Annotated in this window: 55 protein-coding genes (1 of these 55 running past the window's edge); 48 read left to right on the top strand and 7 right to left on the bottom strand. The window is 50.6% G+C overall.

What is annotated here, in order from left to right; all coding sequences use genetic code 11:
- From BUA12_RS04415 to BUA12_RS04315, 21 genes are all read left to right on the top strand, one after another.
- Window positions 1-1,567: the 3' portion of an ABC transporter substrate-binding protein gene (locus BUA12_RS04415; RefSeq protein ID WP_072708687.1), read on the top strand. Its footprint begins 122 nt before the window's first position; only the last 1,567 of its 1,689 coding nucleotides appear in the window; its start codon lies beyond the left edge, outside the window; its stop codon occupies window positions 1,565-1,567.
- Between the two features lie 275 nt (window positions 1,568-1,842).
- Window positions 1,843-2,424 (top strand): sugar transferase, encoded by a 582-nt coding sequence (locus BUA12_RS04410; protein ID WP_072708685.1) that lies wholly within the window; start codon window positions 1,843-1,845, stop codon window positions 2,422-2,424.
- Between the two features lie 18 nt (window positions 2,425-2,442).
- Entirely contained in the window at window positions 2,443-3,345 is a 903-nt protein-coding gene (locus BUA12_RS04405; protein ID WP_072708682.1) for a methionyl-tRNA formyltransferase, read from the top strand.
- A gap of 12 nt (window positions 3,346-3,357) precedes the next feature.
- The gene (locus tag BUA12_RS04400; RefSeq protein WP_072708679.1) at window positions 3,358-4,011 is read left to right on the top strand and encodes a PIG-L deacetylase family protein; all 654 of its coding nucleotides are present in this window, start codon (window positions 3,358-3,360) and stop codon (window positions 4,009-4,011) included.
- A gap of 56 nt (window positions 4,012-4,067) precedes the next feature.
- The gene (locus BUA12_RS04395; protein ID WP_072708676.1) at window positions 4,068-5,066 is read left to right on the top strand and encodes a polysaccharide deacetylase family protein; all 999 of its coding nucleotides are present in this window, start codon (window positions 4,068-4,070) and stop codon (window positions 5,064-5,066) included.
- On the top strand, window positions 5,038-5,805 hold the full coding sequence (locus tag BUA12_RS04390) for a formyl transferase (protein ID WP_072708674.1): 768 nt from the start codon (window positions 5,038-5,040) through the stop codon (window positions 5,803-5,805). Before BUA12_RS04395 ends, BUA12_RS04390 begins: the two co-directional genes overlap by 29 nt.
- Before the next feature lie 139 nt (window positions 5,806-5,944).
- Window positions 5,945-7,078, top strand: a complete 1,134-nt coding sequence (locus BUA12_RS04385; protein ID WP_072708672.1) for a sugar-transfer associated ATP-grasp domain-containing protein — start codon at window positions 5,945-5,947, stop codon at window positions 7,076-7,078.
- Between the two features lie 12 nt (window positions 7,079-7,090).
- A complete protein-coding gene (locus tag BUA12_RS04380) occupies window positions 7,091-8,260 on the top strand; it encodes a glycosyltransferase family 4 protein (protein WP_072708669.1) in 1,170 nt (389 codons plus the stop codon).
- 491 nt (window positions 8,261-8,751) lie between these two features.
- A complete protein-coding gene (locus BUA12_RS04375; RefSeq protein ID WP_072708666.1) occupies window positions 8,752-9,462 on the top strand; it encodes a YveK family protein in 711 nt (236 codons plus the stop codon).
- Window positions 9,440-10,156: a CpsD/CapB family tyrosine-protein kinase gene (locus tag BUA12_RS04370; RefSeq protein WP_084669885.1), complete on the top strand. Its 717-nt coding sequence runs from the start codon at window positions 9,440-9,442 to the stop codon at window positions 10,154-10,156. The genes BUA12_RS04375 and BUA12_RS04370 overlap by 23 nt, the downstream gene beginning before the upstream one ends.
- 118 nt (window positions 10,157-10,274) lie before the next feature.
- On the top strand, window positions 10,275-12,119 hold the full coding sequence (locus BUA12_RS04365) for a polysaccharide biosynthesis protein (RefSeq protein ID WP_072708664.1): 1,845 nt from the start codon (window positions 10,275-10,277) through the stop codon (window positions 12,117-12,119).
- The gene (locus tag BUA12_RS04360; RefSeq protein WP_245772741.1) at window positions 12,085-13,317 is read left to right on the top strand and encodes a lipopolysaccharide biosynthesis protein; all 1,233 of its coding nucleotides are present in this window, start codon (window positions 12,085-12,087) and stop codon (window positions 13,315-13,317) included. Before BUA12_RS04365 ends, BUA12_RS04360 begins: the two co-directional genes overlap by 35 nt.
- A gap of 15 nt (window positions 13,318-13,332) precedes the next feature.
- Window positions 13,333-14,592, top strand: a complete 1,260-nt coding sequence (locus BUA12_RS04355) for a hypothetical protein (protein WP_072708659.1) — start codon at window positions 13,333-13,335, stop codon at window positions 14,590-14,592.
- A gap of 34 nt (window positions 14,593-14,626) precedes the next feature.
- A complete protein-coding gene (locus tag BUA12_RS04350) occupies window positions 14,627-15,970 on the top strand; it encodes a phenylacetate--CoA ligase family protein (protein ID WP_072708657.1) in 1,344 nt (447 codons plus the stop codon).
- 83 nt (window positions 15,971-16,053) lie between these two features.
- A complete protein-coding gene (locus BUA12_RS04345) occupies window positions 16,054-17,208 on the top strand; it encodes a DegT/DnrJ/EryC1/StrS family aminotransferase (protein ID WP_072708934.1) in 1,155 nt (384 codons plus the stop codon).
- A 140-nt stretch (window positions 17,209-17,348) separates the two neighbouring features.
- Window positions 17,349-18,473 carry a GNAT family N-acetyltransferase gene (locus tag BUA12_RS04340; protein ID WP_245772740.1) on the top strand — a complete coding sequence of 375 codons (1,125 nt, stop codon included), beginning with the start codon at window positions 17,349-17,351 and terminating at the stop codon, window positions 18,471-18,473.
- A 14-nt stretch (window positions 18,474-18,487) separates the two neighbouring features.
- The gene (locus BUA12_RS04335; RefSeq protein ID WP_072708930.1) at window positions 18,488-19,066 is read left to right on the top strand and encodes a YdcF family protein; all 579 of its coding nucleotides are present in this window, start codon (window positions 18,488-18,490) and stop codon (window positions 19,064-19,066) included.
- A 39-nt stretch (window positions 19,067-19,105) separates the two neighbouring features.
- Window positions 19,106-19,630, top strand: coding sequence for a hypothetical protein (locus tag BUA12_RS04330; RefSeq protein WP_072708654.1), 525 nt, complete (start codon window positions 19,106-19,108; stop codon window positions 19,628-19,630).
- A 65-nt stretch (window positions 19,631-19,695) separates the two neighbouring features.
- Window positions 19,696-20,127, top strand: coding sequence for a pyridoxamine 5'-phosphate oxidase family protein (locus BUA12_RS04325; RefSeq protein ID WP_072708651.1), 432 nt, complete (start codon window positions 19,696-19,698; stop codon window positions 20,125-20,127).
- Between the two features lie 75 nt (window positions 20,128-20,202).
- Window positions 20,203-21,264 carry a hypothetical protein gene (locus BUA12_RS04320; RefSeq protein ID WP_072708648.1) on the top strand — a complete coding sequence of 354 codons (1,062 nt, stop codon included), beginning with the start codon at window positions 20,203-20,205 and terminating at the stop codon, window positions 21,262-21,264.
- 119 nt (window positions 21,265-21,383) lie between these two features.
- The gene (locus BUA12_RS04315) at window positions 21,384-22,601 is read left to right on the top strand and encodes a CynX/NimT family MFS transporter (RefSeq protein ID WP_072708646.1); all 1,218 of its coding nucleotides are present in this window, start codon (window positions 21,384-21,386) and stop codon (window positions 22,599-22,601) included.
- A 188-nt stretch (window positions 22,602-22,789) separates the two neighbouring features.
- Here the strand turns inward: BUA12_RS04315 and BUA12_RS04310 are convergent, their stop codons facing one another.
- Complete coding sequence (locus tag BUA12_RS04310) at window positions 22,790-24,199, bottom strand: aldehyde dehydrogenase family protein (RefSeq protein ID WP_072708644.1); 1,410 nt, start codon at window positions 24,197-24,199, stop codon at window positions 22,790-22,792.
- Between the two features lie 106 nt (window positions 24,200-24,305).
- Here BUA12_RS04310 and BUA12_RS04305 point away from each other — a divergent pair, with 106 nt between their 5' ends.
- From BUA12_RS04305 to BUA12_RS04295, 3 genes are all read left to right on the top strand, one after another.
- Window positions 24,306-24,860 (top strand): hypothetical protein, encoded by a 555-nt coding sequence (locus BUA12_RS04305; protein WP_245772739.1) that lies wholly within the window; start codon window positions 24,306-24,308, stop codon window positions 24,858-24,860.
- 97 nt (window positions 24,861-24,957) lie between these two features.
- Window positions 24,958-26,307, top strand: a complete 1,350-nt coding sequence (locus tag BUA12_RS04300) for a cytochrome P450 (RefSeq protein ID WP_245772738.1) — start codon at window positions 24,958-24,960, stop codon at window positions 26,305-26,307.
- Between the two features lie 166 nt (window positions 26,308-26,473).
- Window positions 26,474-27,484: a WD40/YVTN/BNR-like repeat-containing protein gene (locus BUA12_RS04295; protein WP_072708642.1), complete on the top strand. Its 1,011-nt coding sequence runs from the start codon at window positions 26,474-26,476 to the stop codon at window positions 27,482-27,484.
- A 323-nt stretch (window positions 27,485-27,807) separates the two neighbouring features.
- Here BUA12_RS04295 and BUA12_RS04290 read toward each other — a convergent pair whose 3' ends face one another.
- Window positions 27,808-28,824: an NAD(P)/FAD-dependent oxidoreductase gene (locus BUA12_RS04290; RefSeq protein WP_072708639.1), complete on the bottom strand. Its 1,017-nt coding sequence runs from the start codon at window positions 28,822-28,824 to the stop codon at window positions 27,808-27,810.
- A gap of 118 nt (window positions 28,825-28,942) precedes the next feature.
- On the opposite strand from BUA12_RS04290, the gene BUA12_RS04285 reads away from it, so the two are divergent.
- The 5 genes from BUA12_RS04285 (at window position 28,943) to BUA12_RS04265 (ending at window position 34,167) form a co-directional block, all read left to right on the top strand.
- Window positions 28,943-29,851: an ABC transporter substrate-binding protein gene (locus tag BUA12_RS04285; protein WP_072708637.1), complete on the top strand. Its 909-nt coding sequence runs from the start codon at window positions 28,943-28,945 to the stop codon at window positions 29,849-29,851.
- Between the two features lie 18 nt (window positions 29,852-29,869).
- A complete protein-coding gene (locus BUA12_RS04280; protein ID WP_072708634.1) occupies window positions 29,870-30,679 on the top strand; it encodes an ABC transporter ATP-binding protein in 810 nt (269 codons plus the stop codon).
- Between the two features lies 1 nt (window position 30,680).
- Window positions 30,681-31,649: a FecCD family ABC transporter permease gene (locus BUA12_RS04275; protein ID WP_072708632.1), complete on the top strand. Its 969-nt coding sequence runs from the start codon at window positions 30,681-30,683 to the stop codon at window positions 31,647-31,649.
- On the top strand, window positions 31,642-32,631 hold the full coding sequence (locus BUA12_RS04270; protein ID WP_072708630.1) for a FecCD family ABC transporter permease: 990 nt from the start codon (window positions 31,642-31,644) through the stop codon (window positions 32,629-32,631). Before BUA12_RS04275 ends, BUA12_RS04270 begins: the two co-directional genes overlap by 8 nt.
- Before the next feature lie 87 nt (window positions 32,632-32,718).
- On the top strand, window positions 32,719-34,167 hold the full coding sequence (locus BUA12_RS04265) for an APC family permease (protein WP_072708924.1): 1,449 nt from the start codon (window positions 32,719-32,721) through the stop codon (window positions 34,165-34,167).
- A gap of 151 nt (window positions 34,168-34,318) precedes the next feature.
- Here BUA12_RS04265 and BUA12_RS04260 read toward each other — a convergent pair whose 3' ends face one another.
- Window positions 34,319-35,401 carry a GGDEF domain-containing protein gene (locus BUA12_RS04260; RefSeq protein ID WP_072708627.1) on the bottom strand — a complete coding sequence of 361 codons (1,083 nt, stop codon included), beginning with the start codon at window positions 35,399-35,401 and terminating at the stop codon, window positions 34,319-34,321.
- 111 nt (window positions 35,402-35,512) lie between these two features.
- Between BUA12_RS04260 and BUA12_RS04255 the strand changes: the two genes are divergently transcribed.
- The 4 genes from BUA12_RS04255 (at window position 35,513) to BUA12_RS04240 (ending at window position 39,231) form a co-directional block, all read left to right on the top strand.
- Entirely contained in the window at window positions 35,513-35,911 is a 399-nt protein-coding gene (locus tag BUA12_RS04255) for a response regulator (protein WP_072708625.1), read from the top strand.
- Window positions 35,908-36,900, top strand: coding sequence for a HEAT repeat domain-containing protein (locus BUA12_RS04250; RefSeq protein ID WP_072708623.1), 993 nt, complete (start codon window positions 35,908-35,910; stop codon window positions 36,898-36,900). Before BUA12_RS04255 ends, BUA12_RS04250 begins: the two co-directional genes overlap by 4 nt.
- The gene (locus BUA12_RS04245) at window positions 36,897-38,303 is read left to right on the top strand and encodes a glycosyltransferase family 2 protein (RefSeq protein ID WP_072708620.1); all 1,407 of its coding nucleotides are present in this window, start codon (window positions 36,897-36,899) and stop codon (window positions 38,301-38,303) included. Before BUA12_RS04250 ends, BUA12_RS04245 begins: the two co-directional genes overlap by 4 nt.
- Window positions 38,304-38,508: 205 nt before the next feature.
- The gene (locus tag BUA12_RS04240; RefSeq protein ID WP_072708618.1) at window positions 38,509-39,231 is read left to right on the top strand and encodes a hypothetical protein; all 723 of its coding nucleotides are present in this window, start codon (window positions 38,509-38,511) and stop codon (window positions 39,229-39,231) included.
- Window positions 39,232-39,314: 83 nt separating this feature from the next.
- Here BUA12_RS04240 and BUA12_RS13020 read toward each other — a convergent pair whose 3' ends face one another.
- Complete coding sequence (locus tag BUA12_RS13020) at window positions 39,315-39,476, bottom strand: hypothetical protein (protein WP_178138217.1); 162 nt, start codon at window positions 39,474-39,476, stop codon at window positions 39,315-39,317.
- Between the two features lie 199 nt (window positions 39,477-39,675).
- Here BUA12_RS13020 and BUA12_RS04235 point away from each other — a divergent pair, with 199 nt between their 5' ends.
- Window positions 39,676-40,185, top strand: coding sequence for a type 1 glutamine amidotransferase domain-containing protein (locus BUA12_RS04235; RefSeq protein WP_072708616.1), 510 nt, complete (start codon window positions 39,676-39,678; stop codon window positions 40,183-40,185).
- A 97-nt stretch (window positions 40,186-40,282) separates the two neighbouring features.
- Here BUA12_RS04235 and BUA12_RS04230 read toward each other — a convergent pair whose 3' ends face one another.
- Together BUA12_RS04230 and BUA12_RS04225 are read right to left on the bottom strand one after the other, a co-directional pair.
- Window positions 40,283-40,993 carry an immunoglobulin-like domain-containing protein gene (locus BUA12_RS04230; RefSeq protein ID WP_072708613.1) on the bottom strand — a complete coding sequence of 237 codons (711 nt, stop codon included), beginning with the start codon at window positions 40,991-40,993 and terminating at the stop codon, window positions 40,283-40,285.
- A 4-nt stretch (window positions 40,994-40,997) separates the two neighbouring features.
- Window positions 40,998-41,411: an RrF2 family transcriptional regulator gene (locus tag BUA12_RS04225; protein ID WP_072708611.1), complete on the bottom strand. Its 414-nt coding sequence runs from the start codon at window positions 41,409-41,411 to the stop codon at window positions 40,998-41,000.
- Window positions 41,412-41,577: 166 nt separating this feature from the next.
- Here BUA12_RS04225 and BUA12_RS04220 point away from each other — a divergent pair, with 166 nt between their 5' ends.
- The 3 genes from BUA12_RS04220 to BUA12_RS04210 all read left to right on the top strand — a co-directional run bounded on the left by BUA12_RS04220 (window position 41,578) and on the right by BUA12_RS04210 (window position 44,890).
- The gene (locus BUA12_RS04220; RefSeq protein WP_072708609.1) at window positions 41,578-42,726 is read left to right on the top strand and encodes a globin domain-containing protein; all 1,149 of its coding nucleotides are present in this window, start codon (window positions 41,578-41,580) and stop codon (window positions 42,724-42,726) included.
- A 107-nt stretch (window positions 42,727-42,833) separates the two neighbouring features.
- On the top strand, window positions 42,834-43,808 hold the full coding sequence (locus BUA12_RS04215) for a calcium/sodium antiporter (protein WP_072708607.1): 975 nt from the start codon (window positions 42,834-42,836) through the stop codon (window positions 43,806-43,808).
- Window positions 43,809-43,936: 128 nt separating this feature from the next.
- Window positions 43,937-44,890: a nuclease-related domain-containing protein gene (locus tag BUA12_RS04210; protein ID WP_072708605.1), complete on the top strand. Its 954-nt coding sequence runs from the start codon at window positions 43,937-43,939 to the stop codon at window positions 44,888-44,890.
- Window positions 44,891-45,183: 293 nt separating this feature from the next.
- On the opposite strand, the gene folD is transcribed toward BUA12_RS04210, so the two are convergent.
- Window positions 45,184-46,035 carry a bifunctional methylenetetrahydrofolate dehydrogenase/methenyltetrahydrofolate cyclohydrolase FolD gene (gene folD / locus BUA12_RS04205; RefSeq protein ID WP_072708603.1) on the bottom strand — a complete coding sequence of 284 codons (852 nt, stop codon included), beginning with the start codon at window positions 46,033-46,035 and terminating at the stop codon, window positions 45,184-45,186.
- 237 nt (window positions 46,036-46,272) lie between these two features.
- On the opposite strand from folD, the gene purE reads away from it, so the two are divergent.
- The 11 genes from purE to purD are packed head-to-tail and all read left to right on the top strand — an operon-like array spanning window position 46,273 to window position 57,441.
- On the top strand, window positions 46,273-46,755 hold the full coding sequence (gene purE, locus BUA12_RS04200) for a 5-(carboxyamino)imidazole ribonucleotide mutase (RefSeq protein ID WP_072708601.1): 483 nt from the start codon (window positions 46,273-46,275) through the stop codon (window positions 46,753-46,755).
- The gene (gene purK, locus BUA12_RS04195) at window positions 46,742-47,863 is read left to right on the top strand and encodes a 5-(carboxyamino)imidazole ribonucleotide synthase (RefSeq protein ID WP_072708599.1); all 1,122 of its coding nucleotides are present in this window, start codon (window positions 46,742-46,744) and stop codon (window positions 47,861-47,863) included. The genes purE and purK overlap by 14 nt, the downstream gene beginning before the upstream one ends.
- A 5-nt stretch (window positions 47,864-47,868) precedes the next feature.
- Window positions 47,869-48,573, top strand: a complete 705-nt coding sequence (gene purC, locus BUA12_RS04190) for a phosphoribosylaminoimidazolesuccinocarboxamide synthase (protein ID WP_072708596.1) — start codon at window positions 47,869-47,871, stop codon at window positions 48,571-48,573.
- The gene (purS, locus tag BUA12_RS04185) at window positions 48,573-48,830 is read left to right on the top strand and encodes a phosphoribosylformylglycinamidine synthase subunit PurS (RefSeq protein ID WP_072708593.1); all 258 of its coding nucleotides are present in this window, start codon (window positions 48,573-48,575) and stop codon (window positions 48,828-48,830) included. Before purC ends, purS begins: the two co-directional genes overlap by 1 nt.
- Entirely contained in the window at window positions 48,830-49,507 is a 678-nt protein-coding gene (gene purQ / locus BUA12_RS04180) for a phosphoribosylformylglycinamidine synthase subunit PurQ (RefSeq protein WP_072708589.1), read from the top strand. The genes purS and purQ overlap by 1 nt, the downstream gene beginning before the upstream one ends.
- The gene (gene purL / locus BUA12_RS04175; RefSeq protein WP_072708587.1) at window positions 49,491-51,671 is read left to right on the top strand and encodes a phosphoribosylformylglycinamidine synthase subunit PurL; all 2,181 of its coding nucleotides are present in this window, start codon (window positions 49,491-49,493) and stop codon (window positions 51,669-51,671) included. Before purQ ends, purL begins: the two co-directional genes overlap by 17 nt.
- On the top strand, window positions 51,650-53,068 hold the full coding sequence (gene purF / locus BUA12_RS04170) for an amidophosphoribosyltransferase (RefSeq protein WP_072708584.1): 1,419 nt from the start codon (window positions 51,650-51,652) through the stop codon (window positions 53,066-53,068). The genes purL and purF overlap by 22 nt, the downstream gene beginning before the upstream one ends.
- A gap of 2 nt (window positions 53,069-53,070) precedes the next feature.
- Window positions 53,071-54,090, top strand: coding sequence for a phosphoribosylformylglycinamidine cyclo-ligase (gene purM, locus BUA12_RS04165; RefSeq protein WP_072708582.1), 1,020 nt, complete (start codon window positions 53,071-53,073; stop codon window positions 54,088-54,090).
- Window positions 54,083-54,664: a phosphoribosylglycinamide formyltransferase gene (gene purN, locus BUA12_RS04160; protein ID WP_072708580.1), complete on the top strand. Its 582-nt coding sequence runs from the start codon at window positions 54,083-54,085 to the stop codon at window positions 54,662-54,664. Before purM ends, purN begins: the two co-directional genes overlap by 8 nt.
- Window positions 54,661-56,139 (top strand): bifunctional phosphoribosylaminoimidazolecarboxamide formyltransferase/IMP cyclohydrolase, encoded by a 1,479-nt coding sequence (purH, locus tag BUA12_RS04155; RefSeq protein ID WP_072708578.1) that lies wholly within the window; start codon window positions 54,661-54,663, stop codon window positions 56,137-56,139. Before purN ends, purH begins: the two co-directional genes overlap by 4 nt.
- 48 nt (window positions 56,140-56,187) lie before the next feature.
- Window positions 56,188-57,441, top strand: coding sequence for a phosphoribosylamine--glycine ligase (gene purD, locus BUA12_RS04150; RefSeq protein WP_072708576.1), 1,254 nt, complete (start codon window positions 56,188-56,190; stop codon window positions 57,439-57,441).
- Window positions 57,442-57,671: the final 230 nt, after the last annotated feature.

The following is a 57,671-nucleotide window of genomic DNA, read 5'->3' as shown; positions in this document are numbered from 1 at the left end:
GGCACAGGAGGAGGACATCGTCATCGGCATGATGCGGGAGCCTGTCGCCGTGGATCCCCACGGATCCAATGACATCCCCTCCGCCCAGGTGAGGACGCAGATTTTTGATACACTGATCCATCAGAATGCGGAAATGGAGCTTGAGCCGGGGCTCGCCGAGTCCTGGGAGCAGGAAGAGGATGACCTCTGGCGCTTTGAATTGAAGGAGGGCGTCACTTTCCACAACGGCTCGGATTTCACGGCTGAAGATGTCGAAGCGACATTGGACCGCATGCTCGACCCGACGGTCGCTTCCACCGCAGCATTCCTCTTTGAAGTGATCGAAGATGTGGAAGTGGTCGGTGACCACGAACTGCTGATGCATACGGAATATGCCTTTGCACCGCTTCTCAACCATCTTGCGCACAACACGAGCGGCATCCTCAGCAAGGAGGTCATCGATGAGGATTATGAGAGCGCGATCGAAGCGGCCGAGCTCGACCTTTCACTTGAGGAATACTATGAGTTGAGGGAAGAGGGCGGAGATGAATTCGAGGAAGCTTCAGAAGCGATGAGTGAGCATATCGGTTCTGTAGTCTCCGACAATCCGGACGGCACAGGACACCTTCAATTCGAGAGCAGGGATCCGGGGAGTGAGATCGTCCTGGAAAAATTCGAGGACTACCATGGCGGTGAACGCAACTTCGGTACGGTGACATACCGGGTCATCCCTGAAAATGCCGCCCGTCTCGCTGAACTTGAAACCGGCGGCATCATGATCACCGAAGAGGTGGATGCGGACAACATCGACAGGGTGCGCGACCATGAAGATACGGACGTCATCGATCAGGACGGTCTCGGCATGACGTACCTGGCATTCCATACGGAAAATGAGCCTTTCGACGATCCGAACGTCAGACGGGCGATTTCATCAGCCATCGACCGTGAAAGCATCATCGAAGGTGTCCTGAATGACCGGGGCACCCATGCTTCGAGCCATATCTCACCGGCTGTGAACGGCCATGCGGACAGCCTGGAGGAAATCGAATATGACATGGAGCAGGCGAGGGAATATCTGGCTGAAACCGATGTCGCCGACGGCTTCGACACGACGCTCTGGGTCTCGGATTCCGAAGAGACGGTGAACATCGCCATATATATCCAGGAAACGCTCGGTGAGCTCGGCATCGAAGCGGAGATAGAACAGTTTGAATACGGTGCATTTTTGGACAAGGCGAGGGAAGGGACGCATGACATGTTCATCCTCGGCTGGGTCAGCGTGACCGGCGATGCGGACTACGGCCTGCATCCGATGTTCCATACGGACAGCCAGGACGGCTCCGGCAACCGCTGGTTCTACTCCAACACCGAACTTGACGGCCTGCTCGATCAGGCACAGCAGTCCAGTGATGAAGGCGAACGTGAGACGTTATATGAAGAAGCCCAGCTGATCCTGAGGGAAGACCTGCCGGTTGCACCATTGTATTATGCGGAACTCGGCATCGGGGTCAATGAAACATTGATCGAGGACGTTGAGCTCGATCCGGTGGGCATCATCAGGCTTGAGAACGTCACCTTTCCCGAATAGGAAATGACGTGGGAAGTACAGGATAAGTAATATGATATATGACAAAGATCCCGGGGGCGCCGTCCCCGGGATTTTTGTGTTCAAAGGTAATTGAGCCGCATGGGGACGGGCACGGCATGGCATGAAAAGTATTCAGACAGTTATGAATAATTAAAATTTTATATGGACATATCTCTAAAATGAGATTATTATAGGGTTATGGGTATTAATTCAATAAAGGATTATAATTACAATTATGAGGCGTGCACTTTTAGAGGCCCGGAGGGGGACTGGTGATGAAGGACAGGCACTTGAAGATCAAGCGGGGCATCGATGTCTTTGTGAGCGCCCTATTGCTGGTCGTGTTGTCGCCTCTGCTGATTGCGACTGCGGTGACGATCATTTTGACCATGCCGGGTCCGGTCTTTTTCTTGCAGCAGCGGGTGGGGCGGGCAGAAGCACCTTATGTCATATTCAAATTCAGGAGCATGAAGGCGGATGCCGAAGCGGAAAACAATTTTGCATTCGATAAGGATGAGGAGCGGCTCACGGCATTCGGCAGAACGATCAGAAGGTTGAAAGTGGATGAACTGCCGCAGCTCTTCAATGTACTGAAGGGGGATATGAGCCTGGTGGGCCCGAGGCCGACCATCGAGCAGCAGACCCGGCAGTACAATGCGCGTGAGAAGCAGAGGCTCGGCATGAGGCCGGGCATGACGGGGTTCGCCCAGGTCAACGGCAATACATCGCTCAGCTGGGAGGAAAGGATAGAATATGACATCGAATACGTCAGGCGGTTTTCCTTATTTTTAGATATGAAGATCCTGCTGAAAACGTTGCTGATCGTAGTGCTGGGTGAGGAAAGGTTCAAAAAATGATGAAAGCAGGGGATGGCCATGGCCAACGGCATCATATTCATAGGTTCCGTGATATCAAGTGAAATCGTGCTGGAAAGTCTGATCGAGAATGGATGCCCGCCGGATATGGTGTTCTCCCTCAAGGAGGATTACTCGGCGGATGTCTCCGGCTACAGTGATTTATCCAAGGTGGCCACTGAACACGGCCTCAAGTACGTCGATTTCAGACACATCAATGATGATGAGCATATCCGGCTGATGGAGGAGATGGCGCCGGATTACATCTTCGTCATCGGACTGTCCCAGCTGGTGGGCCCGCGCATCATCAATGCCGCGCGGAACGGGGTGATCGGCTTCCATCCGACGGCACTCCCGAAATTCAGGGGGCGGGCTGCGATTCCTTGGCAGATACTGCTCGGTGTCCGGGCATCCAAATGTTCATTGTTCTACATAGATGACGGTACGGATACAGGGGAGATCATCGATCAGGAACCTTATGTGATCGGCGGGGATGATTATGCAGAAGATGTGGAGGCGGCATCGAACGCTGCATTGAAAAGGATGATGCCGGGCGTCATACAGAAGATCAAGGACGGGGCGCTCACCTCACGGCCGCAGGATGAGGCAGCGGCGACGTATCTGCTGAAGCGGGTGCCGGAGGACGGGCGGATCGACTGGAACGACTCCGTCCGGGACATCCATAAATTGATCCGGGCGACATCGAAGCCCTATCCGGGGGCCTTCTCCACATATAAAGGTGAAAAGGTCATCTTCTGGCGGGGTGAGGTGCAGACAAACGACACGTATTACGGCTTGCCGGGCCAGATCATACGGTCCGGGGGAGGCGGCATCGAGATATTTTGCAGGGACGGCATCTTGAAGGTCACAGATTATGAAATGGAAGCCGGCGTCAGATTCATCGAGGGGAATAAATTCATTTAGGGGGGATGGGGAATGAAGATTCTGGTGTTTGCACCGCATAATGATGATGAAGTGCTGGGCGTCGGGGGGACGATCGCGAAGTATGTGAAGGCGGGGCACTCCGTATATGTATGTGAAGTGACGAGTACGCCCGATCCGGAATGGACGAAGGAAGAACAGACTCAGGCGAAAGCGGCCCATGAATTTTTGGGCATTAAAGAAACGATCTTTCTGAATTTGCCCATGATTGGTCTGAGGCATTACGATACAGCAGAATTCAACGGGAAAGTGCATGATGTGGTTCAGCAGGTGGAGCCGGAAGTGGTTTTTTTACCGCATAAGGGAGACATGAACTTTGACCATGCCGAGGTGACCTACAGCGCAATGGTCGCACTGCGTCCATTCAATGTGCCGAACCTGAAAGAGGTGCTTGCTTATGAAACATTGTCGGAGACGGAATGGAATACACCGACGGTCGATCATGTCTTCATGCCGAATGTGTTCTTCGATATCACGGATACTATGGAAGATAAACTCAAAGCGATGGCATTTTACAAGGGAGAACTGAAAGAATTCCCCCACCCAAGGTCGCTTGAAGCGATGCGGGCATTGTCCGTGTACAGGGGGTCGACGATCAACGTGGCGCATGCGGAAGCTTTCATGCTGATCCGCGCAGTCAGGAAGTGAGATTGATACGGCGGAAGCATGTCATGATTTCCTAAATATTGAAAGTGGTGGTGGAATTGGATAATGGATCTTTGATCATCTCTTTGGATTTCGAACTGTTCTGGGGGTATATCGACAGTGACAGTATGGGCCGCCAATTGACCAGGATGAAGCACACAAGAACAGCAGCTTCGGACCTCATCGATTTTTTTGAAGTGAATGATGTGAAAGTCACATGGGCCACAGTGGGCTTTTTAATGCTTGACGGCGCCGATGCACTGATGGAAGTGATGCGTGGTGATGATCTTCCGGCCTATAAGCATCCGAGGTTCGATAACTATCAAACATTCAGGGAGGCACTGACCCATGAAGACTACACCGGTGACCTGTTCTTCGCCCCGGAATTAGTGGGGAAGCTGAGTGACTCAAAGCATCAGGATATCGGGACCCATACAGCATCCCATTATTACTGCCTTGAAAAAGGGCAGACGCAGGCGGAACTGGACAAGGATGTCTCGATCGCCGTCGATATCGCCGCACAGCATGATATCTGCATCAAAAGTATTGTCTTCCCGAGAAACCAGTATGACAGCGGTGCGTTATCCATCCTCCGAAATCATGGGATTGATATTTACAGGGGAAATCCCGACCACTTCATATATAAAACAAGAAGAGAAGATAATTTGTTGATCAGAGCATTACACCTGCTGGACAATTACGTGAACATTGCCGGCAGCATCACCCATCCGCCGCCCCTCCCGGAAGCCGGTCTATACAATATGAAAGCGAGCCGCTTCCTGCGGCCGATGAGCAGGAGGAACCACAGATTCAGAAAGCTTCAGCTGAGAAGGATCAAAAATGAGATGACCCATGCTGCAAAAAACAACCTGTACTATCATCTCTGGTGGCACCCCCATAACTTTTCCGGCTGCACAGCAGAAAACTTTCAATTTTTAGAGGAAATCATCGACCATTTCAAATATTTGAAGCAGACATATCATTTCAGTTCTGAAAGTATGGAATCCTATGTGGAAAAGGTGAAAGCTTATGAACAAAATCATCATGATATGCGGTGAGGGCGACCAGTCGAATTACGTGTACAATCATGTGGTGAAGGACTTTGATGTTTCAAGGGTATTCATCGTCGGGGAAGGCAGCAGGCGCGATTTTTTGAAGCGAAGGATTAAGAAGCTGGGTCTGTTCAAATTCATCGGACAGGTCCTGTTCGTCATGTATACGAAGTTGTTCCTGCGCAAAGAAGCAGACAGGCGGATTGAAGCAATAAGACAGGAGTATGGATTGGATGAAACGGATATTCCTGATGAAAAGAAGGAATATATCGGGTCCGTCAACTCGGATCATATGCGGAAGCGGCTGGGGGAACTTCAGCCGGACCTTGTGATCATCAACGGCACTCCGATCATCAAAAGACATATCCTCGAGGCTGTGGACGGACATTTCCTGAACATACATGTGGGCATCACACCGAAGTATAGGGGTGTGCATGGAGGCTACTGGGCCCTGTACAATAATGAGGGCACTTTGGCCGGTGTGACCACACATTTTGTCGATACAGGCATAGATACAGGAGCGGTGCTGGATCAAAAAATGGTTCAAGTGACGGGAGGGGATAATTTCCTGACTTACACCCATCTCCAGGCGGCTGCAGCCCTGGAGAACTATAATGACATCGTAAAATCAATACTTGATGATGACTTTCACCTCATGGAACCATTGACCGAGGAGAGCAGGATATGGTCACACCCCACATTGCTCCAGTATATTTACGGACGACTTGTCAGGAAGGTCAAATGATTGAACATTCAGAATTTCGTTGCGTAAATGAGGATGATTGCATATAATGGATTAAAATGGATGGATTGTAAAAAGACAACTAAAGAGTATTTTATCATAGGAGGGTTATGGTTCAGCCTGAAGAGGGGAGATTGGAAATGTGAAGAAAAGGGAGAATTATATCATTTTAAGACGTTATGTAAGGTTTTTCACCAGAGGTGCCATGAATGTGATCAATTCACTTTACCTGGTGAAGATTTTTGCCGGGGAAGTGTACAACATCATTCATAAGAGGAATTTATACAAAGATGTGGAACTGAGTGATCAACAGAAGAGATCCATCCATCATTTATGGCAGAAAAATCTTGGTCTGAAAATCCCTGTATTGTGGCACCGTTTATACCAAAGTTATACCGGGAAGTTCAATAAAAATTATTTTCCTGAAATATTCGTCACGATGAAACTCGAACCCAAATTGAATGACAGGGAGATTGGAAACATCATCAGTGATAAGAGCCTACTGCCTTTATTTTACCGTGATGTCGAAGGTGTGAGGTTACCGGAGACCTACATCATGAACAACAGTGGCATCTTCTACACCCCGGACCGGGAAATCATTACGCGGGATGAGGCATTGGAGCGATTGGCGGATATCGGGGGATGTGTGGTCAAGGCCACGCTGGATACGAGTTCCGGTGATTCGATACGCCTCTGTAATTTCAAGGATGGGAAGGACAGGAAAAGCGGACGGCCGATTGAGGAAGTCCTGAACTCATATGGGGAAAATTTCATCGTACAGGAGAAGATCGTCCCCCATCATAAGCTTACAGAGTTGTATCCCGGTTCCGTCAATACTTTCAGGGTGATCACATATCTCCTTGAAGACAGGATTGAGCATGGCCCGGTCACGTTGAGCATGGGAAGGGAAGGGCATCATGTCGATAATATCCAGGCAGGCGGCATATCGATTGCGGTATCCGATGATGGAAAATTGTACAAGGAAGGATTCACCCATTATAAAGAAGTCCATCAGGCACATCCGGACACGGGTGCTGTATTCGGCGAGTATCATCTGCCAAAAGTGAGGGATATCATTGCGGTCACAAAAAAGATGCATGAAAAGACACCGCATATGAAAATCATTTCCTGGGATGTGACGTTGGATGAAAACAACGATATCGTACTGCTGGAATTCAATGTGAACGGCATGACCGTGTGGTTTCCGCAAATGGTCAGCGGCAGATCTGTCTTTGGTGATGATACCGAGAAGATGATCCGTATGCTCAAAGAGTAGGGGGAGGATTTGATGACAAAGAAAATCGTCCATGGAGTCACATCTTCACTGAGTATATTGTTCCTGAGGGGTCAGGTGAAGTTTTTGGAAAAGCATGGCTATGAGGTGAAGGTGGTCTGCAACAATGATTTCGAGAAAACATATCAGGATATCAAACCGGATCACATCCCGTTCGAAAGGGAGATCCATATCGTAAAAGACGTCTCCGCGCTATACAGGCTCATCAAATACTTGAAGCGGGAATCTCCGGACATCATCAGTTTCAGTACGGCAAAGGCAGGACTGCTCGGGATGATTGCGGGATTTTTGACCCGTGTGGGCACCCGCATTTACATCATCCGGGGCCTCAGGCTCGAGACGGCGAAGGGGATCAAGTCCAGGGTGCTCCATATGACAGAAAGGACCGCATGTATGCTCAGCACACATGTGATCGTCATTTCAGAAAGCCTTGAACAGGAAGTGATCAGGAGGAAGCTCGTGACATCGGATAAAGTGATGCGTATCGGCAAAGGCAGCAGCAACGGCATCGATCTGGAGACTTTCAATCCTGAGCGCGTCCCGGCAGTGGAGGTCAAGTCGTTGAAAGAGGATCTGGGCATAGGGCCGGAAGATTTCGTCCTGGGCTATATCGGGCGGATCACCAAAGATAAAGGCTGCAATGAACTGATCGAGGCGTTCGAGGCACTGTCCGCCGTACATCCGAACTTGAAGCTTGTCATCGTCGGGGACTTCGAAGACAGTGACGCGATCCGTCAGGAGAACATCGATAAGATATATGGCAAGGAAAATATAATACTGTGCGGATACACGCTCGACATCCAGAAATATTACCGCCTGATGGACTTGTTCATTTTTCCGACTTACCGCGAAGGGTTCGGGAACGTCAGCATCGAGGCACAGGCCATGGGCGTACCCGTCGTTGCATTTGACGTGACAGGAGCGAGGGACACCCTCATCCACGGACGGACAGGGATGATCGTAAAGGATAAGGATACGGCGGGTCTCACTGGCACGATCAACCATCTCATCGAACATCCGGAAGCAGTTGAAAAGATGGCATCGGTGTCCCGTGAATTCGTGGCGGATCATTTCGACCGGGCCTTCATGCAGGAGGAATTGCTGAAGTTTTATGACAGTCTCGGGGCGGATCCGGAGAGGGTGCATGCAATGAAGCATCCTTGAAACAACTTAAATTTGATGAGGCAGGCCACCGTCGACGGTCCTGCCTCATTTTTTAATTTTTTTACTGAAACGGCAAATTAAATCATGTGGTTTTCACATATGAAAATTTATACATAATATTCAATAATATAGTTGGCTAAGCCCCTAGTTATATACTAAAAAAAGATAAATTTGACTGTCAATTTAACGTGTGATTCATCTAATTGGCTCGATTTCTAAACAAAAATCCGTTTCAAAGCCTATAAGTAGTTGTTTTATGGGACTATAAACAGAATTTTCAGATTATACAAAAGGTAAAATAGGTTAACAGTAAATTTTTTACAACTTATTCTAATGAACAGTTCTTTATGATTAAATATTCAGAAAAGTATTGATTATTCATTTTCCGTTGATATAATAGTATGAAAGTACTGTTATAGTGTAATTTATCTCATTTGGGATGGGGGGATGAAAAGGCGGTTTTTACAAATTGAATTTATGGGGGAATGGGCATGGGGGATTCGGTCAATCTGGAGCTGGTATTGAAGATCATCAGGCAGAATGCAATGGTCATCATCCTTTTTACAGTCATTTCAGGATTGATGATGGCGATGGTCACTTTCTTTCTGCTGACACCGCGGTATGAGGCGGAGACCCAGATTTTGGTGAGTCAGCCGGAGAGCAGCGGCATCGTTGACAATCAGAACATCGAGACGAGTCTGCAGCTGGTCAACACATACAGGGATATCATTTTAAACCCCATCGTACTCGGTGAGGTCGCAGACAATCTCTCCCTGGAACAGTCGACGGGTGAACTGTCGGAACAGATCACCGTCAGCAACGAGGACCAGTCACAGATCATCACGGTGAGCGTAGTGGGGGACAGCTTGAACGAAGCGGCGGGCATAGCGGATGAAGTGGCCGGTGTCTTTCAGGAAAGGGTGATTGAAATCATGAACGTGGACAATGTGTCCGTCCTGGCCTCGGCATTCATGGATGCCGACACGGAGCAGGTCGCCCCGCAGCCTGTCCTGAACATCACAGCAGGGCTCGTGGCCGGTCTGATGCTGGGTCTGGCATTGGTGTTCACGAAAGCATTTTTCGACAAGTCTGTGAGGAATGAGGAAGATGTCGGAAAACATCTTGACATACCGGTCATCGGATCGATAGATAAATTTGAAGAACGGATGGAGGCAGGAAATGGAAATGAACAGAGGTCATAGAGATGAAGGTACCAGGCCGAGGTACCTGGTGGTGGATAAGCAGCCGCATGCCACGGTGAGTGAACAGTTCCGGACCATACGCACAAATATAATGTACTCGAGTGTGAACAGGGATATCAGATCCGTACTTTTCACATCGGATATGGCTTCAGCAGGAAAATCGACGGTGGCAGCCAACATGGCTGTCGCTTATGCACAGGCCGGCAAGAAGACGTTACTGCTTGATGCAGATTTGAGGCGCCCGACCTCCCATGAAACTTTCAGGGTGGACAACAGGACCGGTCTCTCCACATTGATCGTGAATGACATCCCTCTCGAAGAAGTGATCAAGGCCACTGAATTCGAAAGGCTGGACCTCATCACATCCGGCCCGATACCGCCGAACCCGGCCGAACTGCTGTCTGCTCCGAAATTGGACTCGATAATGCTCAGGCTGATGACACACTACGACATGGTCATCATCGATTCACCGCCTGTCTTATCTGTAACGGACGGCCAGCTGTTGAGCAAGAATGCAAATGGTGTCATCATGGTCACCAATGTGGAAAACAACAACAGGGAAAGATTGAATGAAGCGAAGGATCTGCTCAATAAAGCCGGTGCCAACATCATCGGAATCGTCCTGAACGGCAGGTCTCCGGAATACAAGAAGGACAACCAATATCATTACTATCAGGAACCCAGAGCCACCTGAGGCAGTGCAAACGCGACGCCGGAACATCTGCATACCGCAAAAAGCTTGGAAATGGACACTTTTCAACAGGTCCGTATTCAGCCGGAAAGTAAAATAGGTAATGAAGGAAGAGGGTAATATGGGAGCTAAAAAACGATATTTTCTCTTCGTCTCCATCGATTCCCTGATCGTGACTTTTTCGATATTCATCAGTTATTACATTCTCATCCCATTCTTCTCGGAATACTCGTTGGTTGTACTGGGGACGACTGCGGTGATCATCCTGCTGAGCCATCACATCTTTGCTTACATCTTCAACCTCTATCACAGGGCATGGTTGTATGCAGGTGTCAGGGAACTGACCTTCATCACGATGGCGGTTACGGCGACGATGGTGACGACGGCCATATTGACATTTCTGCTGTTCAATATCACATTTTTCAGGCTGACACTCATCACATGGATGATGCATCTGATATTGATCGGCGGTTCAAGGATGGCATGGCGCATCCTCAATCACCATCTGACCGGCAGAAGAACGAATGGTTCAGGCATGGTGCGTACACTGATCGTCGGTGCGGGGAAAGGCGGCACGATGCTGATCAGGCAGATGATCGACAACCCTTCGATGGGGATGAACCCGGTGGCGATCGTGGATGATGATGAGATGAAACGGAATTTGGAAGTTGCAGGGGGCATCAGGGTCGAAGGCGACAGGCATGACATCGCACGTCTCGTAAGCAAGTATGATATCAGTAAAATCGTCATTGCGATTCCATCACTCAGCAAGAAGGAATTGAACAAGATACACAGGCTGGCGCACATCGAAGGTGTGGATTTGATGATCATGCCGAATATAGAAGATATATTGTGCGGAAAACTTGAGGTGGGCATGCTGAAACAGGTGGAAGTCGAGGATCTTCTTGGACGTGAACCTGTTGAACTGGACATGGCAGGCATCGAAGGGCAGGTGACGGACAAGACGATTCTCGTGACGGGTGCAGGCGGGAGCATCGGTTCGGAAATCGTACGGCAGATCGCTAAATTCCAGCCGCGGCGCATTTTGCTGCTCGGGCATGGAGAGAACAGCATCTACACCATCCTCGAGGAAGTGCTGGACCGGAAGAATGATCAAATCAGCTATATACCGATCATCGCCGATGTACAGAACCGCAAGCGCATCTTCGAAGTTTTTGAAAGATACAGGCCCGATATCGTGTATCATGCCGCGGCGCACAAGCATGTACCGATGATGGAATACAATCCGGTCGAGGCCATCAGGAACAATGTCATCGGCACCAAGAACACGGCAGAAGCGGCATGCCACTACAGGACGAAGAAATTCGTCATGATCTCCACGGATAAAGCGGTCAATCCGCCGAATGTCATGGGGGCGACGAAGCGGGTTGCAGAAATGATCGTCCAGGCCCTCGACAAGAACTGTGAGGATACGACACTCGTCGCCGTCAGGTTCGGCAATGTCCTCGGCAGCAACGGCTCGGTGGTGCCCAAGTTCAAGCGCCAGATAGAAGCGGGTGGCCCGATCACTGTGACCGATCCGAGGATGACGCGCTACTTCATGACGATTCCTGAAGCCTCGCGTCTTGTCATCCAGGCGAGTACACTCGCCGAAGGCGGGGAAGTGTTCGTACTGGATATGGGGGAACCGGTCAAAATCGTCGATCTCGCCAAAAACATGATTCGCCTCAGCGGGTTCAGCGAAGATGACATCGGCATCGAATTCGTCGGTGTGAGACCGGGCGAAAAATTATATGAAGAGCTGCTCAACGCAGAAGAGATCCATCCGGAGCAGGTTTATGAAAAAATATACCGGGGCCGCGTGTCTGAATCATCACTTCAGGTCATCGAAGATAATATAAAAATATTTTTGACACTGAACGAGAAGGAAGTGAAGGAAACACTGATCAACTTTGTCGGCCGGGAAAAGAATGAAGTGGAGTTCGGGCGTAAGCATGCGGTCTAGGAGCCTGAATGTTGCCGGAACATTGTTCATGGCGGTCAACCAATGGCTGCAGGTCATTTTGATCACCCGGCTGCTCGGCTTGTATGAAGTGGGCCTCTTCACATATTTCCTGGCACTGATGGGGCCGCTTGTATTATTCACACGCTTTTCCCTGGCCAGACTCGTGCCGACACAGAAGAAGCTGGCTTATGACTATATCGTCTTCAAAAAGTTCCGGGAGGTCATGAATGTTTCGTTCATCGGCGTTTCGATCCTTCTCATCCTTTTCGTGGATTTGAACCTGTATGAGAGTCTGTGCCTGTTCATATTCGTCCTCTTCAGGTTTTATGAGAATAAGGAAGAGTTCATCTATACGGAAAACATTGCAGAATCAAGAGTGTACGTATTGGGTCTGTCGAGGATCATCAGAAGCATCGTCATCATCATCCTGTTCACGTCATCGATCCTCATCTTCGAATCTTTATTCATGGCCATACTCAGCCTGCTCGTCTCACAGATGCTGGTGTATCATCTGTTTGACCGGCGGTTCTCGGTTTCAGGAAAACGTCCGGATGCTGTAATGACATTCAAACATTTTAAAAACATCTTCCTGCTGGGGATGGGTCTTGCAGTCGTTGAACTGATATCTTCACTGGTCACGAACATACCGAGATATGTACTGGAGCATTTCCACAGCGTCGAGGTGCTCGGGGTGTTTGCGACCATCATGTATTTCACGATCATAACAAACAATGTCGTGGTTGCCATCAATGAGGGGGTGATTGCTGCGCTGGCGCGTGAAGCCACGGTGAGTCCGTCAAAGTTCTACAGATCATTCTTCAAGCTGTGCGGTGTATTTCTCGTGTTGATCATCATCGGGGAAATCATTCTCATCTTCTTTGGCAACGATATCCTTGTTTTGGTTTACGGTCCTGAATTCATTGGTTATCAGAGAGAAATGGTACTCCTCGGCGTCCTGTTGTTCTTCATCGTATATACGACGCTGCTTGAAATGGCATTGAATATATTCAATCTCTATATGCACCAGGTGGTCATGCAGACGATGACCTTGATCGCGACGGTCATTTTATCACTGCTGGTGATCATACCATTTGGTTTGACGGGTGCATTCATCGTCGGCATCGTCACACACGCCATCCTGATGATGATGCAGATCGGTGTATTGATGCATGACAGGAAAGTAAAACGGAGGCCGTAGAAGGGGTGTTGGAATATGATCATCATCTGGCTGGTGACGATACTTTATATTATTTCCGGATACTTATTTCAATACTATATTACGGATACGCTCCATTTAACATTCACGTTCATCATCTTCACCGCCATCACACTTTTCTTCATCCTGGTGATCAAATATACGGCATTCGCAGCCATCATTTATACCAGTTTCCTCATACGGCTTGCCATGATGCTGGTGGATCGCCGGGAGGGCGGGACGATCATCCCGCACAGCGGGGAAGATACGGAGAATTTTTATGAGACGGGGGTGGCGGTCAGCCAGGATTTGACATTGCTCGGCATGGATATATACGGCGGGTTCTACTCGAAATTCCTGGGGGTGCTCTTTCATCTTTACGGGGATGACCGTCTGTTCGCCCAATTCCTGAACATCATCATCACACTGACGGCGATACTGATCGTCATTCATATTTTCAGGATGCTCGGCATTTCGGATAAAGTCCAGTTCTACCTGGTCCTGCTGCTCTCATTCTTTCCGCATTCATTGATATTTTCAAGCATATTGATGCGTGAGTCCCTGATTTCCATCACCGTGGTATTGTCTCTCTACTTTTTTGTCAGGTGGTATAAGGACAGGAGCCGTCCCAGTGCATTGTTGAGTGTGATCTTCGTCCTGCTCGGTGCATCGTTCCACACAGGTGTCGTCGGTCTCCTGATAGGTTATTTGTTCGGATTCATTTTCTACCGGCATTCCACACGGCGTTTCCAGTTTTCCGTCGAGTCTCTCGTACCCTTCAGCATATTCGCCGTCGTGATGACTTATGTCCTGGTGTTTCCCGATGTGATTTCAGGACTGCCGCTGTTCAATAAGGTCGACCAGGTGTTCAATGATGATGCAGGTCTTTATGAGACGGTGGCTTCCGGAAGCGGCAACACAGTGTACCTGCAGGGCTTACAGGTGAATAACCTGTTTCAGCTGGTCTTGTTATCACCTGTAAAAATCATATATTTCATCGCTTCTCCGATGCCTTGGAGTATAAACAACCTCAATGAACTGATCAGCCTGGCACTCGATTCATCATTTTATATTTTTGCTTTAATAATATTCATCAAGAACATTCATATCGTCAGGGAGCGTCCTCTGGCTGCGATACTGCTGCTCAGCCTCTTGGCCGGCTGGTTCATATTCGGCCTGGCGATAAACAATGCAGGTACAGCGCTCAGACACCGCTTCAAGTTTTTCTACATCATTGTGGTCATTTTAGGGGTCCTCTGGGATCAGCGGAAAAAGTGAAGAGAAGATTGAATTTTAAGGGGAGGGTCGGGCCATGCTGAATAAGATAAAAACCGTCAGTGCCCATGATATTTATCACGCATCACCTGTTTTCATGCAGCATGTATTCACCAGTGCATATGGATATAAACTGAAAAGGGAAAGATACAGCAGCCTTTACCGGGAAGCACTCAAAAATTATATAAGGGGGCGGGCGGACCCGCAGGAATTACTGGTGCACCTCATGCATCATCTGAAGGAAAACATCAAAGTATATGAAAATATTGAAATCGATGAAAATGATATCATGGCCAGTTTCAAAAGACTGCCCTTCACCGAAAAAGGGGATTTGAGATACGCGCTTGAAGACCGGTCATATAAGAAAGGCATGATCAGGGAATCTTTGACGAGCGGCACGACGGGTGCGAATCTGATCGTCTATGACTCTGAACATGACCGTGCGAAACGGATGGCATTCCTCGATTATATAAAATATCAGAACGGGGTGATGCCGTTTTCGAAAAGGGCTTCATTCACCGGTCAGGAACTGACGCTGCCCGACCATAATAATAAGTTGTGGCGTTTCAACTATACGATGAACCAGATGCTTTATGCGGCAAGATATATCACACCGGACAATGTCAGTCATATTTATGAAAGTCTGGAGCGATTCAGGCCGGTGTCGATGGATGGTTCACCTTCAGCGCTCCATATACTCGCAAAGCATATGCTCCGGGGAGACATTAAGGCGTCCTGGGATGTCACCGCAATCTTTCCGACGAATGAAATATTGACGCCCCGGGTGAAAAGGGATTTGGAAAAAGCGTTCGATACCATTGTGATCGATCAGTATTCGACCGCCGAAGGTGCACCATTCATATATAGTGATCCCGAAGGCCGCTATATGCTCGGCGATGAAACTGGGCTGTTTGAATTCTTCAGGAAAGGTCACCATCTATATGAAATGGTCGTCACGACATTCATCAACGAGGCGACGCCCATTGTGCGCTACAAGATCGGTGACCAGGTGGAGATGGCATCCGATGCGGAGTATTTGAATTCATTTGAAGACGAGTGCCGGATCAGCAAAATCATCGGCAGGGGTGCAGATTTCCTGTACAGCTCCGATGGCAATAAAGTGAACAGCATCATCGTCGCCTGGATTGCAGATGAACTGGAAGATGTTGTGGCGCATACACAGTTCATTCAGGAAGAAATGAACAGAGTGACCATTAATATCGTGGTGGAAGAGGATTTCACCGAACATCATGAGCGGACTTTGCGGGAAAGGACGAAGAAAATGCTCGGCAGGGAGGTTGACGTCATATTCAATTATATGGATGCCATACCGAAGGCGCGCAGCGGGAAAGTACGCTTCATCATAAACGAGGTGGAGTGAGGGGATTAGAGGCACATTGGCCGGCAACGGCAAAGTGACAGGGAACTGGAGATGAGTTTCAAGGGGAAGGGGCAGTGTATCATATGGTTTCAAACAGAATATTCCTATCGTCTCCCCACATGGGGGGCAGTGAAGAGCAGTATGTCAAAGATGCTTTTGAAAAGAACTGGATTGCGCCGCTCGGCGCAAATGTCGATGAATTTGAAAATCAGGTCAGCAGATATACGGGAGCGGAGGCCGCATGCGCCGTATCCAGCGGCACAGGTGCGATACATCTCGCACTGGACGTGCTCGGTGTGCAAAGAGGCGATGTCGTATTCTGTTCCACGCTTACATTCGTCGCAAGCGCAAACCCGATCCTTTACATGGGTGCGACTCCGGTCTTCATCGATTCCGAAATGGACAGCTGGAACATGTCGCCTGCAGCCTTGGAGAAGGCATTGAAGTTCCATAAGATGACGGGCAGGCTGCCGAAGGCGGTGATCGTCGTCAACTTGTACGGACAGTCTGCGAGGATGGAGCGCATCATGGAAATCTGCAACAGGTACGGCGTGCCGGTCGTGGAAGATGCAGCGGAGTCACTCGGTGCAACTTACCGGGGCCGTGCCAGCGGCACATTCGGCAGAATCGGGATATTTTCCTTCAACGGCAACAAGATCATCACGACTTCAGGCGGAGGCATGATCATCTCGGACGATGAACTGCTCGTCAAAAAAGCTTTGAAAAAGGCCACCCAGGCAAAAGAGAGCGCGATACATTATCAGCACAGGACGATCGGGTACAACTACCGCCTGAGCAACATCTGTGCCGGCATCGGCCGTGGCCAGATGGAGGTCCTGGATGAGCGGATAAAGAAGAAGCGGGAGATCTTCGAGCAGTACGTGGAGGGGCTGTGTGACATCAGCGCCGTCGATTTCATGCCGGAAATTGAAGGGTCTTTCCATACCAGATGGCTGTCCACGCTCACGATCGACCCCGATAAGACGATCATCAGCCCGCGGGATGTCATCCGTCATCTGTCAGCCCACAACATCGAGGCGAGACCGGTGTGGAAACCGATGCATATGCAGCCGTTGTTTGATCGTTGTGCTTATTTCGAAGAAGCGGAAGATCACTCCAAGTATCTGTTTGAAAATGGATTGTGCCTGCCGTCGGATACAAAAATGTCGGAAGAGGATGTGGAACGGGTCATCCGCCTGTTCAGGGAACTGCTGCCTGTCGGAAAGATTACTGCTTAATCCGTAAAGATTCAATTAGGGAGAGGTGTTCATCCATGATGGAGAACCGTTTGGGAGCTGAAAAGGGGAGGCAAAGTGAAGTATCTCGACAACATGGACTACTCGAATATACCAAAAAGGGGAACGGCGGAAGGATAAGCGTGACGAAGTTCAAAAGGAGGATCGAGGTTTCCGGGAAATTTGAAGAGGACACATCGGCACTTGATGACCCGGGTGGAGGACAGGGAGGGAGTGGTGCGTCCACGCACTTGAAAGTCGTCGGCCCGGCGGCCCGGCAGAAGAGTCTGAGTGAATTCGATATATATTTCACGCGGGAATATGCGAAAGTGAACGAATTGATCGAGAACGGCGAAGCAAAATTTTTCGAGATTAAAAGTAAATATGGACATATCACCCACAGCGCCATCAAAAGGAAGATCCAGACGAAAATCGGGGGCGTGCGGTATTATGATTTGATCTCCCCCTATGGTTACGGGGGCCCAGTCATCCATGAACATACCAACCGGGCCAAGCTGATCTCGGAGTTCAAGGAGTGTTTCAGCATCTACTGCGCCAACAACAATATCGTCTCGGAGTTCATCAGATTCCATCCTGTATTCCAAAACCAGAAAGATGCATCCGGCATATACGACACCACCTATGTGAGGCAGACTGTCGGTACGGATTTGAAGCGGTTCGAAGACACTTTCCAGAATGAGTTTTCAAGGACGGCCAGGACGAAGATCAGAAAGCGTCTCCGGGATGACAGACTTTCATTCCACGTTGAAAGAGGGTTCGAAAATATAGAATCTTTCATCGACATCTATAATAAGACGATGGGCCGGCATGACGCCGCACAATTCTATTATTTCGACAGGGAATATTTCTATGCATTGAAAGATCAATTCGGCGGGGACATGATGACGATCAGTGTCAGGTTCGAAGGCCGGATCATTGCAATGGGACTTTATTTCCTTTCGGGTGACATCATCCATGATCATCTGAACGGTACGGACCCGGATTACCTTGAATTTTCACCGGCTTATCTGCTGAAATATGCTTCGATGATGTGGGGCGTCAAGAATGGGTATTCGCTCATCCACTATGGCGGCGGTGTATCGAACGCAGCAGACGACCCGGTCCTCCATTTCAAGAAGCGTTTCAGCAAACACACGGAATTTGAATTCCATATCGGCAAAAAGATATGGAACAGGGAAGCATACAACAAGCTGTGTGATATGAGGGGCATGGATAAAAACAGGGAGTTCTTCCCGGCATACCGATGAAGAAGAGGGAAGCTGTGAAGCTGAGGCTGCTGGTGATCGGCCTATGCATCCTCCTGCTGCTTTTCGTCACCGCGATCATCGAGAGCTTCGATCACAGTATGACGGAAGCCCCGGTGCCTGCGGATGTGATCATCATGCTCGGCGGGGACGACCGGGGGCGGCTTGAAAAAGCGGCGGAACTGTATCACGCAGGCTTTGCCGAGCAGGTGATGATTTCACCGATCAACAGTGAATACTATTCCCAAAGCATGGAATTCGCCATCGCACTCGGCATACCTGAGGATGCAGTCATCGAGGAAACCGAAGCGACGAGCACTTATACGAATGCGGTCCTGACCCTGGAAATGATGGAAGAACTGAATTTTGAAAGCGCACTTGTAGTGACGAGCGACTTCCATATGAAACGCTCCATGCTTTCATTTGAACGCGTCAATGCGGGGCGGTTTGAGTTGACCTATGTCGCTGCATTAAGCGAGAACGGTGAGAAGTGGCACGAACGGTCGTATGCCCGGCTCCTGTGGGCCAAGGAATTCTATAAAATCTGGGGTTACAGATTGGGGTTGTATAAAGTTCTCGATCTGCCGGATGATTAAAGCCGGATCGTGCATATATGAAGAAAGCTGGTGAGGCTGATGATATCCTATCAGGAAATGAATGTTCTGCTCAACACGATTGACCTGCCGAAAACCGTTGAAGATATCCTTTCGTTCAAGTATGAATGCACAGATGGGGAGGAGGCTTTCATCAATGGCGCAAATGCATTTTTAAGGGATTATGCGGAGTATGAAGATTATAGGTTGAAACAAGTTTACTGTCTCGGGACATGCCTGTTCAACTTCACTCGCGTGGGACTTTATTTCCTGCTTGAAGATGAAGTGCTGACCATCAGCACCTCCAACCTGAAAAAAATCAATGGCGAAGCACCCGACTGGAGAATCAGCCATTTCCCTTTCAGGACAATCGAAGAACTGGATCTTGAAATGGTGGAGGACACGCGGAGCCATCAGTATGAGACCGGCATATTATATGTGAAAGTCATCAATGAAAAAGGCATCCCCCGCACCCATGTGCTCCATAACATCAATCCCGACCATATCGACTGCTTCAGGGATTTCTATACGAACATCATAGACAATAAAAGGATCAGGGGCGCTTGAATATAATGATATCTACATGTTTATCCAAAATGAATCAAAGGAATTTGAATGATGAGGTGATGGACATGGAGAGGGAAAAGATAATTGAAGAAGTTGAAAGCATTTTGAAAGTGCCGCAGCCCGGCATCATGTCAACCGCTTACGGCAACTTACCGCACAGCCGGTACATGATGTTCCACAGTGACGGCAGAAACCTTTATGCAGAAACTTCAGCCGCCTCCGTGGATGTGGATGAAATCAGGGAGAACAACCTTGCGTACATCATCCTGGGATATGATGCAGAGGCGGAGTCCAGCTATCTGGAGATGCTGGCTGAAACGGAAGTGGTGATGAATCAGGTGACGATCGACTGGCTGTGGGACCAGCAGGATCATCACGATTTGGATGTGCTGGAAGAAGAGGTGATGATCGTGCTTAAATTCATCCCCGGTCAGATCAAGCTGATGAATGCAAATGATGCAATCGATCAGCCGGAAGTGCTCGATTTTACAAGATGAAAAGGAATATGAGAGAAGTATGGAGATGGTTTTCAACGGAAGGCCGTCTCTGAATCTTTATTGGGGGGTGGATGTATGGATCTTGCGATAGTGGGGATGAATTCAACCGGGATTGATTTGTATCAGACCATGAAAAATGAGGTGGATGAACTCCATCTGCTTGGTCAGGCACATGAGCCCGGCATGGTCCTCCAGGGGCAGGGGATCATGCTGGAGGGGGATGACCTGCACGAAATCATCAGCATAGTGAACGAAAATATAAAAAGTGAATGTCTGATTTATATCACGAATGATATTTATTATGACCTGGTGATGAATGAATACGGCAGGACGGAAACATGGTTCAACGACAATATCAAATACTTCGGCGTCAGTCATGAGTTCTATTCGAGGATGCGGGATAAGAAGAAGTATGAAAGATTTCTCGCCTCATATCGTATGATCTCACCCCAAAATTATGACCTCGAAAAAGACGGGGCAGTGCCGCTTCCGGTCATCGCCAAGTACAACGGTCTCGAGCACGAAAATTATCAATATAAAAGCAGAGTGATCACGACCAGGACAGAATTGGAAGCTGAACGGTCCCGGGAATATGCGGGATCTTATATATTTCAAAAGTATTACCCGCCGGATGAATATTCGCAATTCAGCTACGGCTGTTTTGTTGACCGGGGGAAAGTCATTGCGGATATTTTTGTCAGACAGCTGGGGCAGTATCCGCAAGGGGTATCCACCCTCGTGGTTGAGGATGGTGGACGTCCGGCGGACTTCATAACTTCGGTCGAAAGACTTTTGAAAGAAGAGGAATATGACGGGTTCATTGAATTTGAAATTTTGAAAAGCGACCGGGAAACAGTGGTGATCGATTTGAACCCGAGACCGTGGGGATGGTTTTATATATTGAATTTCAAGTACCGGAATTTTTCGGAACTTGCTTGTCTGAAGTCGAAGGTGCCGGCGGAGGTCAATAAAAGGCGACGGGTATGGGTGAATTACAGCAGACTGTCGGCCGGACTGCTGAAGGGTGGATCATTCGGTGTATTGAAACATGTCAGGCTCAACAGGAGTTTTTTGAACAGCCTGCTTTTCGTATATTTGACGCTCAAACAGAAGACAAGCAGCAGAGTCAGGAGGTAAAATCTTGGCTTTTCTTTCATTTAAATGTATTTTTGACTTTAAGGCGCATGTTCATGATCGACTTCATGCAACCTGCCCCTTTTATTTACTCTTGAAAAACGGGAAGAAGGCGTACCTAAATGTCTGAAATACAAAATTCACAGAAGTTCAGGAATAATATACTCCTCGTCATCGGCATCATAGCAGTTGCTGCCATGCTCCGGGCGCCGCTCACGGCGGTCGGCCCGGTCATCAATGAAATCAGGGACGATCTGATGATCTCCAATACTGTCGCAGGGCTGCTCACGACGATCCCTCTGCTCACGTTTGCTGCGGTGTCCCCGTTCGTATCAAAGGCCGTGGCGAGATTCACGATGCCGGTCACGATTTTTTATGCCATCATACTTTTGATTGCTTCGCTTTACATAAGGACCATCGGCACACTCGAGTGGTTCATGGTCGGGACCGTCCTGCTCGGTGTCGCAATCAGCGTGGGCAATGTGACGCTGCCGAGCTATGCCAAGTGGAAATTTCCGCTTCAGGTGGGTGTCGTCACTGCCATATACAGTTCGACGATGAATCTGACTGCGGGAGTCGGCAGCGGCGTGAGTGTGCCGCTTGCCGAGATCGGCGGGGGTTACGGTCTTTCACTCACGATATGGGTGGCCTTCGGGATTGTGGCGCTCATCGTGTGGATTCCGCAGCTTAAAAGTGCCGGAGAGGGCATGAGGGCTGCCGGAAAACGGGTGGAAGAGGTGCCGAAGCGCAGGATGAGCCAGTCCAAGATGGCATGGGCAATCGCCGTCATGTTTGCACTCCAGTCCACGACATTCTACACCAATGCCGCATGGCTGCCTTCCATACTGATGGACAAGGGACTGAGTCCGGAGGCGGCCGGCTACTTCTTCATGTTCTGCCAATTTGCCCAATTGCCGATGACATTTTTATTCCCGATCCTTGCAAGCCGGGTCGACAGTCAGAGGAGCATCGTGGCGGCAATCACAGGGCTTCTGTTGGCCGGGTATCTTCTGTTGTTTGCTGAGACGCCGGGCCTGCTCATCTTCAGCATGATATTCATAGGGTTCGGCACCGGGGCTGCCTTCAGTACATGCATGCTGCTGTTTTCAATGAAGGCGAGGACCGATGCGGGCAGCATCTCACTGTCCGGCTTCGGCCAGTCCATCGGTTATCTGCTTGCCGCCATCGGCCCGTTTCTGATGGGATACCTTTTTGATGCGACAGGCAGCTGGACTCCGGCATTAATCTCTTATTTGGTCATCGTGGTCATGTTTTTCGGTGCAGGCATGGTGGCGACACGGAAATTTCACATCGAAGATGAGCTGGAGGAGAAAGTATAGGCTGGTTAACGGAGTCTCGATTGCGGGATAAACTGCAGACGGGGCTTTATTTTACCATTTGAATGAATACTCAATATTCTGTTAATTAATATGGTTCAATGAGGGAATTGAGGAGGATTATCAAATTTGATATAAAAATAAAAGACCCTGAGATCGAAAGTCTCAGGGTCTTACTGTTTCATATGATTTTAAGTGAACAGTGCCTTGATTTCAATATAGTCCTCCACGCCGTACAGTCCGTTTTCACGGCCGAGGCCGGATTGCTTATATCCGCCGAACGGTGCTTTAGGCGAGCGGTCGCCGCCGTTGATGAAGACGTTGCCCGTACGCAGCTGTGAAGCGACCCTTTTGGCAGAATCGAAGTCGGGTCCGGTGACCGCACCGGATAAGCCGTAGACCGTATCGTTCGCGAGTTCGATTGCTTCTTCCTCGCTGTCGTAAGGGATGACGGTGAGGACAGGTCCGAAGATCTCCTCCTGTGAGATGGTCATATCGTTTTTCGCATTGGTGAACACCGTCGGCTCCACATAGTAGCCGGTCCGATCGACCTGGCCGCCGCCGACGAGCACTTCCGCACCTTCATCCTTGCCTTTCCGGATATAGTCCAGCACGGTTTCCATCTGGTTTTCATCCACAAGCGGGCCGATGTCAGTGTCATAATCCGTCGGATCGCCGACCTTTACATCTTCATAGTACTTTTTGATCCTTTCATTCACTTCATCCAGATCTTCCCTCGGGACGAGCAGGCGTGTCAGGGCCGAACAGCTCTGTCCCTGATTGTTGATGACGGTGGTCGCGGCCTGGTCGATTGCCTGTTCCATGTCGCCGCCCTTCAAATAGACGAGCGGTGATTTGCCGCCGAGTTCGAGCACCAGTTTTTTGATGTTGGTGCCGGCACTTTCGTACATCTTACTGCCCACCGGTGTGGAACCTGTGAACGATACGACGGAGACATCCTCATGCTTAGTCAAATAGTCGCCGAGGTCGCCGCCGCTGCCTGTGACCATGTTGAAGACGCCGTCCGGCAGTCCGATCTCGTCCACGATTTCCGTCAGGATCATTGCCGTGAGCGGTGTGAGGCTCGCCGGTTTCACGACGACGGTGTTGCCTGCCAAAAGCGCCGGGGTGATCTTCCTCTGGATCTGGTTCAAAGGATAGTTCCACGGGGTGATGCATGCAACGACGCCGAAACCTTCTTTTTGAAGTATCGTGCCGTCCTCCATCTCTTCTTCGAACTTGAACTTCTTGAAGTCATCAAGTGTCGCCTCCATTTCCTTCAGTGACAGCGGCACCTGGCCCTCTTCAGAAAATGTCTGGGAATTGCCCAGCTCCGCCACCATCATATCGGCGAGTTCCTGCTTCCTCGATTCGATGCCGTCCTTTATCTTTCTGACGTACTCAGCCCGCTCTTCGGGTGATGTCTTATTCCATTCCGGGAAAGCATTCTTTGCCGCTTCGACCGCTTTATCCACATCATTGTGGCTGCCTTTGGGAACTTTTGCGATGATTTCCTTCGTAGCCGGGTTCTCCACTTCACTGAATTCGCCTGAATCGGAGTCCTGCCACTTGCCGTTGTAGTAAATTTGATACTCCTTCACAAAATCTCCTCCTGAATATATGTTAAGTCGTTGAATTCCATAAACTCCGCTCTTGTTTAATGTACCCTTCGTGAGTTTTTAAAAAACATCGATAAAATGTTATTTATTGAACGCTGAGGGTATTGGTGAAGTCAAGGAGGAATCGCGTATTATTTCCTATAGAGTGTTGAATGAGTATCTGGACGGTATAAACCTTCCGAAAACCATCGAGGAAGTGCTGGCTTATAAATATACATTGGACGATAAAGAACTCAGGTTCATCACCAGCGCCAATGACTATTTGAGGACCCATGAAAAATATGAGACATATAAAGTGAAAGAGGCGCACTGCATGGGCACGTGCCTGACGGATTTTACACGCGTCGGGATCTACTTCCTCCTGGAGGATGAAATTGTGACAGTCAACACTTCCAATTTGAATAAAGAGTCATTCAAGTGGGAGGTATTTCATTTCCCCTTCACGCAAATCGAGGAACTGGACCTCACCATCGAGCAGGGGATGACTGAATATGACTATGAAGCGGGGATACTCTACATCAGGGTCCGGAACGATAAGGGCCTGAGGCGCACACATGTCATAAGGAACGTCAATCCGCGGCACTTCCAATGCTTTGAAAAATTTTACGAAAACATCAGGCAAAGTAAGAGCATCACCGGATGATGCAGCCGGTGTTTAACGGCCAATCTCAAGGGTACGGTGTTATAAGATGTTCCCTGCATGATGCATTGCGTTTGCCGAAAACTATTAAAAGGAGATGATGGATGTGAAAGTGGTGACACCCATCCCACGTGATAAGGGCGTCGACAATACTTTGGATTTGATTCAGGAAGGTTTCAACTTCATACCGGACAGAAGGAAAAAGTTCGGCTCCGACATTTTCGAGACCCGGCTGGTGGGCAGGAAAGCGATCTGCATCGCCGGCGAAGAAGCGGCTGAGATATTTTATGACAACGATAAGTTCAAACGGAAAGGTGCCATGCCGAAGCCTTTGAAAAGCTCCCTGCTCGGCAACAACGGCGTCCATGAACAGGACGGTGAAGTTCACAAGCACCGCAAGAGGATGTTCCTCTCGATGATGACGCCGGAACGTCTTGAAGATATGAAAAGGATTGCTGTGGAAGAACTCGATAAAAAAGCAGATGAGTGGGAGGGGAAAGACGAAGTCGTGATGCTTGAAGAGATACAGAAAGTCTTCGGCATCACCGGCCTCCGCTGGGCCGGCCTGCCGCTTGAGGGGGAGGATATCGATAAGCGTGTGGACGAACTGGTCGATATGGTCGACTTCGGCGCTTCCGACACCGGAAAGACTGCAGTGAGCTTCGCGACCGGTGTGGCTTCAAGGAAAAGCCATGAGAAATGGCTGATGAAAATCATCAGGAAAGTGCGATCCGGTAAAATAAAACCCCATCCCAACACGGCGCTTTACATCGTGGCCCACCACAGGGAGCGGGACGGAAAGGAACTGGACCCCCATACCGCGGCGGTGGACTTGAACAATGCCTACAGGCCGTTGATAGCTGCTGCCTATTTCATTGCATTCGGTCTGCTCGCGATTCATGAAAATCCAGAGGTCGGCAAGAAGCTTAAAGAAGATGCAGATGGCAACTACAGCAAAATGTTCACCCAGGAAGTCAGACGCTATTATCCATTCGCACCGGCGATGGCTGCCAAGGTGAAGGATAAATTCGAATGGAAAGGCCATAAGTTCAAGAAGAACAGGCTGGTCATACTCGATCTTTTCGGTACAAACCGTCATCCGGATGCATGGGAAAATGCAGATGAATTCAGACCGGAACGGTTCAGGGACTGGAAAGAGAGCCCTTTTTCATTCGTGCCGCAGGGCGGCGGGGACTTCCACGCAGGCCACCGCTGTGCAGGTGAATGGCTGACGGTCATGGTCATGCGCTCAACTTTTGAATATTTGACGAAAAGCATCACATATGAAGTGCCGAAGCAGAATCTGGAATACGACATGACACGCATCCCGGCCTTTCCGAAGAGTAAATTCATCATCACGAACGTCAAAAAGGAAGGTAAATCCAAAGACGCATTGAAATACGATGAACAGAGTCCGACTGTCGTGAAGGACAGTACGGCTGGAAGATGACTTCATGAGGGGCATGGTCATGCAGCCCTGGAAAATCGGAAACTGCACTTGCTGCCGGGGCATCATACAGTGGAAAAGCCTGCTGTGTTGCGCTTCCACCCGGCGGTGAGTGCAGTTTTTATTTCTGAGAACACGAGGGTCACAGTATGAAAAAGGAGGTAAACACATGGTTGCGATTTATTTTGCTGCTGAAAATAAGATATATAAAGCCAGTAAAGATGGCGGGTGGGCTCTGGAAACACTTGAAGGACCGGAGGATATACGGAGTCTTGCCTATGATGAAGTGTCGGGCCGGCTTTATGCGGGGACTTTCAATGATGGACTGTATGCCAGTGATAATGACGGCGGCTCGTGGCAGCGTCTGGGTGAAGATGTGCTGCATCCGCGGGTGATGAGCCTCGCCGTGAGCAAAACGGAACAGCTGGGTGAATTCAGTGTCGTGTGGGCGGGGACCGAGCCGAGCATGCTGTACCGGAGCGAGAATGGCGGGCTTACTTGGACGGATTCCCCTTCATTATTGCAGCTGCCGTCCGAACCGGAATGGAGTTTTCCGCCGAGGCCGGATACCCATCACGTACGGACGATCCAGCCGGACCTGCATGAGACTTATAAGATTTTTGCCGGAATCGAACTCGGTGGTGTCATGCGGAGCGGGGACAACGGTGCATCCTGGGAAGACAGGAAGCCCGGTTCGCACCATGACAGCCATTCGATCAAGGGCCATCCCCGTGTTGAGGGCCGTATATATGAAGCGGCTGGCGAAGGGTTCGCAGAAAGCAGGGACGGCGGCGATACATGGGCGCCGTTCAATGACGGTCTGGACAGCTACACTTATATGGTGGATGTCGCTGCCGACCCGGGGGATGCCGAAACGGTGATTGCGTCAGTTGCGAAGGGGCCGTCCCGGTCATATATGCCCGAGCGTGCCCATACCCGTCTCGTCCGGAGGACCGGCGGCGGTGAGTGGGAGTTCATCGATGAAGGGCTGCCGGAAGCTGATGGTTCTTCAGTGTTTGCGCTGCTGACTTTATCATCGGAACTGGGTTTATTTTATGCGGTCAACAACAAGGGGATATACGTGTCGGAAGATGCAGGACTCTCCTTCAGGCAGGCAGAAATGGAATGGCCGCCGGAAGTGGAGAATCTCCGCATCGCTGATGCATTGATTATTGGGTAGAGTGTGTCTGTCGCTCATTCGCCAGTCTCAGTGAGCGCTAGGGTGTGTCTGTCGCTCATTCGCCAGTCTCAGTGAGCGCTAGGATGTGTCTGTTGCTCATTCGCCAGTCTCAGTGAGCGCTAGAGCGTGTCTGTCGCTCATTCGCCAGTCTCAGTGAGCGCTAGGATGTGTCTGTCGCTCATTCGCCAGTCTCAGTGAGCGCTAGAGCGTGTCTGTTGCTCATTCGCCAGTTTCAGTGAGCGCTGGACCGCCTCTGTCGCTCATTCATCACACTCAAGGGGCGCAGGAGCACTGATTTTCAATAAAAAGCGCCATCCATCCGGTCAAATATGCTGGATCATTTTTTTATTCTTAATTGCGAAAGCTTCATTATGGCTGGACACTACGGCCGCTTCCGCCGCTTCCCCGCCGCTGATGAACTGCTTCGCAAAATTTGCGGCCATGGCGGCTTCCGGAAAACAGCTTGCAATCAGATGGACACGATTGTCATAGGTGATCTGGTCGCCGCAGGCATATAAACCCGGAATGCCGGTTTCAACGGTATTTTGCGTTTCGATCATCTGATGTTCGTTCATGCGCATATCTTCACTGAGCCGTCTGATGAATTCACAGTCGGCATCAAAGCCGTGGTTGATCACGACGGCATCCGCTTCGAGTACCGTACCATCGGAAAGCCTCACATAGTGGATTTCTTCTTTCACACTGTGCGGAATGAAAGCCTCGATGGCGGTGCCTTTAATTACAGTAACATTTTTTTCTGCGAGTTTTTCCACCATGGCCTCATGCCCCTTCAACTCATTTTTCCTGCACACCAGGGTGACGGAAAGGGCGACCGCACTCAGGTCGTGCGCCCAGTCGACGGCCGTGTTGCCGCCCCCGGATATCAGTATGTGCTTCCCCTTGAATGATTTCAAATCTTTCACCGTGTAATGAAGGTTCGTCATCTCATATTTGTCGGCACCTTCTATATTCAGTTTCACAGGTGAATAAATGCCGAGTCCGGTCGCGATGATCACCGAACTGGAATGAAAATCCCCGGCTGTCGTCGCGGTTTTGAAAGTCGCACCTTCCTTCTCGACATCAAGGCAGGTCACGCCGGTCGAGACGTCCGGGTGGAAGGTATGGGCTTGTTCGATCATCCGGCTGACGATTTCACCACCGGTCGCTGCCGGCACTGCGCCGATATCCCATATGAATTTCTCTCTGTATATATTAAGTTTTCCACCGAGCGCCGCATGGTGCTCGATGAGTTTCACAGACATGCCACGGAGTCCGGCGTAAAAAGCGGCGTAGAGGCCGGCCGGACCGCCTCCGATGATCAGCGTGTCATATATTTTCATATATATTTCCCCTTTTGTATTGTAATTTCATTGAACATGTTTTATTATAACTACATTGAGAATGATTATCAATTGATAATACATAGATCAAATTAAATAGTGAAGGAAGCGGAGATATATGAAGAAGTGGGGATTTTTATTTACACTCATGGTTTTGGTTCTTGTAATTGCAGCATGCGGCAGCGGTGAGGCCACAGAAAATGAGGCGGATATGCGCGAGTATACGACGGATGCGGGGGAGACGATCGAAATTCCTGAGGATCCCGAACGCATCGTCGTGATGGCGACGAGTTACTTCGGTAACTTCAAGCAGCTGGAGGCGAATATGGTCGGCGCGCACACCATCGTCACTGAAAGTGAAGTGCTGGAACCGCTCACTGAAGGTGTCGAGATGATTGAAGAGGGGAACATCGAGCAGATCATGAACCTCGACCCTGACCTGATCATCGCCTTTTCGACGGACGAACACCTGGATAAGTATGAAGCGGTGGCACCGACAATCCCGGTACAATACGAAAATTGGAACTACCTTGACATCCATGAGGAATTCGGTGAAATCACCGGTAATGCGGAAGCTGCGACGGCGTGGGTGAATGAGTGGGAAAGTGCACTCGCGGAAGATAAAGCTGCCGTGGAAGATGAAATCGGCACGGATGTGACGGCGAGTGTTGTGGAACAATACGCAAAGGACATCTACGTTTACGGTACGAACTGGGGCCGCGGCACGGAGATCGTCTATCAGGGGCTCGGACTCGATGTGCCTGAAGCAATAGAGGAAGACGTCGTGGAAACGGGCTGGAAGAACATTTCAGCTGAAGAGATCGATCAATATGCCGGTGACTTCATGTTCGTCGGCACCGGTGATTCCGGGGCGGACAACGCATACCGTGAGACAAGCGTCTGGGAGAATCTTGATGCGGTGAAGAACGGCCGTGTCATCGAATTCGATTCGCCGACTTTCTACTATAACGATCCGTATTCACTTGAACACCAGAAGGAAATCATCGTGGATGCGCTGACCGAATAAATCTAAGCAGGTGATTGCATGACCAGTGTGACGATAGAAAATATGGATCTGACGATCGATGAGAAAGATATTCTGAAAGACATCAACCTCGAGTTGATGTCCGGGAAGATCACGACGATCATCGGACCGAACGGCTGCGGAAAATCGACACTCCTTAAGGCGGTGTCGAACATCATACGGGCGAGCGATGGTTCGGTCTATATCAATGACCTCGACATCCGGCAGATGAAGTCGAAGGACCTTGCGAAGAAAATCAGCATATTATCCCAGAAAAACCGTCTGCAGTATGACTTGAAAGTGCATGACCTCGTGGGATTCAGCCGGTATCCATATTTGAAGCGGTTCCGCGGGCTCTCACCCGAAGATCACAAGATGATCGACTGGGCACTCACCGAGACCGGAGCGGATGAATTCAGGGACCGGATGATGAGTGAGCTATCCGGCGGCCAGGCACAGAGGGTATGGATCAGCCTGCTGCTTGCCCAGGGTGCAGATGTGCTCCTGCTGGATGAACCTACGACATATCTTGATATCCATCACCAGCTGGAGACGCTGAACATCATACGTAAATTGAATCAGAAGGCGCACCAGACCGTTGTGATGGTACTGCACGACATCAACCAGGCACTCAAATATTCCGATGAAATCGTGGTCATGAACAAGGGGCGGGTCATAAAAACTGGTACACCGGCAGAAGTGCTCACGAATGAAACTTTGAATGAAGTGTTCAACATCAACGGCAAGATCACCACAGACCCGGTCACGGGAAAGCCGGTGCTCACGGATTACGAACTGTTCTGCCGGACGGTGGACGGCCGGGAGTCCTGAAATGAAGCACAGATGGCTGGTATTGCTTTTGAGCATCTTTACATTCTTATCCTTCATTGTTGCGATGATGTTCGGTGTGGCCCATTATCCACCCGGTGAAGTGGTGGCGAGCCTCTTCACCGCCGGTGCGTCTGAAGGCGCTTCGGCCATCCTTTATGAAATCCGTCTGCCGAGGGTGCTTGCTGCATTCCTGGCCGGGCTGATGATCAGCATATCAGGCCTCGTCATGCAGACGGTGACGCATAATGACTTGAGTGAACCGAGCATCCTCGGTGTCAATGCCGGGGCTAATTTTGCGATCGTCATCTCGACGCTTTTGGTGCCGGCGTTATCCTTTGCCGGCATGCTCATCGGCGGGTTTGCCGGGGGTCTCCTGGTGGGCGTGGTCATTTTATTCGTCACCCGCTTCAAGTCCCCGATACACTTGATACTCGCAGGCGCTGGCATTTCATTATTCCTCTATGCAATGACCGACTTCCTGGTGATCACCAACAACCTTGGCCAGTACCTTGCATTCTTCACGAGCGGTGGCGCTGCCGGGGTGTCGCTTGCGCAGCTTGGGATCATCGCACCCGTCGCCCTCATCATCATCTCCGTCCTGTATGTGTTGGCAAAAGAACTCGATATATTTTTATTCGGCGATGAAATGGCGGCATCCCTCGGACAGAACCATAAGGTGTATCAGGTGCTCACACTGGTATGTGCAATCATGCTGGCTTCGATGAGTGTGGCGATCGTCGGCAATGTCGTCTTCCTCGGACTGCTGGTCCCGCATATCGTGAAGATGATTGCGGGTTATATGCACCGGGTGACGATTTTTTACACAGGGATTTTCGGCGGCGCGTTGTTCATGCTTTCCGACATGGCGGCGCGCGTGCTGAATGAAACACCGGTCAATGCAATCATCGCAATGATCGGACTGCCGTTCTTCATATACATCATCAGGACACGGGGGCGGAAGTATGCGTAATTCAATCAAGTTGACAGTGATTTCCCTGTTGCTTCTTGCAGCCATGGTGCTGACTTTGATCACCGGTACATACAGCCTCACCCCCGGTGATTTATGGTCGATCATGATGAACCGGGCGGATTCGAATGTGAATCTCGTGTTCTTCGAATTCCGGATGCCGCGCATGCTCATCACGATACTCTGCGGGGCGGCGCTCGCCTTGAGCGGGCTTCTGCTGCAGGTGGTCTCAAGGAATCCGCTGGCCGATCCCGGCATCATCGGGGTGAATGCAGGCAGCGGCTTCGGGGTCGTACTGTTCCTCATGTTCTTGAGCGGCGGTGCAAATAATTTGTATGCACTGCCGGTGATGAGTTTTGTCTCCGGGCTTGCGACAGTGCTCGCCGTGTTCGCCCTGTCGTTCATACGAGGCCGTTTCAACAGCAATATTTTCATCCTGATCGGCATTGCAATGGCCATGGGGGTCACCGGATTCCTGTATGTCTTCACTTCAAGCTTCGATGACCGCCAGATGACGATGCTGAACCAGTATCTCGCCGGAAACATCTGGGGGGATACATGGGCGTTCGTTGCTGTGATCCTGCCGTATATCGTTGTCGTGTCCATATTCGCCTGGATGAAGATAAATGAAATGTCCATGCTCAATATGAATGACGACACACTAGGGGCCCTCGGCATGAAGGTCAATCATGAAAAAGTGCTGCTGATCATCAGTGCTGCGATGCTGTCGAGTGCTGCAGTCAGTGTGGCGGGAGCAATCAGTTTCATCGGCCTCATTGCACCGCACATTGCGCGCCTCCTGTTCAAGGTTGAAATGAAATTCGTCTTTCTGGGCACTCTCGCAATCGGGGCGCTGCTGCTCAGTCTCTCAGATCTGCTGGGTAAACTCGTTCTTGAACCGTTGATCATCCCGGCAGGGATCGTCGTTGCATTGATCGGCGGACCTTACTTCATATATCTGCTCATGACAGCGCGGAAGGTGTAAACTTCCCCGCTGTTTTTTCAATGAATGCGTTATATTTTGCGGTAAGTGGGGTATAAGGATTTATAAAATTTTATATTGGGAGTTGGAATTATGCGCAGTAGCAGTGGAATAGAAAGGCAGGAGCTCGACAACACGATGTCGAAGCGGTTCATATGGGCCGTGGCCTACGGTTCGTCCATCGGCTGGGGGGCTTTCATTCTGCCGGGTGACTGGCTGAATGCTTCAGGTACACTTGGTGCAGCACTCGGGATCACCATCGGCGGTCTCCTGATGCTGATCATAGCGGTGGCATACGGGGCGCTGACGGCGAAATACCCGGTTTCCGGCGGGGAATTCGCATTCACTTATGCCGGCTTCGGAAAATATATGAGCTTCATCGCCTCATGGTTTCTCGTCCTCGGTTACATATGCATCGTTGCACTGAACGCGAGTGCTTTCAGCCTGTTGTTCAAGTTTGTCCTGCCGGACGTGCTCGAAGTCGGATATCTCTATACGATCGCCGGCTGGGATGTCTATATCATGGAAGTGATCTTATCGACGGTCATCCTGATCGTCTTTGCCTACATCTCTTCCAAAGGGTCCGGCCTCTCCGGTAATCTGCAGTTTTTATTCTGCCTGTTCATGGGGCTGGTCGTTGCGGGCATGTTTGCCGCATCCTTCTTCGTCGGGGACTTTTCATTCGAAAATGCACAGCCGTTATTCAATGAACAGAATGGTGTATGGACATCGATCATCCTGATCGTCGCGATTGCGCCGTGGATGTATGTCGGGTTCGACAACATCCCGCAGGCCGCTGAAGAGTTCAAATTCCCGGCGGAGAAGACATTCAAGCTGATCGTCTTCGGGATCATTGCTTCAATCCTGACGTATGTTGCGATGATCCTGATCACTTCATGGATCTTTGCGGATCAGAATGCGATCGACGGGGCGATGTGGGTGACTGGTTCCGTCGTACAGACTTCGATGGGCGGCATCGGCATGGCATTGCTCGCATTTGCGATATCATTCGGGGTCTTCACGGGATTGAACGGGTTTTATTTATCTTCATCCAGGCTGATCTTCGCACTTGGACGTGCAAAATTCATACCGGCAGTTTTTGCGAAGATCCATCCTGAAAATAAAACCCCGCATGTTGCGGTATGGTTCGTGCTCATCGTGACGCTCGCCGCACCATGGCTCGGACGCACGGCCCTCAGCTGGATCGTGGACATGTCCTCGGTCGGCGTGTCTGTCGCGTTCCTCGCGACGAGTCTCGTCGCGGTGAAGTTCTTCAGGAAAGGCCCGGAGAAGAACATGGTGTATGTGGTGTTCGGGGTGCTCGGAGCGATCATTTCGGTTGTGTTCCTGGTACTGCTGCTGTTCCCGGGCTCACCGGCGGCGCTGTCCACACCTTCCTACATCGCACTCGCTGCATGGATCCTGCTCGGTGCAGTATTCTTCCTCACGCAGTTCAGGAAGATGAACGGCATGAGCAAGGAAGAACTCGATTTCCTCATATTGAAGAAGGATGCCGGGGAGAGGGAGCAGCATGATTGATCAAGATGAAAAGCGCCTTCGGGCGCTTTTTTTTATTGGTAAAACAAGGGAAGGCCACGACCAACAGGAACTCGTGGATGAAACGAACGGCTGTTAATTGTGTTTATGTATGTCAGTGCAGCTTGTTAGCATGTGAGGAGGCGACGGGGCCTCATTCCACTATCACGGACTTTTTTCGTTCACAGCACACCTGGTTGCGGCCAAGTTTCTTCGCGATATAGAGATGTTCATCGGCAAGCTTATACAGTTGTTCCGGCGATCTTACCTGCTCCGGATAACTTGCGAGGCCGATGGATATGGTTATTTTCAAGGTTTCTTCATCTAGCTCGATGCTCAGGGCTTCTATGGCAGCGCGTATGTCTTCGGCGGCCTTTTTAGCTGATTCCATATCATGATGCCTCAACAGGACGGCGAACTCCTCTCCGCCGACGCGGGCGATCGTCTCTTTCACCTTGCAGGCTTCCCTGAGTGCGTCGGCGGTGGCTTCAAGCACGGCATCGCCGGCGGGATGGCCGTATGTGTCGTTGATTTTCTTAAAATGGTCGATGTCGATCATCAGGAGTACAGCTTCGTTTTTAGAGTCGAGTTGTTTGATGGCCTCTTCGAATGAACGGCGATTCAGCAGCCCGGTGAGCCCGTCATGGGTGGCTTCGGCCGCAAGGCGGCGGTGGAGCCTGACGAATTCCTGCTGATACCGGATGATGCCGATGCCGGTGAGCAGGCTGACTGTTGTGAGTGTGAGATAAAGGGCGGTGATGCCCAGGGCATACGGGATTTCTGAACTGATCTGGTAAAGGTGCAGAAAGAAGAAGAAAGAAAGGACGACAAGTGATGACAGCCCTTTCAGCTCCACCTTCGAATCTTTGTACATCGTCTCAATGATGATGAAGAGTGCGCTGACCCATATATAGGTTTCAATGGGAAAGATGAGCGTGTGATAAGGGAGGGCATAGATCCAGACTGCGAACATGGCGGCCCCGATCAGGAAGGAAAACCTACCACTGTAGACCAGGCAGATCAGCAGTGCCGTGATGCCGAGGCCGAAAGTGATGCCCGACTGCGTCTCGACCGCGTAAAAACTCAATATGATGGACATGAATCCGCCGACGATTCCGCTCAGGACCTTTTCGCGGGTCGTGCTCATCAGGGCGAAGCCGAGGCGCCATTTTATCTGATAATAAATAAACTGTAATGCGATCAGGATACAGACGAGGGTGAACATCTGCAGGAACAAGACGGACGCCTCCTAAAATGTTTTGATGAAATCATCATGCAACTGCTTACAAAATAAGTATAAAGGTGTAATATGATAATATCAATACATTAAAGCATCTGAGGTGATAAGTTGTCTGAAAAAAAAGTTAATATCCATATTGTCGAATCCGATAAGCTGTTCATGAAAGTCCTGCTGCGTACTATCGGAGATATTGAAACGGATCATGATATACGCATCCATTCCCATAAGGATGGCTTTGAATTCATGGAGGACGCCCGGCCGTCGCCGGGGCGGACCATATACATCATCAATGATGTGCTGCCGAAGAAGAACGGCATCGAGCTTGCCAAACATATCCGCACATACGATAGGACCGGGGTCATTTATTTCATGACACGTGCGAACACCGAAGCGGATATGATTTATGCCGTCAATGCCGGCGTGGACAACTATTTCACCAAGCCATTCAACCTGGCGCTCTTCCAGGCCCTCATCAGACGCCGGATAATACGGGGTGATCTCGCATGATGCTCATGGAAATCGTCTGGACGATCATCTTTGCACTCACCCTACTGCTCACACTGCTCGTCGGCCTGACAATCTGGCGTGCAGTTCACCGGGAGAAGCGCCGGGAGGCAATGGATGGATATATCGAAGCCCACTTTGATGAGTGGTTCGCCCATCTGTATTATGGTGCGGAGGCGCCTGAATATGACGGCTCGCGCCGTAAGCGCATGGCAATCGAAAGGGTTTTTTCCACATTTCTGTATAACGGCTATTCAGCGGAAATAAAAAAGCGCATCTCTGAGTATGCCCGGAAGAATTTATCGGAAGGGTACGGACGTGATCTGAAGTCTCCGCTTTGGGCACACAGGGTGAATGCACTGAACAGGATATCGGAATTCGAGGTGCCGGGTTTTGCGGATTTCCACAGCAGGCGCCGGCTTGCCCGCATGACCCGCTCTGAATACTTCCGTTATCTCATCTACTTGTCCCACTTTGATATGAACGCTTTCCGTACGAAGTTCCTGAGTGGGAAGGACTTGTCGGAGTATGACTACAAGAAGATATTCACACGTCTCGACGACGATAAAATATTCAATATTCAGTCGCTTTACAGGGTGATGCCGGATTCCGGCAGATACGCCTATATCGACAGGGTTTCCCGGACGGCGACGCTCCGTGCAGGCAGATGGTTGGAATCACTGCTTAAGGATGACGATGCTGAAGTCAGGATCCGTGTGCTGAAAGCGGTCCAGGAACGCCGCATCGTCGAGGCGCCTGGGCACCTGATGCAGTTCTTCAATTCGGATGTATGGGAGGAGCGCATGCTCGTCTGCCGGCTTGCACCGTACATCGGTGAGGTAAGCATAGAAGGCCTCAGGCGGTGCACCTCGGACCGGCATCCGCTCGTGCGGAGTGCCGCGACCGGATCATTGAGATATTTTCATTCGAAAGAGGTCGGCTCGCCGGTGGGGTATGAACCTGGATCCATCAGGGAAGGGGTGTCGGAATGACAAGCATCATCACAGATATTTCAGGAATCTTAATCATCGTCTACATGCTCCTTGTAATCGTGTTCTATATTTTCATGATGGTGGTGGCTTATTTTACCTTGGCCCGGGAAAAGAGGCTCGACCAAGATGCGCTTGAAGATGAGATGCAGATGAACATCTTCACGAAGCCCGTTTCCATACTGGTGCCTGCATACAATGAAGAGCTTGGCATCATCGAATCGATGCACTCGCTGATTACACTCAGGTATCCGGAAACCGAGATCATCATCATCGATGACGGTTCGAAGGACCGGACGTCTGAAGTCGTCATGGAAGCCTTCAGGATGAAGACTTCAGACAGGACGCCGCAGGCGGCACTTGAGACGGCGGGCGTGACGGGTGTCCATCAGTCGACGCTCCACCCGAACGTCTTCCTCCTCCAGAAGGAGAACGGCGGTAAGGCCGATGCGCTGAATGCAGGCATCAATTATGCCCGTTACCCTTATTTCTGCTCGATTGACGGCGATTCGATATTGGATAGGAATTCGCTGCTCCGCGTCATGCAGCCGATCATCACATCCGACGGCAAAGTCGTCGCAGCGGGCGGCAACGTCCGCATCGCAAACGGCAATGATATCCACTATGGTGCGATGGAAACCCGGGCACTCGGCAATCATCCGATGGTTCTGATGCAGATCGTCGAATACCTTCGTGCATTCATGCTCGGCCGGATCTTCTTCAGCCGCTTCAACATGGTGCTGATCGTCTCAGGCGCCTTCAGCATCTTCAATAAACGGATCGTCATTGAAGTCGGCGGGTATTCCGCGGATGTAATCGGAGAGGATATGGAACTGGTCGTGAAGGTCCACGGCAGGATACGGGAAAAGGGTGGGGATGAGCGCATTGAATTCGTCCCGGATCCGGTGTGCTGGACGGAGGCACCGACGTCTGCGAAGGTACTGAGGCGCCAGCGGCGGCGCTGGGCACAGGGCCTGTTCGAGAGTCTGTGGCGGCATAAATATATGATGCTCAACCCGAAATACGGCCGCATCGGGATCATCGCGATGCCCTATTTCTGGCTGTTCGAGGCATTCGGGGCACTGGTCGAAGCGGCAGGTTATGCCTATATCATCATCGCATTCCTTACTGGCACACTCAATATGGAGATAGCTGCGCTGCTGCTGCTCACATTCGTCGTCTACGGGTCGATATTCTCGACGCTCTCACTGATGATTGAATCATGGACGACGCATAACAATGCAAGACCGAAGAGTATACTCAAGCTCATCGCCATGTCGCTCAGTGAATCATTCTGGTACCGGCCGATGATGATACTTTTCAGGCTGGAAGGGATGCTGCGCTTCGTCTCAAAAAAACAGGAGTGGGGAAATATGGAAAGGAAAGGACTTGGAAGGCGGTCATGATGTGCAGGAACTGCGGTCTGCTCTTATCAATACCGAGGGCGTCAAGAAATTGGACCGATGAAATTCATGACCTTCATAATGGACTGAATATTCCAATTAATGAAAACCTTTTCATATAAAGATATTTTCTTTATATTACAGGTATGTTACAATAATTACGTTATGTACATATACTTAGAAACTCTAACCAATGGGAGTAGTGATTATGATTAACCGGAAAATAGTATGGTTATCAATCCTGGTTTTTACTGTCATCCTTGGCGCCTGCAGCGGGGATGAAGAGGCTGAGTTGGAGCACAATGAACTGAACGCCCTGTATAATCATAAAGTGCAGAAAGTCCTTCATTTTGCACTGGACGACGGTACGGAAGGATTGAGAATTGATGAGGAAAACTCTGCGCCTCCGATCGGTGAATTTGAAACGATGCAGGTGATGGGTAAGGATACCGGATACTTGACTGACAAATCGGCATCATTCATACAAGAGCTCTCCGCTGCACAGGAAGACGTCGCAGATATCTGGAATGATGATTTTAAACAGCTTTATCAGAGATACAGGAATGAACAGGCATATATCATCGAAGATGAGCAGTTGAGCCTGAACGAGGCCCAGATTGAGGAAGTTGCGATTCAGATTGAAAGGCTGCATACACAGTATGCTGCCCTCGAACAAAATCTGCATGACCTGGAAGTCCCTCAATCGATTGCCGAAAACAGCATCAGTACAGTGCAGGACGTCATTGATGAAATTTCCATGGCCATTGAAAACCGTACGCTGGCATTGATCGAATTCAAGTCGATCTACCAGAGTGAGGATTATGAAAAACATGATGAATTATTGTCCATACATGTGGGCAACAGTGATAAATATTTGACGCGGGCGGATGAGACCATCAATGAGCTGGCTTCAGAAGTCGATGACGAATAGGAACCGGTGCTGAACATCAGCACCGGTTCCTTCATTTAAGGGGGGACTGCAGCCGGGCCGTCCCGACGGCAGTATATGAAAAGCTACTTGTCATCTTTGTCTTTATCCTTCTTGTCTTTCTTATCATCATCGCTGCGGTCGACCTTATCCATCACGCTGTCGCCTTTTTCCTTGACGCTGTCCCATTTCTCGCCTGCACCTGAGGCGCTGTCTTTTGCTTTGTCAAAAAAGTTTTTGTCTGCCATGGTTAAAATCTCCTTTATAATATGATTACACTCCAAGTTTACCCATCAAACACTCATATAAACATGTAATGCATTAATTACTTTTATTTTTAAAGTTTACACTAAATGTGTATGTATTCACCGGACAATTCACTATGTTTACCTTATGAATCATCCGGGTAAACAGAATTATGAATCATATAATAAGGAGAGATGTTTCGTGAGTAAAAAAGTAGCAGTTCTAATGGCAGACTATGTTGAGGAAATCGAATACACCAGCCCTAAAGAGGCGATTGAAGCCAAAGGTTACGAAGTTGAAGTCATTTCCCCGGACGGCAAAGAAGTGAACGGCAAGAACGGCGATTCCTTCACTGCCGACAAAAGCGTAGAAGATGCCAATCCGGATGATTATGCTGCAATTCTGATACCGGGTGGTTTTTCGCCGGATGTGTTGCGTGCGAATCCGGACAATGCTGAATTCGCCAAACATTTCCTTGAAAATAAAAAACCGACATTCTCAATCTGTCACGGTCCTCAGTTCCTGGTCGATACAGACCTGCTCAGAGGGTATGACCTGACAAGCGTGTCCAATGTCAAAAAAGACCTGGAAAACGCAGGTGCAATATATCATGACGAGTCGGTCATCGTGTCCGACAACCTGATCACAAGCCGTACACCGGATGACCTGGACGACTTCAACAATGCCATTCAGGAAGCACTCACTGAATAATATAGATCAACCCCGCTCTGATGAGCGGGGTTTTTTTGTGTTTCGGCAGGATTACAATCAAATAAAACCCGCGGCATCGCTTGCTGCGGGCTGCGCTCTACTGCACGGTGATGATTCTGGCATGGGCATGCGGATTTTCGAACTGGTCGAAGACCGCATAGGCAATCGTGTATTCACCCGGCTCGTCAGTGTCCACCTCGCCTGAAATATAGGCGGTGTGCGCGATGTCACGGCCGTCTGTGTCGATGATCCGGATGTCTTCCCGCGGATCGAAATCATCACCGGTGCTGATGACGGCATCTTCCATGTTGTTGAACTGCACGGTGGATGTCTCCCAGGAAGATTCAGGCCCTCCGCCGCCAAGTTGTGCCGCGGTCGGGGGCACGAGCGGGATCGGGTCTGAAGGTGCCTGACTTACAGTGATCTGGCGCGTGTATTCGAACCAGCCGTTCCGGCTGTTTTCGACACGGTACGACACGGTGTACTCCCCGGCTGTCGAGGTATCCACATTGTCCTGTGTCACTTGAATGTTGCCCGTTATGTCACCGTCCCGGTTATCAAGCGCATAGACACCGGCCATCGGATCGAAGCTGTCGCCGACCTGTACATTGATGCTCTCGACGCCCCTGATCGTCGGCACGCTGTCATTGTATGCGGCAATTTCCTCCTCCATCGTCGGCCCGCTGTAGTCTTCATACTGCGGCGCCACTTCAGCCTCAGCCCCCGGAGCATCATCCACCAGGTCTGCTGTGATCGGGACGACCGGCAGCAGGCCGGCCATGACTTTTACTATTGAATTAACATTCATTCGCTCACCTCATCAGTGCTTTGGGTAGTATATCCTGAAGCGTGTACTGGTCCAGAGTCTTGAGATAATTGTTCAGTGCATCATTCAGCACGAATTTCAGTCCGCAGACAGGCGTCAGCACACATTCATTATCCGGCCTGAAACACTCGGCCATGTAAAAATTATCCTCTGTATTCCGTACAATTTCTCCTACGTTCAGATCTTCTGGTTTATATTTTAACATAATACCGCCGCCGCGACCACGAACAGTGTGGATATAATCGAGCCTGGCCAGATGATGCACGACCTTTGTCAGATGGTTTTTGGAAATGCCGTAGTAGTCGGATATTTCATCAATCTGGACTTTTTCATCGGCAGCACGGGTGCCGAGGTACATGAGCACCCTGAGCGAATAATCAGTGTATAATGTCAATTTCATCTTTTCTCACCTCACCACTTATACTTTACTCGAAATGAATGGATCAATACTAATATTTAGTATTGACGGATTTATGAAATGACGTTCATGGACTTGAAAATTTATACCTTTAAGTATACCATTAAAGATGTATAAAATATATATCTTATGTAAAGGGAGCGTTTTCATGGAACCTCATAAAAAAGAAATCATCAAGGCCACTGTACCTGCATTGGAAGCACACGGCACAACGATCACCACGGTATTTTACCAGAACATGTTCAAAAAACACCCGGAATTATTGAACATGTTCAATCAGACGAACCAGACAGTCGGGGACCAGCCCAAGGCGCTTGCATTCACCGTGCTGCAGGCAGCCCGCCATATCGACGATCTGGAGGCGATCGTGCCTGCGGTCATCGGCATCGCACATAAACACCGCGCCCTCAATGTCAGACCTGAACATTATCCGATCGTAGGTGAAAACCTACTTGAAGGCATCAAGGAAGTGCTCGGGGATGCAGCGACGCCTGAAATCCTGGATGCATGGGAGGAATATTACGGTGAAATTGCGCAGATATTCATCGATGTTGAAAACGGCATGTACCAGACAGCCGACTGGGACGGTTTCGTGCCTTTTGAAGTGGTGAAGAAGGATCAGCTGTCAAAAGACATCGTCCGCTACACCGTCAAGAGCGATGAAGTGGAATACGACCTCCGTGCAGGTCAGTACGTCACAGTCAAAGTGGATCCGTCGGATTATCCATATGAGGCGCTGCGCCACTACTCGATCTGCTCCATCAGCACGGACGAAGGTCTGCAGTTTGCCGTGAAGAAAGAAGGTGCGGACGACAAGGCCGGCGTCGTCTCCCATCATATGCATGATGACATCCAGGTCGGTGACACGCTTGAACTGAGTGCGCCTGCAGGCGATTTCCTCTTGAATCATGAAGAGGAAAAATATCTGTTCATCGCAGGTGGCGTCGGTGCAACGCCCGTCATGGCGATGATCGAAGAGGCGATTGCTGCCGATAAGGACTCGAAGTTCATTTACAGCGTGCAGAATGAAGAGATGCATCCTTTCAAGGATGAGATGAAGGCATTTGGAGAGCAGATTGACGTGAAAATAAAATACAGCGACGAATCAGGTTATTTGACGCACGAAGATTTCAAGGGTCTGGAGGACAGGAGCGTGTACATCTGCGGTTCCATGCACTTCATGAATGCGATGATCAAAGTGCTGCATGAAGTCGGCTTCAGGGAAGCGGACATCCACTTCGAGCCGTTCGGACCGAAGATGAGCGTGATCGGCGAAACGGTCGCGTCTTCCAACTAAGGTGGGATATCATGGGTGCGGGGCCCCGGCAGAGTACATTCTGCCCGGGGTCTTTATTTATCAAAAAAGTGGGTAAATAACAGATAGACTGACGAGGAGGGACTTCTATGACTTACGTTTGGCTTGTGGCGGGATTCGTGCTCCTGATCAAGGGGGCGGACTGGTTCGTCGACAGTGCCTCGACGATCGCAAAAAAATTGAGCATTTCCCCGATCATCATCGGACTCACGATCATCGCGTTCGGGACGAGTGCACCGGAGGCTGTGGTCAGCATCATTGCGGCCCTGGAAGGCAACGGCGATATGGTGGCCGGTAATGTCGTCGGCAGCAATATCATAAACATCACGCTGGTGCTGGGACTCACCGTCATCGTGGCGCCCATCGCAGTGGAGAGGGAAGTGGCGGACAGGGATACGATATTTGCACTCGGTGCGTCTGTACTCATGCTCCTGCTTGTCGGGGAAAGATGGTACAGCGGTGCGGAGGACAGCATCATCTCAAGGGTGGACGGCACCATCCTGCTGATCGGTCTGGGGGTTTATATGTACTACATATTCAAAAAGGCGAAGCGTGCCAAAGTGTCGACGCTGGATGACGAGGTCCGGTTGAAGGTCGCTGATGAGGCCCGGAGCGCCGGCTGGGCGAAATTGATCATCGTGCTCATGATCGGCCTTGCAGGGATTGTACTCGGCGGTGAGCTGGTGGTCTCGAGTGCATCTGAGATCGCCGTGGCGCTCGGCATGTCGCAGGCCCTGGTCGGTCTGACCATCGTCGCGCTCGGGACATCCCTCCCGGAGCTCGTGACCTCGGTCATGGCGGCCTTCAAAGGTGAGACCCAGATGGCGCTCGGCAACATGATCGGCAGCAACATTTTGAACATCCTGTTCGTGACCGGACTCGCTTCGGTGATCATGCCGCTCGCCGTGAGCCGCATCATCATATTCGATATGGTGCTTGTGATACTGGCGACCCTGATGTTGTTCATATTTGCCAAGACCGAACATCATCTCCGCAGGAGCGAAGGCGTCGTCCTTGTCCTCTTTTATCTGGTCTATCTCGTGTTCATCATATGGAGGGGCTGACATTTCAACTCAGGAAAATTTATAAACTTGAAGACGGAAAAAATCAAAACTCCTGTTTTTCGGCATATATAAGTGAAGGGTGTTTTATTCCTTTCATTCATATACGGAAGACGGGAGGTTTTTTTATTATGCGGATTAAGACATTGGAACACCAGTGGTTGCATATTCTGTCTAAGCGCGGCGGCGGTGATGGGGAGGCTGCCCGGGAGCTGCAGCGGTTGAAGTCGGGTCATGAGGGCGAGTGTGAATTTGATGACTGGCTGGAACAGTTCGGGCGCCCGCACTGGAAAGTCTTCAAGGATGTATGGATCGATGCGGGCGGCATCACTCAGATCGATACGATGGTCATCACAGGTGAAGGGATGTATGTATTTGACGTCAAGAATTATTCGAGTGACCTGGAATATATTGAAGGGAAGTGGTTCAGCGGCGGTAAGAGGCTGAATAAAGATATCTTCATCCAGTTGAAGCGATCGATGGAGAAGGTGGGCGTGATGCACCGCAGGATCGGGGCGCGGGGTGCTTTGAGGGGGATGATCGTCTTCACCAATGCGCATAGTGATGTGCAGGTGAGGGATGATGCCGATGTGGAGGTCGTGAGGAGAAGTGAAATCAAACGCAGGATACAGCATATGGCCACTGAAGAAAATTGGAATGAGTTTTTGGACATCGGCAGGACGGCCCGGGCGGTGGAGACGTTCATGATCGACTGTCCGTATCGGCCGCGTGAACTGTCAGATACGGAATTCGACCGCCTGATGAAAGGTATCTGCTGCGGGTTGTGCGGCGGATTCCTGATTGAGGTGGGCCGTTATCACGTGCGCTGCCGCTGCGGTCATGTCGAGCCGAAGGAGAAGGCGGTGCTCCGCACGATATGTGAGTACGGGGTGCTGCGTCATGAGCGGGATTTGAAGGTGGGGGAAGTCCATCAATTTCTAGAAGGTGTGGTGACCAAAAAGCGTGTGAGTGAACTTTTGGGCAGACATTTTAAATTGATCGATTCAGGACGGTATGCGAAATATGAGAACCCCTGTCTGGAATATGAGTTTTTATTTAAGGATCTTGGCTTTTATTATGATTGAACTGGGGGGTTGGTCTTAACGGCGTCTCGATTGCTGAACGAGGTGGTGCTAACACTTTAACGGCGTCTCGATGGGTGAACGAGGTGGTGATGACACTTTAACGGCGTCTCGATTGCTGAACGAGGTGGTGATGACACTTTAACGGTGTCTCGATTGGCTAACGAGGTGGTGATGACACTCTAACAGTGTCTCGATTGGTGAATGCCAAGGATGGTGAACCGAAATTTAATGATCATCCTCCCTTAAACAATAAAAACCCCGGTCGCCTGACCGGGGTTTCCTCAATGCCAATATTATTCGATGCCTTTATTCCATTTTGCTGCAAGCAGTGTGTTGTTCAGGACCATTGTGATGGTGAGTGGACCGACACCGCCTGGTACTGGTGTGATATGGCTTGCAACTTCGGCAGCTGAGTCGTAGTCGACATCACCGACAAGTTTGTCGTCGACCATCGTGTTGCCCACATCGATGACGATTGCGCCTTCCTTCAGGTCGGAACCTTTCACAAGCCCCGGCTTACCGACTGCTGAGACGACGACATCGAAGTTCTTCAACTTCTCAACCATGTCTTTAGTGCGTGAGTGCATCACCGTCACCGTCGCATTTTGATCAATCAGCAATTTGGCGACAGGCTGGCCGACGATGTGTGAACGTCCGATGACCGCGACCTCTTTACCTTCCAAAGAGCCTGTGTGCTTCAGCAGTTCCATGATGCCGAGCGGTGTACACGGTACGAAAGTGCGCTGACCTGTATACAGGCGTCCGATGTTGACCGGGCTGAAACCATCCACGTCTTTCTCAGGTGAGATGGCTTCAAGCACTTTATTTTCATCGACCTGATCCGGGAGCGGCACCTGTACGAGGATGCCGTGTACAGCATCATCATTGTTCAGGCGTTTCACTTCGTTCAGGACGTCTTCTTCCGAAGCGTCTTCGTCGAGATGAACGATATCGGAAGTCATGCCGATTTTTTCAGCGGCTTTATTTTTGGATCTGACGTAGCTCAATGAAGCACCGTCGTTACCGGCGATCACTACCGTCAGGTTTGGCGTGATGCCCTTTGATTTTAATTTTTCCACTTCTTCTGCAAGGCCTGCGCGGTAATCTTTTGCGATCTCGCGGCCGTTTAAAATTTCAGCAGTCATAAAAAGTTCCTCCTAATGTTATCTTTATATCCATATACATTATGTACGAAAGACACAGAAATTTCAATGAAAGAAATTTCACGAACATTAGGTGCCTTCTCACCCCTGCATCGTTCGTATACACAAACGTTAAATCTTTTAAATAAAATAATGTTCGTAATTAAGTTGAATTACATACTTTTAGTTGATAGAATGAAGAAGAACATTCGACTTTAGGATAATCAGGAGGATGAAATGATGACCGTTGGCATTATTATGGGCAGTTCTTCGGACTGGCCGACCATGAAACTCGCGGCGGAAATGCTCGGGGAATTTGATATCAAATATGAGGCGGAAGTGGTCAGTGCGCACCGCACACCGAAAGAGATGGTGGCCTATGCAGAGGGTGCCCAGCAGAGAGGGCTCAAAGTGATCATCGCCGGGGCCGGGGGCGCAGCGCACCTGCCGGGCATGGTGGCGAGCCTGACGAATCTGCCGGTGATCGGGGTGCCGATCGAATCGAAAGCGCTGAAAGGACTCGATTCATTGCTCTCAATCGTCCAGATGCCGGGGGGGATCCCGGTCGCGACGACGGCAATCGGTGAAGCGGGCGCGAAGAATGCCGGTATCCTCGCAGCTAAAATGCTTGCGATATCGGATGAGGATATCGATTTGAAGTTATCACAATATACTCAATCATTGGAAGATAAAGTGGAGGCTATGCAGAATGACCTTAAGTAGAAGGATTTATCCGGGAGCAACAATCGGCATCATCGGCGGCGGACAACTGGGCAAGATGCTCGCGCAGAGTGCGCTCAGGATGGGCTACAAAGTGGCGGTGCTCGATCCGTCGGAAGATGCACCGGCGAAGGCGACGAGTCACTTATTCATCAATGCGGCATTCGACGATGAAGAGGCGCTGAAGCAGCTCGGTGACGCCTCGGACATCATCACTTACGAATTCGAAAACATCGACGGGCCGCTTCTGGAACACATGGTATCAGATTACTATGTACCGCAGGGTGCAGGAACGCTGCTTGCACTCCAAAACCGGGAAACGGAAAAAGGTGCAGTTGAACAATCCGGAGCAAAAGTCGTGCCGTTTGCAAGTGTCGCAGGCGATGAAGACGTCAGGGCATTCGCAGAAAAGGAAGGCTGGCCGGTCATCGTGAAGACGGCGACGGGCGGCTATGACGGAAAAGGTCAGTATGTGATCGACTCCGACGATACTCTTGAAAACGAAGCGATCCCCTACGGGGACACACAGTTCATTGCAGAGAAGTATCTGGATCTGGAACGGGAAGTCTCCCTCACGGTCGCGAGAAGCACGAATGGTGAGACGATCATTTTCCCGCTGCAGGAGAACCTGCACAGAAATCAGATCCTTTACAGGACGATTGCACCTTCAAGAATCGACGTCCAGAAGGAAGCTGAGGACGAAGTAAAGAAAATCATGAATAAACTCCATTTCACCGGAGTGTTCACGATTGAATTCTTCATCGACACGTCAGGTGCGCTGTACGTGAATGAAATTGCACCGCGTCCGCACAACTCCGCGCACCATACGATCGAATCATGCAGCATCTCGCAATTCGATGCCCACATACTTGCAGTGACGGGGCAGCCGATGCCGAAAGTCCTCCAGCACGGCCCGGCGGTCATGATGAATCTGCTCGGACAGGACCTCGACAGGCTCGACACCGACCTCTACGAGCACCCGGAATGGCATGTCCATCTGTACGGAAAGACTGCACGCAAACCCGAACGTAAGATGGGGCACGTGACGATGCTTGCGGATGATGTGGAAGAGACTTTGGAGCGTTTGAAAAGAGACTTTGAAAAGGAGTGAAAGACATGACATTGCTGTATGAAGGAAAAGCGAAACGCATGTTCGAAACCGGCGACCCGTTCGTCCTCGAGGTCGAGTACAAGGATGAGGTGACGGCAGGCAACGGATTGAGACACGATTTTGCACCGGGTAAGGGACGGCTCATCAACCTCATCACCTCTGATATTTTCGGGCGGCTTGAAGACGCAGGCATCCCTTCCCATTTCATAGAAAAGACCGGGGAGACCACACAGCTTGTCCGCCGCGTCGACATGATACCGATGGAGGTCGTCGTAAGGAACCTGGCAGCCGGCAACATCATCGACCGCCTCGGCTTCAAAAAGGGCGAGGAGTTTGCGCCGCCCCTTGTAGAATTCTTCCTGAAGGATGATTCATTGGGGGATCCGCTCCTCACCCGCGCACATGTGATCCACATGGATATCGCGAGTCACGACGAGATTGATGAACTGAGAAAGCGTGCAAATCAGATCAATGTCGCACTGATCGATATCATGGAGAAGATGGGGCTCCAACTGGTCGACTTCAAGATAGAGTTCGGCCGTGACAAGAAAGGCAACATACTCCTTGCCGACGAAATCTCCCCAGACACATGCCGCATCTGGGATGTCGGGACCGGAGAGAATTTCGATAAAGATGTATACCGTGAAAAGACCGGATCCATAGTGGATACCTACCAAAAATTTTATGAAAAAATGAAGGAGACGAAATAATGAAGAAAATCGAACTGATCATCACATTACAGGAGCAGGTGCTGGATACACAAGGTGAGGCCCTCGACCGTGCCGTCAAAGATTTTGGACATGATGAAATATCAAATATCCGTGTGGGCAAAGTACTTTATTTTGATATAGATGAGTCCGAACCGGCCAAGATTGATGAAATCGTCAACTCTTTGTCGGAACGGTTATTCGCAAACACCGTCATCGAGACATATGAATATAAAATCCTGGATGGGGAGACGGTATGATGAGATACGCAGTGATACGTTTTCCAGGCTCAAACTGTGACCGTGACCTATACAATGCAGCCGTCAAAGCAGGGGCAGAGGCGGAGTATGTGGATTACAGGGAAACTTCGCTTGAAGGGTTCGACGGCGTTTTGATCCCCGGCGGATTCTCTTTCGGGGACTACTTGAGGACAGGTGCGATGGCAAGCGTTGCACCGATTACAAAAGCCGTCATCCGTATGGCCGATGAAGGCCGTCCGGTGGTGGGCATCTGCAATGGCTTTCAAATATTGACGGAAATCGGACTTCTGCCTGGTGCACTGATCCGGAACACCGGTCATACTTTCATATCACGCGATGCGTCATTGAAAATAGTGAATGATAAAACGAAGTTCACGAAAAGCTATTCAAAGGACGAAGATGTGATTTTTCCGATCGCCCATGGCGAAGGCTGTTATTTCTGTACGGATGAGGTATATGCAGACCTGAAAGATAATGATCAGATCATTTTGAAGTATAACGAGAATCCAAATGGTTCCAGAGGGGATATCGCAGGAATCATCAACAAAAAAGGGAATGTCCTGGGCATGATGCCCCATCCTGAGAGAGCATTGGAATCCATTCTCGGCAGCCGGGACGGTTTTAAATTATTTGAGGATCTTAAATCGTGGGAGGAAAATCATGAAACAGTTCGTTGAACCTACTGAGACAGATATTAAAGAGCAGAAGCTGTATAAAGAAATGGGATTGACTGATGCGGAGTATGAAAAAGTCGTGTCGATTTTAGGCAGGGAGCCCAACTACACGGAAATCGGCATTTTCTCCGTCATGTGGAGTGAGCATTGTTCATACAAACATTCAAAGCCTTTTTTGGGACAATTCCCGACCGAAGGCGAAAAAGTGTTGATGGGCCCCGGTGAAGGGGCTGGTGTAGTGGACATCGGCGATGGTCAGGCGGTCGTCTTCAAAGTGGAATCACACAATCATCCTTCAGCAGTTGAACCTTATCAAGGCGCTGCTACAGGGGTCGGCGGCATCATCCGGGACATCGTGTCGATCGGTGCACGCCCTGTCGGCCTTTTGAACTCATTGCGTTTTGGTGAACTGACAAGTAAAAATAACCGCAGGCTGCTGCGCGGTGTGGTCAGCGGAATCGGCGGCTACGGCAACAGCATCGGTGTGCCGACTGTATCCGGAGAGGTTGAATTCGACCCGTCCTATGATACGAATCCACTTGTCAATGCAATGTGTGTGGGCGTGATCGACCACGACAGGATCCAGAAGGGGACAGCGAAAGGTGTCGGCAACAAAGTGGTCTATGTCGGCCTCAAAACCGGCCGTGATGGCATACATGGTGCATCTTTCGCTTCAGAGGAACTTTCGGAGAACTCAGAGGCGAAACGTCCGTCCGTCCAAATCGGTGACCCGTTCACAGGCAGGAAACTGATGGAAGCGACACTTGCGGCGATAGAAATGCCTGAACTTGTCGGCATCCAGGATATGGGTGCGGCCGGATTGACATCATCCAGTTCCGAGATGGCAGCGAAAGGTGGATCGGGCATCACTTTGAACCTGGACAAAGTACCTTTGCGTGAAGAAGGTATATCCCCATATGAAATGATGCTTTCCGAAACGCAGGAACGTATGCTTCTTGTGGTCGAGGACGGCTCGGAACAAAAGTTCCTGGACTTGTTCGATGATATGGAGGTCGACAGTGCAGTGATCGGTGAAGTCACGGACAATGATCGCCTGCGCCTGTATTATGAGGATGAATTGTATGCAGACATTCCGGTTCAGGAGTTGTCCGAGGAAGCGCCCGTCTATATATTGGAGGGGCGTCAACCGGAAGCTGATTCCGAACGCAGGGATTATTCGGATGAAGACCTGGACGCAGCATTCAAGTCTTTGATCTCCCATCCTTCGATGGCTTCCAAAGACTTCATCTATGAACAGTTCGACAATCAGGTGGGTTCGAATACCATCCAAAAATCCGGGTTCGGTCCGGGCATCGTACGCATCGAGGGGACGAACAAGGCAGTATCGATGACAATTGACGGTAAGAGCCGCTATGTATATGCCGATCCCTATAACGGCGGTAAAGAGGTCGTGGCCCAGGCATTCCGCAACATCATATCCACCGGTGCGACGCCGCTGGCGATGACAGACTGCCTGAATTACGGCTCTCCTGAAAAGCCGGAAATCTACCATCAGTTGGAGGCATCGACGAAAGGTATGGCAGAAGCATGCCGGACACTCCACACACCTGTCGTTTCCGGAAACGTCAGCCTTTACAATGAAACGAAACAAGCGAGCGTATTGCCGACGCCGGTGATCGGCATGGTCGGGTTGATTGAAGATATCGGCATTTTAAAAGAAGACAAGGTGTCTGAAGGTGATGCCCTCTACATCGTCGGCGATTTGAAGGCACAATTCCAAGGTTCACAAATTGAAAAACTGATCGACGGTGACATTAGGAAAGTATCCAGGCAGATTGACCTGGATTTGGAATTTGAACGGGGCAACATGTTGAAGGAGATGTACATCTCCGGTGAGATCCACAAAATTGCACCGATTGGGCGCGGCGGCCTGATCGTCAAACTTGCCCAGCTGGCAAGCCATTACAACATTGGTGTCGATGTGGCGGTGGACGTTCGGGCAGATCTTTTATTTTCCGAAAGCGCATCGAACTATGTTGTTGTCGCGCCGGCCGGTCTTGAGATCACGGGCGCCCGGGAAATTGGTGCATTCTCGGGGGATGCCTTCAGGGTCAGTGCGAAAAACTATAACATCTCCTATGAATTAAACGAAATCAACGCAACGTTGAAGGGGGCAATTCCAGCATGCATGAGTTCAGTGGACTGAATGAAGAATGTGGAATCTTTGGAATCTGGGGTCATCCGGAAGCGAGTGAATTGACATATATTGCACTGCACAGTCTGCAGCACCGGGGCCAGGAGGGCGCCGGCATCGTCGCTTCGAGCGGGGATTATTTGTTCGGTGCCCGCGGGATGGGACTTTTGACATCAGCATTGTCGAAAGAACAGCTCGCATCACTGAAACCTTTTCCCCATGCGATCGGGCATGTGCGCTACGCAACCACAGGTGGCAGTGAACTGTCGAATGTCCAGCCATTTCTGTTCAAAAGTCATACAGGTGACCTTGGGCTTGCGCAAAATGGCAATCTGGTCAACGCCATGAATGTGCGCAGGGCTCTGGAAGACGACGGGGCGATATTTCAGACGACTTCAGATTCTGAAGTTTTCGCTCACTTACTCCGGCGTGAGAAAACCGGCAATCGTAAAAGTAAAATAAAAAAAGTCCTGAGACAGCTGAAAGGTGCCTTCGCATTTGTAATCATGCATGAGGACAGCCTGACGGTCGCACTTGATAAACACGGCGTCCGCCCGCTGATGCTCGGGCAGAAGGACGGGGCGTACTGCGTGGCGAGCGAGACATGTGCGTTCACGGCGATCGGTGCGGAGTATATACGGGACATCGAAGCGGGTGAAGTGATCACCATCACGGATGACGGCATCGATTTTGACCATTATACTGAAAGGACCAGTCCGCATATGTGTTCGATGGAATACATCTATTTTGCACGGGCGGACTCCGAATTCAGGAACACTTCGACGTACAGGATAAGGAAAGAACTGGGCAGGGCCCTCGCAACTGAAATGGACGTCGAGGCGGACATCGTCATCGGTGTGCCCGACTCATCGCTTGCCGCGGCAAACGGTTTCAGTGAAGCAACCGGCATCAGGCAGGAGCAGGGGCTGCTGAAGAACCGTTATGTCGGCAGGACATTCATCACACCGGGGCAGGAGGCGAGGGAGCGTGCGGTGCGCATGAAGCTCTCCCCGGTCAGGGATATCGTCGAAGGCAAACGGGTGATCGTCATAGACGATTCGATCGTGCGCGGGACGACCAGCCGCTTCATCGTCAAGGCATTGAAGCAGGCGGGTGCTGAGGAAGTGCACATGGGTGTGTCCTCCCCGCCGCTCAAAAACCCTTGTTATTACGGCATTGACGTATCGACGCATGCGGAGATCATCGCAAGCAGGAAGAATCCGGAGGAGATCCGTGAGGAAATCGGCGCGGATTCCCTGACTTACCTGTCCGTGGACAGGATGCATGAAGTGTACTACGGCTTCGGGTCAAAAGGTCAGTGTGATGCCTGTTTCACCGGGAATTACCCGATCGACATCGAGGAAACGATCCTTCCTCAGGAAAAAGATCTAAAACAAAAAGGAGTGTAGTGATGAGCGAGCAGTATAAACAGGCCGGCGTCGATATCGAAGCCGGCTACGAAGCGGTCGAGCAGATGAAGTCACATGTGAAGCAGACGAGGCGTCCGGAAGTGCTCGGGGGCCTGGGCGGCTTTGGCGCAGGGTTTGACCTGTCACAGCTGAACCTGAAGCAGCCGGTGCTTGTATCGGGCACCGACGGGGTCGGCACGAAACTGAAGCTTGCAATCGATCATGACAGGCATGATACGATCGGCATCGATGCCGTGGCGATGTGTGTGAATGATATTTTGACGACCGGTGCGGAACCGCTTTACTTCCTGGATTACATAGCAGTCGAAAAGGTGGTGCCGGAAACGGTCGCAGATATCGTCAAAGGTGTGTCGGCCGGTTGCGTCCAGGCGGGCTGTGCCCTGATCGGCGGCGAGACGGCCGAGATGGGCAGCATGTACGGGCCGGGTGAGTATGATATCGCAGGGTTTGCGGTCGGTGCGGTCGAAAAGGATGAATACATCGACGGTTCGACGGTGAAAGCGGGTGACGTCATCATCGGCCTGCCTTCGAGCGGTGTGCACTCCAACGGTTACAGCCTGGTGAGGAAGATCATTTCAGACAATAATATCGATGTGGAGGCGGACCTCGAAGATGAGAAGCTGATCGACCTGCTGCTCGAGCCGACGCGCATCTACGTGCCGCAGGTGAGACACCTGATGGAAAAAGTGGACATCAAAGCGATGAGCCATATCACAGGCGGCGGGTTCGTTGAAAACCTTCCGCGCGCCATCCCTGAAAACCTGGGTGTCGACGTTTCGACGAAAGACATCGAGCTGCCGGCCATCATCCAGTGGCTGATTGAACAGGGCGGGATTGAAATGGATGAAGCATATAACGTCTTCAACATGGGCATCGGCTTCGTGGTCATCGTGGATGAAGGGGACGCTGAAGCGGCCCTCGCCCATTTGAAGGCCGAAGGTGAAAAAGCGGTCGCAATCGGTACGATCACCGGCAATGAAGGCATCACGATCCATGAGTAGACCACGCGTGGCGGTCTTTGCGTCCGGCGGCGGGACCAATTTTGAAAACCTCGTCCGAAAGCAGGCTCAGACGGGTATCGACATCGCCCTTTTGATATCCGATTACAATGAAGCCTATGCAATCCAGCGCGCGATCAACCATGATATCGACTATATTGTCGTCGAGCGTTCGAAATACGATGGCAGGGCGGATTTCGAAAGTGATATACTGAATGTTCTGAAGATGTATAATATAGAGTATATACTGCTTGCAGGCTTCATGCGGATCCTATCCGCGGATTTCGTCGGGAGGTATCCAGGAAAGATCATCAACATCCACCCGTCGCTGCTCCCGGACTTCAAAGGTGCGGATGCGATCGGTGATGCATTCCGCGCCGGCGTCGGTGAGACGGGTGTGACCGTGCATTTCGTCGACGCCGGCATCGATACGGGTGAGATCATCGCCCAGGTGCCGGTCGGGGTCGATCCGGAAGACACACTCGCAGATCTTGAGGATAAAATCCACAGCGTCGAATACCAGCTGTATCCGCAGGCAGTGAAATTGGTTTTAGCAAAAGGTGAGGAGGACGAATAGTGAAAGCATTAATCAGCGTATCCAACAAGGCAGGACTCGAAAATTTTGTGCAGGGGCTCTCCCGGGCAGGCTATGAAATTTATTCCACGGGCGGAACGTACGAGAAGATCAAAAGTTTCGGCATCGACGTTTCCAGTGTCAGTGATCTGACGCAGTTTGAAGAAATCATGGACGGGCGTGTGAAGACGCTCCATCCGAAAGTCCACGGCGGCATCCTGGCAGACCGTGACAACCCGTCCCACGCGGAGGAAATGAAGTCGAACGCGATCGAGGCGATCGACCTCGTCGTGGTCAACCTCTACCCGTTCAGGGAAACGGTCGCCAAAGAAGGTGTGACTGAGGCCGAAGCGGTGGAAAACATCGATATCGGCGGTCCGACGATGCTCCGTGCGGCAGCGAAGAATTTCAAGCATGTCACGACCGTCGTCAATCCGCAGGATTATGATGAAGTGCTCGGGCATATCGAAGCGGGCACACTGGATCTCGAATACCGCCGTACATTAAGCATCCGTGCGTTCAGGCATACTGCCGAATACGACCGTGCAATCGTCAGCTATTTCACGGACAGCGAGCGCACGTTGAGGTACGGTGAGAACCCGCACCAGGATGCGAAACTCGTCAAGACGACGGAAGATAAGAACACCATCCTGAATGCGCAGGTGCTGCAGGGCAAGCAGCTCAGCTACAACAACCTGCGTGACGCAGACAGTGCATTTGCGCTCGCCAAGAAGTTCGACCTGCCTGTGGCGGTCGCCGTCAAGCACATGAATCCATGCGGCGTCGGCACGGGTGAGACGATGGTCGAGGCATTCAACAATGCATTCGAAGCGGACAGCCAGTCGATCTTCGGGGGCATCATCGCCCTGAACCGGCCGGTGGACAGTGCGGCGGCGGAAGCGATGAGCAAAATATTCCTGGAAGTCGTCATCGCACCGTCCTATACGAACGGCGCACTTGAAGTGTTCGACAATAAAGAGAACCTGCGCCTGCTCACAGTCGACTTCACAGAAGAAGTGGACGGCGATGAATTCGTCAGCGTGTCCGGCGGCTATCTCGTCCAGGACCGTGACACCGGCAGGCTGAACGAGTCGACGATTGACGTGGTGACGGAAACGTCACCGACTGAAAAGCAGATGAAAGCACTCGTCCTTGCCTGGGAAGTGGCGAAGCACGTCAAATCGAATGCGATCGTGCTTGCCAATGATAAACAGACCGTCGGCATCGGCGCCGGTCAGATGAACCGTGTCGGTGCATTGAAGATCGCAGCAGAACGGGCCATCCAGCTGGATGGTGATGTTGTGCTCGCGAGCGACGGCTTCTTCCCGATGCCCGATTCCGTGGCGCTCGCACATGAACACGGCATCAAAGCGATCATCCAGCCGGGCGGTTCGAAACGTGATCAGGAGTCGATCGACTACTGCAACGCGCACGGCATCGCCATGGTGTTCACAGGCATGCGTCATTTCAAACATTAATGCTCTGAACGTGAGGCATGGATTTTATCTTATAATGGAGGCTCGACAATGAAAGTAGCAGTGATAGGCAGTGGCGGACGCGAACATGCACTTGTGAAGAAATTTTACGAATCCCCGTCCGTGACGGAGGTTGTGGCAATTCCGGGCAATTATGCGATGGGCGGGATGGCCAAAGTGGCGAATGATGTGGATCTCGATGATTTCAATGCAGTGGCGGAAGTATGCGACCGTGAAGCCGTCGAGTGGGCGGTGATCGGCCCGGAAGCCCCCCTTTCGGAAGGCCTGGTCGATTTCCTCGAACGCCAGCATGACATAAAAGTGTTCGGCCCGAGGAAATTTGAGGCGCGCCTTGAATCTTCAAAGGCATTTTCGAAAGCAATCATGAAAAAATATGATATTCCGACCGCGAAATATGAATTGTTTACAGATTATGATGCTGCACAGGAGTACCTTGATCAGGTGGGGACGCCGATCGTCATAAAAAAGGACGGCCTTGCCGCGGGCAAGGGCGTCGTCGTTGCGATGGACGAGGAGACTGCCCGGGAAGCGCTCCATGATATGATGGACGGCTCGGAAGGTCAGGTCGTCATCGAGGAGTACCTGGAAGGTGAAGAGTTCAGTCTGATGGTGCTTGTGAATGAGGAATTCATCTATCCTTTCGAAGTGATGGCACAGGATCATAAACGGGCATTCGACGGGGACGAGGGGCCGAACACCGGCGGCATGGGGGCGTATGCGCCAGTGACGCATATCCCCGAAAGTGCCCGGATCGAAGCGGTCGAGAAGATCGTCAAACCGATGACCCGGGCGATGATGGATGAGGGGCTCAGCTACTTCGGCGTGATGTACCTCGGCGCCATGGTCACTGAAGACGGCGTCAAGGTCATAGAATTCAATGCGAGATTCGGCGATCCTGAGGCACAGGTGCTCCTCAGCCTGCTGAAAAGCGACCTGGGAGAAGTGCTGGAGCATATGTATACAAAAAAACCATTCGAGCTGGAGTGGAAGGAAGGTTTTGTCGCGGGCGTGATGCTCGCAAGCAAAGGCTATCCGGGTGATTATGAAAAAGGGAAAGCCGTCAATATACCTGAAGTCATATCCACCAGGAGCTTTGTCAGCGGATTGAGCCGTACGGATGCAGGAACACCCGTCACTTCCGGCGGCAGGGTGCTGCTCGTCTGCGGCCACGGCGCCACCATCGAGGATGCGCTCGAAGAGGCCTATACAGGTGTGGCGCAGGTTGAATATGAATCAGAGGACCTGTTCCACCGCAGCGATATCGGACAGAGGGCAATGAAGTAGATTGGCAACACCCGCTTCGGCGGGTGTTTTTCATCTTTGTGCAAGTGGCGGGGCTTCTGCGTGTCTAACTCATGCCTGCGAACGAAGGGGGAGCAGGTTTAGCGGGAAGCAGTCTGGATTTGGCGATTCCGGGTGCTGATTTCGCTGTGTAAGAATAAAATCCGGACAGCCGACTCAGCGATGTCATCTCCATCCGGAGCCGAAGACAAAATCCGGACAGCCGACTCAGC

It is taken from the genome of Lacicoccus alkaliphilus DSM 16010 (assembly GCF_900142805.1).
Taxonomy (GTDB): Bacteria; Bacillota; Bacilli; order Staphylococcales; family Salinicoccaceae; genus Lacicoccus; species Lacicoccus alkaliphilus.
The sequence above is the reverse complement of the archived record's forward strand: the minus strand, read 5'-3'. Positions and strand labels throughout refer to the sequence as shown.

Excerpts from the sequence above, each read along its gene's own strand:
- BUA12_RS04215 (WP_072708607.1), top strand. The coding sequence starts at position 42,834 with ATGACTTACGTTTGGCTTGTGGCGGGATTCGTGCTCCTGATCAAGGGG.
- BUA12_RS04295 (WP_072708642.1), top strand. The coding sequence starts at position 26,474 with ATGGTTGCGATTTATTTTGCTGCTGAAAATAAGATATATAAAGCCAGT.
- BUA12_RS04300 (WP_245772738.1), top strand. The coding sequence starts at position 24,958 with ATGGATGTGAAAGTGGTGACACCCATCCCACGTGATAAGGGCGTCGAC.
- BUA12_RS04220 (WP_072708609.1), top strand. The coding sequence starts at position 41,578 with ATGGAACCTCATAAAAAAGAAATCATCAAGGCCACTGTACCTGCATTG.
- BUA12_RS13020 (WP_178138217.1), bottom strand. The coding sequence starts at position 39,476 with ATGGCAGACAAAAACTTTTTTGACAAAGCAAAAGACAGCGCCTCAGGT.
- purF (WP_072708584.1), top strand. The coding sequence starts at position 51,650 with ATGCATGAGTTCAGTGGACTGAATGAAGAATGTGGAATCTTTGGAATC.
- BUA12_RS04390 (WP_072708674.1), top strand. The coding sequence starts at position 5,038 with ATGAACAAAATCATCATGATATGCGGTGAGGGCGACCAGTCGAATTAC.
- purN (WP_072708580.1), top strand. The coding sequence starts at position 54,083 with ATGAGTAGACCACGCGTGGCGGTCTTTGCGTCCGGCGGCGGGACCAAT.
- BUA12_RS04285 (WP_072708637.1), top strand. The coding sequence starts at position 28,943 with ATGAAGAAGTGGGGATTTTTATTTACACTCATGGTTTTGGTTCTTGTA.
- purC (WP_072708596.1), top strand. The coding sequence starts at position 47,869 with ATGACATTGCTGTATGAAGGAAAAGCGAAACGCATGTTCGAAACCGGC.
- BUA12_RS04355 (WP_072708659.1), top strand. The coding sequence starts at position 13,333 with ATGATCATCATCTGGCTGGTGACGATACTTTATATTATTTCCGGATAC.
- BUA12_RS04380 (WP_072708669.1), top strand. The coding sequence starts at position 7,091 with ATGACAAAGAAAATCGTCCATGGAGTCACATCTTCACTGAGTATATTG.
- BUA12_RS04315 (WP_072708646.1), top strand. The coding sequence starts at position 21,384 with ATGTCTGAAATACAAAATTCACAGAAGTTCAGGAATAATATACTCCTC.
- purM (WP_072708582.1), top strand. The coding sequence starts at position 53,071 with ATGAGCGAGCAGTATAAACAGGCCGGCGTCGATATCGAAGCCGGCTAC.
- BUA12_RS04410 (WP_072708685.1), top strand. The coding sequence starts at position 1,843 with ATGAAGGACAGGCACTTGAAGATCAAGCGGGGCATCGATGTCTTTGTG.
- purS (WP_072708593.1), top strand. The coding sequence starts at position 48,573 with ATGAAGAAAATCGAACTGATCATCACATTACAGGAGCAGGTGCTGGAT.
- BUA12_RS04290 (WP_072708639.1), bottom strand. The coding sequence starts at position 28,824 with ATGAAAATATATGACACGCTGATCATCGGAGGCGGTCCGGCCGGCCTC.
- BUA12_RS04370 (WP_084669885.1), top strand. The coding sequence starts at position 9,440 with ATGGAAATGAACAGAGGTCATAGAGATGAAGGTACCAGGCCGAGGTAC.
- BUA12_RS04325 (WP_072708651.1), top strand. The coding sequence starts at position 19,696 with ATGGAGAGGGAAAAGATAATTGAAGAAGTTGAAAGCATTTTGAAAGTG.
- BUA12_RS04230 (WP_072708613.1), bottom strand. The coding sequence starts at position 40,993 with ATGAATGTTAATTCAATAGTAAAAGTCATGGCCGGCCTGCTGCCGGTC.
- BUA12_RS04210 (WP_072708605.1), top strand. The coding sequence starts at position 43,937 with ATGCGGATTAAGACATTGGAACACCAGTGGTTGCATATTCTGTCTAAG.
- BUA12_RS04400 (WP_072708679.1), top strand. The coding sequence starts at position 3,358 with ATGAAGATTCTGGTGTTTGCACCGCATAATGATGATGAAGTGCTGGGC.
- BUA12_RS04350 (WP_072708657.1), top strand. The coding sequence starts at position 14,627 with ATGCTGAATAAGATAAAAACCGTCAGTGCCCATGATATTTATCACGCA.
- BUA12_RS04270 (WP_072708630.1), top strand. The coding sequence starts at position 31,642 with ATGCGTAATTCAATCAAGTTGACAGTGATTTCCCTGTTGCTTCTTGCA.
- BUA12_RS04405 (WP_072708682.1), top strand. The coding sequence starts at position 2,443 with ATGGCCAACGGCATCATATTCATAGGTTCCGTGATATCAAGTGAAATC.
- purL (WP_072708587.1), top strand. The coding sequence starts at position 49,491 with ATGAAACAGTTCGTTGAACCTACTGAGACAGATATTAAAGAGCAGAAG.
- BUA12_RS04360 (WP_245772741.1), top strand. The coding sequence starts at position 12,085 with ATGAAGTGGAGTTCGGGCGTAAGCATGCGGTCTAGGAGCCTGAATGTT.
- BUA12_RS04245 (WP_072708620.1), top strand. The coding sequence starts at position 36,897 with ATGACAAGCATCATCACAGATATTTCAGGAATCTTAATCATCGTCTAC.
- BUA12_RS04375 (WP_072708666.1), top strand. The coding sequence starts at position 8,752 with ATGGGGGATTCGGTCAATCTGGAGCTGGTATTGAAGATCATCAGGCAG.
- BUA12_RS04345 (WP_072708934.1), top strand. The coding sequence starts at position 16,054 with ATGGTTTCAAACAGAATATTCCTATCGTCTCCCCACATGGGGGGCAGT.
- BUA12_RS04240 (WP_072708618.1), top strand. The coding sequence starts at position 38,509 with ATGATTAACCGGAAAATAGTATGGTTATCAATCCTGGTTTTTACTGTC.
- BUA12_RS04275 (WP_072708632.1), top strand. The coding sequence starts at position 30,681 with ATGAAGCACAGATGGCTGGTATTGCTTTTGAGCATCTTTACATTCTTA.
- BUA12_RS04365 (WP_072708664.1), top strand. The coding sequence starts at position 10,275 with ATGGGAGCTAAAAAACGATATTTTCTCTTCGTCTCCATCGATTCCCTG.
- folD (WP_072708603.1), bottom strand. The coding sequence starts at position 46,035 with ATGACTGCTGAAATTTTAAACGGCCGCGAGATCGCAAAAGATTACCGC.
- purD (WP_072708576.1), top strand. The coding sequence starts at position 56,188 with ATGAAAGTAGCAGTGATAGGCAGTGGCGGACGCGAACATGCACTTGTG.
- BUA12_RS04320 (WP_072708648.1), top strand. The coding sequence starts at position 20,203 with ATGGATCTTGCGATAGTGGGGATGAATTCAACCGGGATTGATTTGTAT.
- purE (WP_072708601.1), top strand. The coding sequence starts at position 46,273 with ATGACCGTTGGCATTATTATGGGCAGTTCTTCGGACTGGCCGACCATG.
- purK (WP_072708599.1), top strand. The coding sequence starts at position 46,742 with ATGACCTTAAGTAGAAGGATTTATCCGGGAGCAACAATCGGCATCATC.
- BUA12_RS04330 (WP_072708654.1), top strand. The coding sequence starts at position 19,106 with ATGATATCCTATCAGGAAATGAATGTTCTGCTCAACACGATTGACCTG.
- BUA12_RS04280 (WP_072708634.1), top strand. The coding sequence starts at position 29,870 with ATGACCAGTGTGACGATAGAAAATATGGATCTGACGATCGATGAGAAA.
- BUA12_RS04225 (WP_072708611.1), bottom strand. The coding sequence starts at position 41,411 with ATGAAATTGACATTATACACTGATTATTCGCTCAGGGTGCTCATGTAC.
- BUA12_RS04250 (WP_072708623.1), top strand. The coding sequence starts at position 35,908 with ATGATGCTCATGGAAATCGTCTGGACGATCATCTTTGCACTCACCCTA.
- purQ (WP_072708589.1), top strand. The coding sequence starts at position 48,830 with ATGAGATACGCAGTGATACGTTTTCCAGGCTCAAACTGTGACCGTGAC.